Origin of the sequence: Imhoffiella purpurea (assembly GCF_000585215.1) — a bacterium.
GTDB lineage: Bacteria > Pseudomonadota > Gammaproteobacteria > Chromatiales > Chromatiaceae > Imhoffiella > Imhoffiella purpurea.
Map to the genome: position 1 here is coordinate 57,170 of NZ_AONC01000028.1, position 55,361 is coordinate 112,530.

Annotated in this window: 54 protein-coding genes and 1 tRNA gene (2 of these 55 running past the window's edge); 15 read left to right on the forward strand and 40 right to left on the reverse strand. The window is 65.3% G+C overall.

From position 1 onward, the window contains the following. Together D779_RS09700 and D779_RS09705 are read right to left on the reverse strand one after the other, a co-directional pair. Positions 1 to 618, reverse strand: partial view of a phosphoketolase family protein gene (locus D779_RS09700; RefSeq protein WP_052348014.1) — the 5' portion only. The gene continues 1,632 nt to the left of window position 1, outside the view; only the first 618 of its 2,250 coding nucleotides appear in the window; its start codon is at positions 616 to 618; its stop codon lies beyond the left edge, outside the window. 217 nt (positions 619 to 835) lie between these two features. Further along, positions 836 to 1,072: a DUF4351 domain-containing protein gene (locus tag D779_RS09705; RefSeq protein ID WP_232424147.1), complete on the reverse strand. Its 237-nt coding sequence runs from the start codon at positions 1,070 to 1,072 to the stop codon at positions 836 to 838. A gap of 218 nt (positions 1,073 to 1,290) precedes the next feature. On the opposite strand from D779_RS09705, the gene D779_RS09710 reads away from it, so the two are divergent. Next, positions 1,291 to 2,067, forward strand: a complete 777-nt coding sequence (locus D779_RS09710) for an IclR family transcriptional regulator (protein ID WP_043753164.1) — start codon at positions 1,291 to 1,293, stop codon at positions 2,065 to 2,067. A 121-nt stretch (positions 2,068 to 2,188) separates the two neighbouring features. Continuing rightward, positions 2,189 to 2,794, forward strand: coding sequence for a glutathione S-transferase (locus D779_RS09715; RefSeq protein ID WP_043753165.1), 606 nt, complete (start codon positions 2,189 to 2,191; stop codon positions 2,792 to 2,794). Positions 2,795 to 2,818: 24 nt separating this feature from the next. Here the strand turns inward: D779_RS09715 and D779_RS09720 are convergent, their stop codons facing one another. The 14 genes from D779_RS09720 to alr form a co-directional block, all read right to left on the reverse strand. Then, on the reverse strand, positions 2,819 to 3,292 hold the full coding sequence (locus D779_RS09720; RefSeq protein ID WP_043753166.1) for a Na+/H+ antiporter subunit E: 474 nt from the start codon (positions 3,290 to 3,292) through the stop codon (positions 2,819 to 2,821). A 133-nt stretch (positions 3,293 to 3,425) separates the two neighbouring features. Then, complete coding sequence (locus D779_RS09725; RefSeq protein WP_043753167.1) at positions 3,426 to 3,824, reverse strand: 4Fe-4S dicluster domain-containing protein; 399 nt, start codon at positions 3,822 to 3,824, stop codon at positions 3,426 to 3,428. Positions 3,825 to 4,027: 203 nt separating this feature from the next. Beyond that, on the reverse strand, positions 4,028 to 5,128 hold the full coding sequence (locus D779_RS09735; RefSeq protein ID WP_043753169.1) for an NADH-quinone oxidoreductase subunit D: 1,101 nt from the start codon (positions 5,126 to 5,128) through the stop codon (positions 4,028 to 4,030). Beyond that, positions 5,125 to 5,730, reverse strand: a complete 606-nt coding sequence (locus tag D779_RS09740) for an NADH-quinone oxidoreductase subunit C (protein WP_043753170.1) — start codon at positions 5,728 to 5,730, stop codon at positions 5,125 to 5,127. The genes D779_RS09735 and D779_RS09740 overlap by 4 nt, the downstream gene beginning before the upstream one ends. Then, positions 5,730 to 6,362 (reverse strand): NADH-quinone oxidoreductase subunit B, encoded by a 633-nt coding sequence (locus tag D779_RS09745; protein WP_081763440.1) that lies wholly within the window; start codon positions 6,360 to 6,362, stop codon positions 5,730 to 5,732. The genes D779_RS09740 and D779_RS09745 overlap by 1 nt, the downstream gene beginning before the upstream one ends. Continuing rightward, on the reverse strand, positions 6,362 to 7,276 hold the full coding sequence (locus D779_RS09750) for a respiratory chain complex I subunit 1 family protein (protein WP_043753172.1): 915 nt from the start codon (positions 7,274 to 7,276) through the stop codon (positions 6,362 to 6,364). The genes D779_RS09745 and D779_RS09750 overlap by 1 nt, the downstream gene beginning before the upstream one ends. Continuing rightward, a complete protein-coding gene (locus D779_RS09755) occupies positions 7,276 to 9,051 on the reverse strand; it encodes a proton-conducting transporter transmembrane domain-containing protein (RefSeq protein ID WP_043753174.1) in 1,776 nt (591 codons plus the stop codon). Before D779_RS09755 ends, D779_RS09750 begins: the two co-directional genes overlap by 1 nt. Continuing rightward, positions 9,048 to 10,523, reverse strand: coding sequence for a complex I subunit 5 family protein (locus D779_RS09760; RefSeq protein ID WP_043753176.1), 1,476 nt, complete (start codon positions 10,521 to 10,523; stop codon positions 9,048 to 9,050). Before D779_RS09760 ends, D779_RS09755 begins: the two co-directional genes overlap by 4 nt. Further along, positions 10,520 to 10,903 (reverse strand): sodium:proton antiporter, encoded by a 384-nt coding sequence (locus tag D779_RS09765; protein ID WP_052348016.1) that lies wholly within the window; start codon positions 10,901 to 10,903, stop codon positions 10,520 to 10,522. Before D779_RS09765 ends, D779_RS09760 begins: the two co-directional genes overlap by 4 nt. Before the next feature lie 73 nt (positions 10,904 to 10,976). After that, entirely contained in the window at positions 10,977 to 11,753 is a 777-nt protein-coding gene (locus D779_RS09770) for a Na(+)/H(+) antiporter subunit B (RefSeq protein WP_052348017.1), read from the reverse strand. Next, positions 11,750 to 12,004 carry a Na(+)/H(+) antiporter subunit B gene (locus D779_RS09775; RefSeq protein WP_043753179.1) on the reverse strand — a complete coding sequence of 85 codons (255 nt, stop codon included), beginning with the start codon at positions 12,002 to 12,004 and terminating at the stop codon, positions 11,750 to 11,752. Before D779_RS09775 ends, D779_RS09770 begins: the two co-directional genes overlap by 4 nt. Continuing rightward, entirely contained in the window at positions 12,001 to 12,372 is a 372-nt protein-coding gene (gene mnhG, locus D779_RS21635; protein ID WP_081763441.1) for a monovalent cation/H(+) antiporter subunit G, read from the reverse strand. The genes D779_RS09775 and mnhG overlap by 4 nt, the downstream gene beginning before the upstream one ends. After that, positions 12,373 to 12,621 carry a monovalent cation/H+ antiporter complex subunit F gene (locus D779_RS09785; protein WP_043753182.1) on the reverse strand — a complete coding sequence of 83 codons (249 nt, stop codon included), beginning with the start codon at positions 12,619 to 12,621 and terminating at the stop codon, positions 12,373 to 12,375. It abuts the gene before it with no gap. Between the two features lie 291 nt (positions 12,622 to 12,912). Continuing rightward, a complete protein-coding gene (alr, locus tag D779_RS09790; protein WP_043753184.1) occupies positions 12,913 to 14,004 on the reverse strand; it encodes an alanine racemase in 1,092 nt (363 codons plus the stop codon). A 261-nt stretch (positions 14,005 to 14,265) separates the two neighbouring features. Between alr and D779_RS09795 the strand changes: the two genes are divergently transcribed. After that, positions 14,266 to 15,516 (forward strand): bifunctional alpha/beta hydrolase/OsmC family protein, encoded by a 1,251-nt coding sequence (locus tag D779_RS09795; RefSeq protein ID WP_043753186.1) that lies wholly within the window; start codon positions 14,266 to 14,268, stop codon positions 15,514 to 15,516. Positions 15,517 to 15,754: 238 nt separating this feature from the next. Here the strand turns inward: D779_RS09795 and D779_RS09800 are convergent, their stop codons facing one another. Beyond that, positions 15,755 to 17,308: an ArnT family glycosyltransferase gene (locus tag D779_RS09800; protein WP_043753188.1), complete on the reverse strand. Its 1,554-nt coding sequence runs from the start codon at positions 17,306 to 17,308 to the stop codon at positions 15,755 to 15,757. Positions 17,309 to 17,475: 167 nt separating this feature from the next. Between D779_RS09800 and D779_RS09805 the strand changes: the two genes are divergently transcribed. Then, positions 17,476 to 18,609, forward strand: coding sequence for a glycosyltransferase family 2 protein (locus tag D779_RS09805; RefSeq protein WP_043753190.1), 1,134 nt, complete (start codon positions 17,476 to 17,478; stop codon positions 18,607 to 18,609). Between the two features lie 39 nt (positions 18,610 to 18,648). Here D779_RS09805 and D779_RS09810 read toward each other — a convergent pair whose 3' ends face one another. From D779_RS09810 to D779_RS09820, 3 genes are all read right to left on the reverse strand, one after another. Further along, a complete protein-coding gene (locus D779_RS09810) occupies positions 18,649 to 20,151 on the reverse strand; it encodes a GGDEF domain-containing protein (RefSeq protein WP_043753192.1) in 1,503 nt (500 codons plus the stop codon). 227 nt (positions 20,152 to 20,378) lie between these two features. After that, on the reverse strand, positions 20,379 to 20,972 hold the full coding sequence (locus tag D779_RS09815; RefSeq protein WP_043753193.1) for a YceI family protein: 594 nt from the start codon (positions 20,970 to 20,972) through the stop codon (positions 20,379 to 20,381). 157 nt (positions 20,973 to 21,129) lie between these two features. After that, complete coding sequence (locus D779_RS09820; RefSeq protein ID WP_043753195.1) at positions 21,130 to 21,510, reverse strand: hypothetical protein; 381 nt, start codon at positions 21,508 to 21,510, stop codon at positions 21,130 to 21,132. A 174-nt stretch (positions 21,511 to 21,684) separates the two neighbouring features. Between D779_RS09820 and D779_RS09825 the strand changes: the two genes are divergently transcribed. From D779_RS09825 to D779_RS09835, 3 genes are read left to right on the forward strand one after another with little or no spacing between them, the layout of a single operon-like run. Then, positions 21,685 to 22,413: an ankyrin repeat domain-containing protein gene (locus D779_RS09825; protein ID WP_043753197.1), complete on the forward strand. Its 729-nt coding sequence runs from the start codon at positions 21,685 to 21,687 to the stop codon at positions 22,411 to 22,413. Further along, positions 22,410 to 22,697 (forward strand): hypothetical protein, encoded by a 288-nt coding sequence (locus D779_RS09830; protein WP_043753199.1) that lies wholly within the window; start codon positions 22,410 to 22,412, stop codon positions 22,695 to 22,697. Before D779_RS09825 ends, D779_RS09830 begins: the two co-directional genes overlap by 4 nt. Next, complete coding sequence (locus D779_RS09835; RefSeq protein ID WP_043753200.1) at positions 22,694 to 23,422, forward strand: UDP-2,3-diacylglucosamine diphosphatase; 729 nt, start codon at positions 22,694 to 22,696, stop codon at positions 23,420 to 23,422. Before D779_RS09830 ends, D779_RS09835 begins: the two co-directional genes overlap by 4 nt. Before the next feature lie 75 nt (positions 23,423 to 23,497). Here D779_RS09835 and D779_RS09840 read toward each other — a convergent pair whose 3' ends face one another. From D779_RS09840 to D779_RS09850, 3 genes are all read right to left on the reverse strand, one after another. After that, positions 23,498 to 23,962 carry a rhodanese-like domain-containing protein gene (locus D779_RS09840; RefSeq protein WP_043753292.1) on the reverse strand — a complete coding sequence of 155 codons (465 nt, stop codon included), beginning with the start codon at positions 23,960 to 23,962 and terminating at the stop codon, positions 23,498 to 23,500. 168 nt (positions 23,963 to 24,130) lie between these two features. Further along, complete coding sequence (locus D779_RS09845) at positions 24,131 to 24,787, reverse strand: response regulator (RefSeq protein WP_043753202.1); 657 nt, start codon at positions 24,785 to 24,787, stop codon at positions 24,131 to 24,133. Continuing rightward, a complete protein-coding gene (locus D779_RS09850; protein WP_043753205.1) occupies positions 24,787 to 26,397 on the reverse strand; it encodes a sensor histidine kinase in 1,611 nt (536 codons plus the stop codon). Before D779_RS09850 ends, D779_RS09845 begins: the two co-directional genes overlap by 1 nt. 172 nt (positions 26,398 to 26,569) lie before the next feature. Between D779_RS09850 and fliW the strand changes: the two genes are divergently transcribed. Continuing rightward, positions 26,570 to 26,983 carry a flagellar assembly protein FliW gene (gene fliW / locus D779_RS09855; RefSeq protein ID WP_043753295.1) on the forward strand — a complete coding sequence of 138 codons (414 nt, stop codon included), beginning with the start codon at positions 26,570 to 26,572 and terminating at the stop codon, positions 26,981 to 26,983. Positions 26,984 to 27,004: 21 nt separating this feature from the next. Here the strand turns inward: fliW and D779_RS09860 are convergent, their stop codons facing one another. Next, complete coding sequence (locus D779_RS09860) at positions 27,005 to 28,237, reverse strand: EAL and HDOD domain-containing protein (protein WP_043753207.1); 1,233 nt, start codon at positions 28,235 to 28,237, stop codon at positions 27,005 to 27,007. 195 nt (positions 28,238 to 28,432) lie between these two features. Here D779_RS09860 and D779_RS09865 point away from each other — a divergent pair, with 195 nt between their 5' ends. Beyond that, the gene (locus D779_RS09865) at positions 28,433 to 28,807 is read left to right on the forward strand and encodes a zinc ribbon domain-containing protein YjdM (protein ID WP_456297597.1); all 375 of its coding nucleotides are present in this window, start codon (positions 28,433 to 28,435) and stop codon (positions 28,805 to 28,807) included. A gap of 52 nt (positions 28,808 to 28,859) precedes the next feature. On the opposite strand, the gene D779_RS09870 is transcribed toward D779_RS09865, so the two are convergent. Both D779_RS09870 and D779_RS09875 read right to left on the reverse strand, forming a co-directional pair. Then, a complete protein-coding gene (locus tag D779_RS09870; protein ID WP_043753209.1) occupies positions 28,860 to 31,112 on the reverse strand; it encodes a patatin-like phospholipase family protein in 2,253 nt (750 codons plus the stop codon). Positions 31,113 to 31,363: 251 nt separating this feature from the next. Next, positions 31,364 to 32,656, reverse strand: coding sequence for an OmpP1/FadL family transporter (locus D779_RS09875; RefSeq protein ID WP_043753211.1), 1,293 nt, complete (start codon positions 32,654 to 32,656; stop codon positions 31,364 to 31,366). A 492-nt stretch (positions 32,657 to 33,148) separates the two neighbouring features. Here D779_RS09875 and D779_RS09880 point away from each other — a divergent pair, with 492 nt between their 5' ends. From D779_RS09880 to D779_RS09890, 3 genes are all read left to right on the forward strand, one after another. After that, on the forward strand, positions 33,149 to 34,057 hold the full coding sequence (locus D779_RS09880) for a LysR substrate-binding domain-containing protein (RefSeq protein WP_043753214.1): 909 nt from the start codon (positions 33,149 to 33,151) through the stop codon (positions 34,055 to 34,057). A gap of 76 nt (positions 34,058 to 34,133) precedes the next feature. Next, positions 34,134 to 34,529 carry a hypothetical protein gene (locus D779_RS09885; RefSeq protein ID WP_043753215.1) on the forward strand — a complete coding sequence of 132 codons (396 nt, stop codon included), beginning with the start codon at positions 34,134 to 34,136 and terminating at the stop codon, positions 34,527 to 34,529. A 14-nt stretch (positions 34,530 to 34,543) separates the two neighbouring features. Next, entirely contained in the window at positions 34,544 to 35,617 is a 1,074-nt protein-coding gene (locus D779_RS09890) for an AI-2E family transporter (RefSeq protein ID WP_043753217.1), read from the forward strand. A 193-nt stretch (positions 35,618 to 35,810) separates the two neighbouring features. Here the strand turns inward: D779_RS09890 and D779_RS09895 are convergent, their stop codons facing one another. The 3 genes from D779_RS09895 to pgi form a co-directional block, all read right to left on the reverse strand. After that, positions 35,811 to 36,758: a protochlorophyllide oxidoreductase gene (locus D779_RS09895; protein ID WP_043753219.1), complete on the reverse strand. Its 948-nt coding sequence runs from the start codon at positions 36,756 to 36,758 to the stop codon at positions 35,811 to 35,813. Positions 36,759 to 36,858: 100 nt separating this feature from the next. Beyond that, positions 36,859 to 40,995 (reverse strand): DEAD/DEAH box helicase, encoded by a 4,137-nt coding sequence (locus tag D779_RS09900; RefSeq protein WP_043753222.1) that lies wholly within the window; start codon positions 40,993 to 40,995, stop codon positions 36,859 to 36,861. Positions 40,996 to 41,127: 132 nt separating this feature from the next. After that, on the reverse strand, positions 41,128 to 42,774 hold the full coding sequence (gene pgi, locus D779_RS09905) for a glucose-6-phosphate isomerase (RefSeq protein WP_043753224.1): 1,647 nt from the start codon (positions 42,772 to 42,774) through the stop codon (positions 41,128 to 41,130). Positions 42,775 to 43,207: 433 nt separating this feature from the next. Between pgi and glgA the strand changes: the two genes are divergently transcribed. Continuing rightward, positions 43,208 to 44,743, forward strand: a complete 1,536-nt coding sequence (gene glgA / locus D779_RS09910) for a glycogen synthase GlgA (protein ID WP_052348019.1) — start codon at positions 43,208 to 43,210, stop codon at positions 44,741 to 44,743. Positions 44,744 to 44,846: 103 nt separating this feature from the next. Here the strand turns inward: glgA and panD are convergent, their stop codons facing one another. The 4 genes from panD to pcnB all read right to left on the reverse strand — a co-directional run bounded on the left by panD (position 44,847) and on the right by pcnB (position 48,660). Next, positions 44,847 to 45,227: an aspartate 1-decarboxylase gene (gene panD, locus D779_RS09915; RefSeq protein ID WP_043753226.1), complete on the reverse strand. Its 381-nt coding sequence runs from the start codon at positions 45,225 to 45,227 to the stop codon at positions 44,847 to 44,849. Positions 45,228 to 45,493: 266 nt separating this feature from the next. Further along, on the reverse strand, positions 45,494 to 46,351 hold the full coding sequence (panC, locus tag D779_RS09920) for a pantoate--beta-alanine ligase (protein WP_043753227.1): 858 nt from the start codon (positions 46,349 to 46,351) through the stop codon (positions 45,494 to 45,496). Positions 46,352 to 46,370: 19 nt separating this feature from the next. Continuing rightward, a complete protein-coding gene (panB, locus tag D779_RS09925) occupies positions 46,371 to 47,174 on the reverse strand; it encodes a 3-methyl-2-oxobutanoate hydroxymethyltransferase (RefSeq protein WP_043753301.1) in 804 nt (267 codons plus the stop codon). 142 nt (positions 47,175 to 47,316) lie between these two features. After that, on the reverse strand, positions 47,317 to 48,660 hold the full coding sequence (gene pcnB / locus D779_RS09930; RefSeq protein WP_081763442.1) for a polynucleotide adenylyltransferase PcnB: 1,344 nt from the start codon (positions 48,658 to 48,660) through the stop codon (positions 47,317 to 47,319). Positions 48,661 to 48,831: 171 nt separating this feature from the next. Here pcnB and D779_RS09935 point away from each other — a divergent pair. Next, positions 48,832 to 48,906 (forward strand) — tRNA-Glu (locus D779_RS09935). A 239-nt stretch (positions 48,907 to 49,145) separates the two neighbouring features. On the opposite strand, the gene pufA is transcribed toward D779_RS09935, so the two are convergent. The 5 genes from pufA to queC form a co-directional block, all read right to left on the reverse strand. Continuing rightward, the gene (pufA, locus tag D779_RS21640) at positions 49,146 to 49,295 is read right to left on the reverse strand and encodes a light-harvesting antenna LH1, alpha subunit (RefSeq protein WP_081763443.1); all 150 of its coding nucleotides are present in this window, start codon (positions 49,293 to 49,295) and stop codon (positions 49,146 to 49,148) included. Positions 49,296 to 49,320: 25 nt separating this feature from the next. After that, complete coding sequence (gene pufB, locus D779_RS09940; RefSeq protein WP_043753229.1) at positions 49,321 to 49,467, reverse strand: light-harvesting antenna LH1, beta subunit; 147 nt, start codon at positions 49,465 to 49,467, stop codon at positions 49,321 to 49,323. Positions 49,468 to 49,790: 323 nt separating this feature from the next. Then, positions 49,791 to 50,423, reverse strand: coding sequence for a 7-carboxy-7-deazaguanine synthase (gene queE / locus D779_RS09945; RefSeq protein WP_043753231.1), 633 nt, complete (start codon positions 50,421 to 50,423; stop codon positions 49,791 to 49,793). Then, positions 50,420 to 51,517 carry a 6-carboxytetrahydropterin synthase gene (locus D779_RS09950; RefSeq protein WP_043753235.1) on the reverse strand — a complete coding sequence of 366 codons (1,098 nt, stop codon included), beginning with the start codon at positions 51,515 to 51,517 and terminating at the stop codon, positions 50,420 to 50,422. The genes queE and D779_RS09950 overlap by 4 nt, the downstream gene beginning before the upstream one ends. Continuing rightward, complete coding sequence (gene queC, locus D779_RS09955) at positions 51,514 to 52,227, reverse strand: 7-cyano-7-deazaguanine synthase QueC (protein ID WP_043753236.1); 714 nt, start codon at positions 52,225 to 52,227, stop codon at positions 51,514 to 51,516. Before queC ends, D779_RS09950 begins: the two co-directional genes overlap by 4 nt. Positions 52,228 to 52,331: 104 nt before the next feature. Here queC and D779_RS09960 point away from each other — a divergent pair, with 104 nt between their 5' ends. Next, complete coding sequence (locus tag D779_RS09960; protein ID WP_043753237.1) at positions 52,332 to 53,030, forward strand: cytochrome b/b6 domain-containing protein; 699 nt, start codon at positions 52,332 to 52,334, stop codon at positions 53,028 to 53,030. Between the two features lie 91 nt (positions 53,031 to 53,121). On the opposite strand, the gene D779_RS09965 is transcribed toward D779_RS09960, so the two are convergent. Further along, complete coding sequence (locus D779_RS09965; protein WP_198295699.1) at positions 53,122 to 53,586, reverse strand: c-type cytochrome; 465 nt, start codon at positions 53,584 to 53,586, stop codon at positions 53,122 to 53,124. Positions 53,587 to 53,687: 101 nt separating this feature from the next. Further along, positions 53,688 to 55,361, reverse strand: partial view of a M48 family metallopeptidase gene (locus tag D779_RS09970; RefSeq protein ID WP_043753242.1) — the 3' portion only. 321 nt of this gene lie beyond the right edge of the window; only the last 1,674 of its 1,995 coding nucleotides appear in the window; its start codon lies beyond the right edge, outside the window; its stop codon occupies positions 53,688 to 53,690.

A 55,361-nucleotide genomic window follows, 5' to 3' on the forward strand; every position in this document is an offset into this window, starting at 1 on the left:
CGGGTAGGCGGTATGGAAATGCTTCATGGCAGAGAGGATGTAGGGCTCGCCCAATCCGCCGTCGCCGATGGTGCAGGGAAAGAGCCGGTCGCGATTGAGATATGCGCCGGCCATGGCGAAGTGCTGCCCCTGCCCGAGCGGTCCGGCCGGGGCCAGCAGACCGGGAATGGCACCGGACAGATGGCCGAGCAGACCGTCACGCTCGCGAAAGCGCGACTGCAGGTCGTTCACCGTTCGGATGCCCATCCTCTCCAGCGAACCGTCGAGGAACATGGCGCTGTAGAAGCCGGGCGCATGGTGGCCCACCTCTGTGACGATGTTGGTATGACCCAGCATCGCCAGGGCGGCATAGGCATCGGCCGAGCTGGCGAAGCCACCGGGGTGGCCGGACTGCTTGGAGGCGCAGAGCTGGAGGGTCAGATACCGCAGCGCGTCGGCCAGCCATTGGGTCTGGCGCACCGAGGCCGTATCCATCTCCTGGATGCGATCCTGTCCCTCGGCGATGGCGGCGGTCCGGCCCGACTGGTCGAAGTCGGCCGGCAATTGCCCAAAATGCAGGATGCCGTCGAGAAAGGCGGCTTCGGCCTGATCGGCCCGGCGCGGGGATGCATTCGTCATCGTCTCTCTCCTCAGATAGTGACCGCTCCGTCTCGAACTGGACGGCTTGCGTTGAGGAGAATCTAGTGAGGGAAAGCGAATTTCACAATAGAGGATGAATTCCACATTATGAAATATCACCTGTCATCGCACCCAGAATCGCAGCAGCGAGGAGATGGAGATCGAGGTCGCGTGCTCGGATTATCCAAAACAGTCGAGCGAGACATCGGAGGGCTCGCTAGTGCAGCACCTCTTCGAGCGAGGTCGCCGTGAGCACCCGCTCGGACCATATGAGCAGGGTCGACTCGTCGGCCTGGGCGATCCGGGACTGAACCTCTTCGGGCAGTTCGCCGAACTTCAAATGCAGTTGTCGCGCCAGGAGCCGGGCCTCGCCTTGCTGCATACCCTGCTGCATGCCTTGCTGCATACCTTCCTGAATGCCTTCTTCACGAAAACGTTCGGCGAATCGGCTCATAGTCTGTGCCTCGTCTGGGTAGTCCTGTGCGTATCGTTCATTATCGTCAAGGGCCGCATAGATCATGAAGACCTTCCGGATGCGGGCTCGACCGAAGAATTGTCTACGCTCAGAAAATCCGACGCAAAGCCGTTCGGTTCAGCTCACGACACCAACTCTTGAGACAAGTGGCGCAAAATCTGATTTCATCATGCGGAATTCATTTCGAGGAATCCGCCATGGCTCAAGACAGCCCTTCCGGCATCCAGGTCATCGATCGCGCGGCCTCGCTGCTCGATGCCATCGCCCGCTATCCAGACCCGGTCAGTCTCAAGATCCTCGCTGCCGAGACCGGGCTGAACGTCTCCACGGCCCACCGCATCCTCGCCTCGCTGATCCACAACCGCTTCGTCGAGAAGGACGCGGCCGGGCACTACCGGCTCGGACTGCGGCTACTGCAGCTCGGCGTGCGGCTGCACGGCAACGTCGACGTGCGCGCCATCGCCCTGCCCATCATGGAGGATCTGCGCGACCGCTTCGGCGAAACGGTCAATCTCACCATCCGCGAGGGCGACGCCGTGGTCTATATCGAGAAGGCGACCCCGAACCGCATGATCCACGTTCAGCAGCTGATCGGATCGCGCGCACCGCTTCATGTCACCGCCGTCGGCAAGCTGATGCTGGGCGCTGCGGGCGAGGACGCGATCCGCGCCTACGCCGCCCGCACCAACCTGCCCGCCTATACCCGCAACAGCATCACCGACCTGCCGCGCCTGATCGCCGCATGCGCCCAGTCTCTCGAGCGCGGCTATGCACTCGATGACGAGGAGGCCGAGATGGACGTAGGCTGTATCGGGGTGCTGATCCAGGACGGCACCGGCAATGTCAGCGCCGGACTGTCGGTGTCGGCGCCGATCAACCGCAGACGATTGGACTGGGTTGAAGAATTAAGAGAAGCAGGACGAACTCTGTCCGACCGACTGGGCTATCGGGGACAGGTCCGGACCGAGGGATGAACTTCGAAGACTGGGCGAACATCAGTATCCGCTGAAATACTGACAAATTTCCTCGATCTCATATGGGACGAGGTTAAACTCCAGACTCCGCCAGATGACATCACGATTACCGGAGGACTGGATGCTACTGCGTCACTCACACACCTCGCCCTATGTCCGCAAGGTCATGGTGCTGCTGCACGAGACGGGCCTCATCGACCAGGTCGGGATCGAGACGACCGACGGCTGGTCCGAGCCCGAGGCCCTGACCGCCGAGAATCCCCTGTCCATGGTCCCGACCCTGGTCCTGCAGAACGGCCAGACGCTCTTCGACAGTCCGCTGATCTGCGAATACCTCGACCGCCAGCACGTGGGCCGGCCCATGATCCCGCCGACCGGAGAGATGCACTGGCGGGTGCTGCGCGATCAGGCGCTGGCCGACGGTATCATGGATGCGGCCATCCTCATCTTCATGGAAGGCGTCAAACGTCCCGAGGACCTGCGCTGGGACTGGTGGCTGGAGCTCAAGCAGCGGGCGATCGAGCGGGCGCTGGATCTGTTGGAACAGGACGTCGAGGCACTGCGCGATCGGGTCGATCTCGGCACCATCTCGGTGGCGGTGGCGCTCGGTTATATCGACCTGCGCGGGGCCGTCGAGGATTGGCGCCGCAACCGCCCCGAGTTGACCGACTGGCACGCGGAATTCAGCCAGCGGCGGTCGATGATCGCGACGGCGCCGCCGCTCTAGAGGCGCCGAGGGGCGCATCGGCCGTCAGATCCTCTCGATGGCGTCTTCCATCGCATCCTTGATCACCGCCCCGGCGCGCTCGGGATCGGATTCCCGAACGTCGATCCAGTGGACGTACATCTCATCGCCATCCATATCCAGGGTGACCGTCCCCGGTGTGAGCGTGATGCTGTTCGCCAGGATGAGACGCTGGTAGGGCCTCTCGAGCCGGGTCTTGATCCGCACGATGCCGGGATTGATCGGCAGGCTCGGGCTGAGCACGCGCCGGGCGACGTCGATATTGGCGAGCACGAGGTTCTTGAGGAAGACGGGCATATAGGCCAGGAGCGCAAGCGGATTCCAGGGCCGGCTCAAGGCATCCGAGGCTGCAGCCGGTATCGTCAGCCAGACGATGACGGCAGACACCAGAAGACCGGCGACCAGTTCCTGCGGATCGGCACTGTTGGTGAGACCGACCCAGATGATGAATAGGGCCAGCCCCCACTGAATCCGATGCATGTCTCAATCTCCAGGGTTGTGGAATAGATAGCCCCCAGCTATGGAACCACCCAATCGGCAAAAGGCTAAAGGAGCAAAAGCCTCCGCAAAACGACGGCTGGAGGCTGATCGCTGACGGCTGAAAGCTCTCTCTTCACTTGTCCTTCGGCATGTAGAGGAAGCTGTCTCCGTCGGCGCTGACGTAGACGCATTCGGCCTCCAGCCTCAGCGAGTCGGGACCGCAGACGTCGACGCAGAGCCCGCACCAGCAGCAGCGCCCGTAGTCGATGCGCGGGACCAGACCGCTCGCGTTCTTGGGGTTCATGACGGCACCCGGGAGAGGCTCGACCATGTCGATCGCCTCGTTCATGCAGATGTCCTGGCAGTTTCCGCAGCCGACGCAGGTGCTCAGCGTATTGACGTGGAAACCGCGGTAGCCGGTCACGTCGGGGCGGCGCTCGACCGGGTAGTTCAGGGTATGCGGCCGCTTGAAGCCCTGCCCCAATGCACTGAATGGATGGACGATGCCCTTGATATCTGGATTCCAGGTCATGATGACGACTCCTGCGCGTGATTAGTGAGCCTGAACCTGGCAATTCGAACCGCAAAGGCGCCAAGGACGCGAAAAAAGACGAGCGTCCGAGTGGTACAGGAAGATGCCCGAGCCATCGCAGGACATCCTGTGCGCGCTTTGGGTTCTCAGCGGTTCGATTGCCTGCCCGAAGAGGACGAAGGGGATGCGGCCGGACACGGCGCTCATCGCTCGATCTCCGGCGGACAGATGCCCAGAGACGTCATGATGAGGGCCACGTCCGAGAGCTGGGCGCCTTCCAGCAGCCGCTCCAGCAGGGTGAAGGCATGGATGATGGAAGGCCCGCGCACCTGCAGCCGACGCAGATAGGGCGACCCGTCCCCGGCCATGAAATAGCCGAACGCACCTCGGGCCGATTCGGACTGCACATAGGTCTCGCCCTTGGGCACCTTGAGATTGCGGTGCTTGGGCAGCTTGCATTGGATGGGACCCTCGGGGAGCTGCTCGAGGACCTGGCGCAGGATGCGAATGCTCTGGCGCATCTCGGCGCGCCGCACCAGGGCGCGCGCATAGACGTCGCCGGCCGTCTGGGTCGGGATGTCGAAATCGAGCCGGTCGTAGACCAGATAGGGCGCATCCCTGCGCACGTCGCGCGGGATGCCGCAGGCGCGGATCACCGGGCCTGCGTAGCCGTTGCGGATGCACTCCTCGGCGCTGACCACGCCCACGCCCTGCAGCCGCTTCTTGACCACGGCATTGTCGAAGAAGATGCGGTCGTACTCGGGCAGGCGCGCCTCGAGCGTATCCAGCAACCGGGTCAGATGCTCGGGCAGGTCCTCCGGGAGGTCGCGCTTCACGCCGCCCGGATAGATGTACATATGGTAGACGCGACCGCCGGTGATGGCCTCGAAGAGGTCGAGGATGTAGTCGCGCTCGCCGACCGCCCACTGGGGCACGATCTCGTGACCGATGGACCCGCCCTGACCGGCGAGCCACAGCATATGTGCCTGAAGCCGCGCCAGCTCGAGGATCATGACCCGGATGTACTGGGCGCGCTCGCTGACCTCGAGCCCCAGCAGTTCCTCGACGCCGCGCGCGAAGTTCTCCTCGTTGGGGTCGGGTTCGGGCACGCAGATGCGGCAGACGATGGTGAAGGCCTGGATGACGGTGCGCCGCTCGATCAGCTTCTCGAAGCCGCGGTGCAGATAGCCGACGTGGGTCACGGCCTTGACGATGGTCTCGCCGTCCAGGTCCAGCTCCAGGCTCATGTTGCCGGTGACGCCCGGATGCTGGGGCCCGTGGAAGATCTTGATGGTGTCGCTCATGCGCCGCCCTCCCCCGGCTCGGGCTTGGAGACGGCGGGCGCGGGATCGGCCTTCGCCGCCGGCGGCGCCTTCGCGGCCTTCTTGGCCTCCTTGCGCCTGCGGATGGCCTCGCGCACGTCCTGGTTGTCCTCGCGCCCGGAACGCATCTCGTAGGTCTCCTCGACGAACTTGAGGGTGTCGAACTCGCGCCGCATCGGCGGGATGCCGGTCCAGCCCTCGAGCATGAAGTCGCCCAGACTGGGGTGACCCTCGATCGAAATGCCGAACATCTCGTGCAGCTCGCGCTCGAAGACCTCGGCCTGGGGCCAGAGCGGGATGGCGGTCGAGATGGCCTCGCCGTCGCGACCGATCCAGACCTGCACGACGAGCGAACGATCGCGCTCGGCCGTCTCCAGGACATAGGACAGGCAGAAGACGTCCTCCTCCATCCAGTCGGTGCAGGCGATGGTGGCCAGGGTCGCGAAGCCGTGCTGTCGCTGCAGCTGACCGAGCAGCGAGAAGAGCTGGGCCTTGGGCACGCGCAGGAAGGCCTGATCGGGCCGCCGCTGGCTCTGCTCCAGGATCTCGAAGCCCGGCAGCTTGGGCAAAAGGTCTTCCAGCATCAGACGACGCCCCCGGCGTGATACCAGTCGCAGGTATAGGTCGGGGGTATCTGGTCGCCCAGCACCTTGCGCTGGTTGGCCTTGTACCAGTCGATGTGCTCGCGGTAGTGATGATAGCCGCCCTTCTCGCCGTTCTTGATGCGCCCCTGCAGGGCGACGAAGCCCTCGATCAGGGCCTCGGGCCGGGGCATGCAGCCATTGACGAAGATGTCGACCGGGATGTAGCGGTCCACCTGCTTGATGGTGTTGTAGGAGTCCCAGTACATGCCGCCGTTGATGGTACAGCTGCCCAGGGCGATCACGTACTTGGGCTCCTGCATCTGCTCGTAGCTGCGGATGACCCGGCGCAGCGTCTTGAGCGCCAGATAGCCGCTGACGATGAGCACGTCGGCCTGACGCGGCGTCGCCGCGCCGACGATGCCGAAGCGCTCGGCATCGAAACGGCTGGTCATGAGCGGGCGCATCTCGATCGCCCCGCAGCCGGTGCCGTAGGCGAGCACGAAGAGGCTCCTGTGCCGCATCCAGGAGACCAGACGTTCGAGCACGCCCTGCCGGATCGACTCGGCCTCTCCCGGAACCTCGAGCATGGCCTGCTCGCATTGAAAACCTTCGCATTGGGTCTTGTGGTACATCAGGCGCTCCAGGAGGGTAGCCAGACGGTCAGGATCACCCCCAGAACGCCGAGCCCCAGCGGGACCTTCCAGAAGAAGTCCACCGCCTGCTCGGTCTTGAGCCGGGGAAAGACCATGCTGATCACCGTCGTCAGCAGGAAGAGGGAAAATGCCTTGGCGATGAGGACCAGGATATTGGTGGCCCCGCCCAGGAAAAGATCGACCAGCAGCACCAGCTTGGCGATGGACATCATCATCCGCTGGGTCATGAGCACGCCCAGCAGCCGGCCGCCGAACTCGACCCGCGGCCCGGCATAGACCTCGACCGGCGCCCCGACCACGTCGAAGGGCGCGCCGTGCTGGCTGCCGATGAAGGGCAGCAGGATGACGCAGAAGGCGATCGGGTTGGTGACGATGCCCCAGTGGGCCAGACTGTCCTGCGCCGCCATGATGGCATGCACCGAGGCCGTCTCGTGCTGCAGCATCACCATGGCCAACCCCAGGAAGAAGGGGACCTCGAGCCCCATCAGCCGGGTCAGACCCCGGGTCACGCCCATGACGCCGAATGGATTGCCGCTCGACCCCACCGCCAGCGCGTTACCCAGCGGGCCCACCACCAGCAGATAGATGATCAGGATCAGGTTGCCGTACTGGGAAAAGCCCTGCAGCCAGTCCGAGTCCTTGAGAAAGGGGACGAAGAGCACCGTGGTGAAGGCCCCGGCCATGATGATCATGGGACCGAAGAAGAACATGGGACCGTGGATCAGGGTCTCCGACTTGAAGAAGAACTTCATGTTGTCGAAGAGGTTCTGCCAGATGGTCGGCCCCCAGCGGCGCTGGACGCGGGCGTTGAACTGGCGGTAGAAGCCGTAGAAGAGGAAGCCCATGACGTAGCTGACCCCGATCATGGCCAGCGAATCGACGACGGCGTGCATCACAGCCCTCCCAACATAGACTGAGCGGCGAGACTCGCCGCGAAGACCACCACGGCGATCAGGATCCAGATCTGGGGCCGGCCGACATAGAGGCTACCCAGCAACGCCGCCGCGGCACGCATCTGCCCCGCCAGCCCCAGGTAGAAGCCGCGCGTCCCCCGGCGCAGGATCCAGCCGACCAGCGGGATGCGATGCAGTTCGCGCCCCATGCCGGCACCATAATGCAAAGGCGTCCCCTCGGTTGGGACCTCGCCCGCATAACTCAGATCGTAGGGGCTGCCCGCGCGATGCATGCGCCCGCGCAGCAGGAGAAAGATCCCGGTGACCAGCACGAAGGCGATGATGAAGACCAGCATGAGGACGACGCCGTCGTAGCCGCCGTAGGTGGTGGTGAGCTCCGCCCAAGAGGCCCCGCCGATCGTCTCCATCCCCAGCGCGACCAGCACCGGATCGATCAGGACCTGGACCGGAAGTCCGGGCAGAAACCCGAACAGCACCAGCAGCGCCATGAGGATCACCTGGGGCACCAGATAGATCAAGGGCGCCTCGCGTGCCTCCCGCGCCTGCGGCGAATTGGCATGCCCCAGGAACGGCCCGTAGATCAGCTTGTAGCAGTAGATGAAGGCCGCCGTGCTGGCCAGGATCATGGCCGCGAGCAGCAGCAGCCAGCGGGCGTCGACCAGCGAGACGAAGATCAGATACTTGGCGGCGAACCCGGGCAGCGGCGGCATGCCGGCGAGCCCGATGATGCCGATCAGCACCCCGAAGAAGGAGACCGGCATCCGCTCGATCAACTTGCCGAGATCCTTGAAGCGGCGCTGCCCGGTCTGCAGCACGATCCCGGCGACGCTGATGAAGAGCAGCACCTTGACCAGGGTATGCACCAGGGCGAGATAGAGCGCCCCAGCAAGGGCCAGCGAACTGCCGACGCCGATCGCCGTGGTGATGTAGCCGACCTGGGCGATGGACGAATAGGCCAGCAGACGCTTCATGTCCTCCTGTGCGATCGCCTTGTAGGTGGCGACGACGGAGGTGACGACACCGATCCAGGCCAGCAGATATCCGGCCGCGGGGCCCTCGAGCAAGCGGCCGGCGAGGCTCGTCAGGGCATCGGGGAAGAGCGTCAGCAGCAGAATCAGTCCGTAGACCCCCATCTTGGAGATCGCGCCCGAGAGGAAGGCGCTGAAGAGATCCGGCGCCTGGTCGTAGCTGCTCGGAACCCAGATGTGCAGCGGCAGGGTTCCGACCTTGATGAGAAAGGCGAGCCCGAGCAGAACAGCCAGGATCAACTCTTGGCCGAAGGTCGTACCGGCCAACGGACCGATCCGGAAATCGCCGCTGAGGCTGTAGTAGAACAGAATCCCGGCCAGCAGCAGAAAGGCCGAGGCCAGGTTGAAGAGGATATAGGACTGCGAGGTCTCCAGATCCGCGCGCGGCGAGCGCAGCAGAAGCAGATAGCTGCTCCAGGTCATGATCTCCCAGCCGATGAAGAAGCTGATGAAATCGCCCGCGAGCAGCAGGAGTTCCATCCCCAGCACGAGCGGGACATAGAGCGCCAGCGACGACCAGTCGAGGGGCCGGCGCAGCATGGGCAGGGCGACCAGGGGGGCGGCCACCGCCAGGAGCACCATGAAGAATCCGGCCAGGGGCGTCAGCGTCAGGCTGAGCCGCACCCCGTCGATCAGGGTCCAGGAGAGACTCCCGTCCCAAGCCAGCAGCAACAGGCCCGGGCTCAGAGAGACGATAAGGAAGAGAAGACGGAGAATCGCGCTCATGACCCGGCCCCCAGCACGGCACTCAAGGCCGCTCCACGATCGAGCAGGGCCTGGGCGCCCTCGATGAAGAGATCGTCGACGAGGAAGGGCGCGACCCCGAGCAGGACGATGAGGCCGGCGGCCACGGCGATGGGCGCATAGCCCCAGCGCTCCACGGCTCGCGCCTCGGGGAGATCGGCCCGAGGCTCGTAGAGCACCTTGATCCAGCGGAAGTAGTACCCGGCCTCGATCAGGGCCGCCAGCAGGACGAGCGCGACCGGCCAGAAGACGCCGGCCTCCGCGAAGCCCTTGAGGATCCACAGCTTGCTGGCGAATCCGTTCAGGGGCGGCAGCCCCATGACCGCGAGCGCGCCCAGGACGAAGAAGGCCGCCGCCAGGGGTCTGGCCCGGCCGGCCCCGGCGAGATCCGCGAGCCGCGCCGAGACGAAGCTGCGCATCAGGACGGCGGCGGTCAGGAAGAGCACCAGCTTGATCAGCGTATGATTGGCCATGTGGAACAGCCCCCCGGCCGTGGTCGCCTCCGCACCGAAGCCGAGCGCCAGCGCGATGAGCCCGATCTGCCCGAGCGACGAATAGGCCAGCATGCGCCGCATGTCGTCCTGACGCAGCGCCACGACCTCGGCGACCAGCATGGTGGCCGCGCCCAACCCCATCAGCCAGGCGCCCGCGACCCCGGGATCCGCCAGCAGCAGAAAGACCAGGTGGAAGAGCACGAAGAGGAAAGCCTTGACCAGAAATCCCGAATAGAGACCGGCCACCACCGGATGGCTGCCCTGATAGATGTCCGGAACCCAGAAGTTGAAGGGGAAGAGTTCGGCCTTGATGCCCAGTCCGACCAGCATCAGCAGACCGATGAGAATCTGCATCGGGCCCGGGATTCCGGCGAAGCCCTCAGCGATCGCGGCCAGATTGAGCTGGCCGATCTGCAGATAGACCAGCACCACCGCGAAGAGGAAGAAGACGGCGGCCACCGAACCGATGAGGAGATACTTGAGCCCGGCCTCCAGAGCCGGGGCATCGCGCCGCAGCGCGCTCAAGGCATAGGCGCTGACCCCCGAGATCTCCAGGAAGACATAAAGGTTGAAGAGATCCCCCGTCAGCACCATGCCGTTGCAGCCGGCGATCAGGAGCAGCAGGAAGATGAAGGCCCGACGGTCGCGCAGATAGGACTCGCCGTCGCCCAGCCAGATGAAGGCGGTCGCCAGGAGCCCGGTGAAGCTGATGAGGGCGACCAGGATCCAGGAGGCGCTGTCCAGCTGAAGATGGATCCCCAGGGGCGGCGCGATGACGATGGTCTCCACCAGCGGCGCGATCCGAACCTCCGGCAGGAGCGCCAGGGCCAGCAGCAACAGCACGGCCGGCGTACCGACCAGCAAGGGCATCAGCAGCCGCAGACGGACCCACAGCGGCGAGGCGAAGGCCAGCAGCAGCGGGAGTGCGACGAACCAGACGGGCGTGAGCGGCAGGGTCATCGGGGCTCCTTCAGCTCGGTCAGACTGGCGACGTCGGCCCGACCGGTCAGGCGGTGATATTGGATGGCCAGGCTCACGCCCAGCGCCAGCACCGCGAGGCCGATGACGATGGCCGTCAGCGTCAGCGCCTGGGGCACGGGATCGGCCATGTGGGTGAAGGAGCGGAGCCCATCGGAGAGGATCGGCGCCGTCTCGCCCGGAGAGGTCGCCAGTCCGATGAAGAGCAGATACACCGACAGCTCCATCAGCGCGATGCCGATCAACACCTTCAGCAGGTGCCGTTTGGCCAGCAGGCCGTAGAGACCGATGAAGAAGAGGATCAGGGTTCCCAGTACGACGATGCCGTGGAGCACCCCGGGGTCATTCAGGAAGGCCAACATCGCCTACAACTCCTCAATACAACTCGAGTGGCCAGCATTCAGCCGCCAGCGGCTGAGCGGCCACGGAAAAGGGCTAGGCGTCCGATGCCTCGACGGGCGGATCGGCCGATTGCCGGGCATCCCGCTCCAGCATGTCCCCAAAGATAGCGGCGACCTCCGCCCCGACCTTGACCCCGACCAGAGAGTAGATGATCGGGATCACGCCCGCGCTCAGCAGGCGTCCCATCTCCGCGACCGGATGGGGGAGGAAATTGCCGAGGAAGGTCGCCGTCCCGACCAGCGTCAGTCCCAGAAGCCCCATGAGCACGAAGCCGCTACCCGAGAGCGACTCGAGCAGTCCGATTCGGCCATGTTCTAGACGGAAGGCCGGATCGGCCAGCATGCGCAGGAAAAAGGCCGTGGCGATGATGACGCCGCCCTGGAAGCCGCCGCCGGGAGAAAGGTGGCCGTGCAGCACCACATAGACGCCCAGCAGGATCAGGATGGGGAACAGAAGACGGACGCCCGTCACCACCATCTCGTTGGGCGGCGTGCCGGACGCCCCCAGGATCCCGCCGTCCGCCGGCCTGCGGCCGCCGAAGAGCAGACCGATCCCGGTCGCCGCTAGGAAGAGTACGGTCACCTCGCCCAGGGTATCGAAGCCGCGATAGCTGACCACGACCGAGGTGACGGCATTTGCCGAGGCCGTCTCGGCATTGCGCTCGAGCAGGGCGTCGCCGACGCTCGCCGACTGGCCGTCCAGCCCGAATTGCAGGAGAACGCCGAGGAGCGCGGCGAACAGCCAGCCGCACAGCAGGACGAGCAGCAGCGTCTTGACGCTGACCCTCTTGCGCAGTGGAACGCCGGTCATTTCAGCTCCTTGTCTTCGTATCGGCCGAACTGGCGGACCCCCATGAGCAGCACGAAGCTGCTGGCGGCCACGCCGATCGCGGCCTCGGTCAAGGCGACGTCGGGCGCCTGAAACAGAAAGAACTGCCCGACGGCCCCCAGGCTCACGAGCGAGAGACCGACCACGGATTGCAGGAGATCGTCCTGCGAGATGGCGATCCAGGCCCCGGCGATCATCCAGGCGAAGAGCAGCAGTGCGAGCAGAGCGGTCACGAGCGCACCTCCTGAATCGCCTCGTCGCCGTCATCCGGCCGGCTCGCCGATCCTGCGGTCTGCCGGGTCGCGTAGTCGTCCTGGACCAGCCGCGCGCCGACCGTCCCGCTGCGATGCGCCGCACGCGCGAGCACCGAGGAGCTGATCGGGTTCGTCAGCAGGATGAAGAGCGCGAGCAGCAGCAGACGCGGCGCCCACTCAGGCGTCACGCAGGCGGCGCCGAACAGCATGAGCAGCGAGCCCATGGTGGTCGACTTGGCACCGGCGTGCATCCGCGTGAAGACGTCCGGCATGCGGATCAGACCGAGACCGCTGACCCAGAAGAAGAAGGCGCCTCCCAGCATCAACCCATAGCCCAGAAGCTCCACTCAGACCTCCTTCTCGAGAAAACGACCAAAGAGTACGACCCCAGCGAATCCGACCAGGGCGAAGACGAAGGCGACATCGAGATAGATGCTCCGGCCCTCGAGGATCGCGAGCAGCGCCAGCAGGGAGATGAAGAGAACGCTCAGGGTATCCAGGGCCAGAATCCGGTTCGGGGCATCCGGCCCCTTGATAAAGCGCCAGAGAATCATGGCGATGGGTGGCAGCAGGATCAAGACAAGCGCAACGAGCATACGACGCCCCGGGGCTTCGAGAGTAATAGCGATAAAGGCCGGAAACATATGGACGGGACATGCGCGTCCGACCGCGTAGATCGCCGATCGCGACGATCGATGGGGCGAGCCAACGCATGCCTCGCCACCTGACCCCGACTATTTGATCCCTCTCGCGATCAAAATGCGCTGACGCATATCAATCGATCCGAGACTGGATGCGTCGGCCGACCGGCGGAAATTCTATAGGGGCCAGGTTACGGGGCGTCCAGAGAATGCGAAATGTTGATTTCGGTCAAGACCGCGAACCGATCAGGCGCCCTCATGGACGAGGGGTACCCGCCGGCCGATCCCGGTGAAGAGCTCGTAGGCGATGGTACCGCATAGCCGCGCGACCTCCGCGGCCGGCACCCGATCGCCCCACAGCTGGACCGGCGCCCCAAGCCCCACGTCATCCATCCCGGTCAGGTCCAGCGTGATCATATCCATGGAGACGCGTCCGACCAGACGGGTCGGACGTCCGTCGACCAGGACCGGCGTGCCGTCCGGGGCATGCCGCGGATAGCCGTCGGCATAGCCGATCGCGGCCACCCCGACACGCATCGGCCGATCGCAGACGAAACGCCCGCCATAACCGACCGGGTCTCCGGCCTGGAGCGTTCGCACCGAGATGATGCCCGACTCCAGCGTCATGGCGGGCCGCAGCTCGCCCGCCGACGGATGGGGATCGACGAAGGGCGAGATGCCGTAGAGCATGATCCCCGGACGCGTCCAGTCGCGATGCGCCCGGGACAGGCTCAGAACCGCCGCCGAATTGGCCAGGCTCGACATGACCGGGAGTCCGCCGAGGGCGCGATCGAAGGCGGCGATCTGACGCTCGCTATAGGGGTGGCCGAGCTCGTCGGCGCGGGCGAAATGGCTGATGGCGCCCACCTCGCCGACATGCCCGCAGCCACTCAGGGCCGCATGGATCTCGGCGAACGCCTCGGGCGCGAAACCGACCCGATGCATCCCCGAGTCCACCTTGATCCAGCAGGCGAGCGGGCGCTCCGGACGTGCCGCGAGCAGCCAGCCCAGCTGTTCGCGACAATGTACCACCATGGTCAGACCGGCCCGGTCCACCTGGACGATCTCGTCCGGCGAGAAGACGCCCTCCAGCAGGAGGATCCGAGCCTGGATTCCCGAGTCGCGCAGCTCCAGCGCCTCGTCCAGACAGGCCACGGCGAAACCGTCCGCCTCGGACGCCAGCGCCCTAGCCACGGCGACCGAGCCATGGCCATAGGCGTTTGCCTTGACCACGGCGAGCGCCCGGCTCGCCGGGGCGAAACCTTTTGCGAAACGATAGTTGTGGAGGATCGCATCCAGATGGACGCGGGCACGCAATGGACGATCTGAGGCACTCATGAGATCACTTTGCCACGCCGAACCCGCTTTGTCTCGATTCCCATCCCCGCCCCACCGCTCCGGAAGAGCGCCGAAAAGACCGAATTTCAGAATTCAATTCAATGATTGAATTGAACTTTTCACCCACACACTTGCCCCACCACGACCTTTACCGGTTATATTGCGGCGCAACATCCGGCGAGCACCGGACCGATTCCGATACCGGATCGGTCAAGGATCTTCAGCCCAACCACTCGCACCCATCGCCTTGGTAGATTTCGCATGTCACGGATCAAACTCGAATTCCCGAACGCCGAAGGGCATACCCTCGTGGGCCTCCTGGAGATGCCGCCCGAGCGCACGCCGGTCGCACGCTACGCCCTCTTCGCGCACTGCTTCACCTGCAGCAAGGACGTCGCCGCCGCCAGCCGCATCAGCCGCGCGCTGGCGATGCGCGGGATCGCCGTGCTGCGCTTCGACTTCACCGGACTCGGCAACAGCGACGGGGATTTCGCCAACACCAACTTTTCCTCCAACGTCCAGGACCTGCTCGCGGCGGCCGGCAAGCTGGAACAGGACTTCGAGGCCCCGGCACTCCTGATCGGTCACAGCCTGGGCGGTGCCGCGGTCCTGGCGGCGGCGCCTCAGCTGCCCTCGGTCGAGGCCGTGGTGACCATCGGGGCGCCAGCGACCGCCGCCCACGTCCAGCATCTCTTCAGCGGAGCGCGCGGTCAGCTGGAGGAGGAAGGAGAGGCCGAGGTCAAGATCGGTCTGCGCCGCTTCCGCATCCGCAGACAGCTGCTCGAGGACCTGGAGCAATACGGGTCGGCCGATCACATCCGCCACCTGGGACGCCCCTTGCTGGTGTTCCATTCGCCGCTCGACACCATCGTCGACATCAAGGAGGCGGCCAAGATCTATCAGTCGGCGCGTCACCCCAAGAGCTTCATCTCGCTCGACAAGGCCGACCACATGCTGAGCAACCGCGAGGACGCCGAATACGTCGCCGAGACCCTGGTCGCCTGGGCCAGCCGCTATCTGGGGATCGGCAGCCACGTCTTCGAGCCCAGCACGGGCACCGCGCCCAAGGTCGAGCACGGCGAGGTGATGGTGACCGAGGTCGACACCCGCTTCCTGCGCGGGCTCTACACCGACCGCCACCAGTGGTTGGCGGACGAGCCCAAGCCGGCCGGCGGATCGGATCTGGGCCCCACGCCCTACGAGCTGCTGCTGATGGCGCTGGGCGCCTGCACCTCCATGACGCTGCGGATGTACGCCAAGCGCCACGGCATCCCGCTCGACGACGTCGAGGTCAGGCTGAGGCACGAGCGCACCTATGCCGAGGACCGCGAGAGCTGCGAACAGAGGAACGGCCGGGTCGACCGCATCGTCCAGCGGCTCAACATCCACGGCGCGCTCGACGCCACGCAGCGCAGACGTCTGCTCGAGATCGCCGAGCGCTGTCCCGTCCATCGCACGCTCGACACCAGCCCACTGATCGAGACCCGCTATATCGAGGATGGGGAAGGCTGAGGCGGTTCCCTCGAGCCTCGAGGCGTAGGGCGCAATAGGCCGCCATCGCCTGTCGACTCGAACCTCTCGGCCGCTGCCAAGGGCTCATGAGCCGCCACTGTCCGAGTCTGGAGCGGCCGTATTGCGCCGAAAGGCGGCTTGCTCGAATCGAGTGGGCTGGCGGCTTCGATATATCGGTGGCGCGATCAGGTCATCCGCTGGCCGGCCATGCGGCGCAATACGCTGTCGCTATTGCGCCCTACGTTGGGTCTCCGCTCGGTTGCGGGCGGTAGCGATAGGCGGGCCAGGTATGCAGCGGACGCCGGCAGGGTGCCGTCTCGGTCTCGCTCAGCGGCTTGCCGGCGCAGTCGAAGAATCGACGACTCCGCTCGACGGCGAAGCCTTCGATGGCCGGCGGCGGTCCGCCACGGGTGATCAGCCAGAAGGGTCCTCGAGGCACCACCGGCTCATCCATGTGCCGACGCACGAACTCGGATGGCCGGGTTAGCCCCGGCCACTGATCGATATCCAGGTCCGGACGATAGAATCTCAGCATGGCCGTGGTCTGATAGCGCTCGACATAGACGGGGCCGTCCAGTTCGGCGACGCGCTGAGCCAACTCGGCGAAGCCGTGGGTCTCGCGCAGGATGCGGTTCTGACTGTCGGGCAGGGGCAAGGACGCCGTCGCCGAATGATAGGCGTAGAGGGTCACCAGCAGCAGGTTGACGCCCGCCGCCGCGTAGACCCAGACACGCACGGGTCGCAGCCAGAGCACGGCGAGCGGCGCGGCGCTCAGCAGATACATGAGCGGCCAGTTGGCCTGGACCTGGCTGAAGGTCGCGACCAGGGCGAAGAATCCGAGCGGAAAGAAGGTCGCGGCCATCAGCAGCGGACGCGCATGGGACGCAAGGGCCGGCGTATCCGGCTTGGCCGCGCCCCCCCGGGAACGCAGCCTGGCCACCAATCCCCAGATCAGCGCCGGGGCGATCAGCCCCCAGAATCCGAGCTGGGCCCCCAGATAGCCGAGCAGGCTCTCAAGCCGCTCGCCGAACGACTCGGGTCCCGTGCGCTCGACCGTCTGGGCGGAGACCGAGGCGAGATCCCCGACCTGGGTCGAAAAGCCGTGACCGAACTGGAAACGCATGGTCACCCAGTCGTGGCTGGCGTTCCAGAGGATGTTGGGCAGGAAGACCAGCAAGGCCGCGAGCGCACCCAGATAGGGCCAGGGCGTACGCAGCGCGCGCCAGTCGGCGCGGAGGATGGCCCAGAGCAGCACGGGGCCGATCAGCACCATGGTGTACTTCCCGAGCAACCCCAGCCCGACCGCCAGCCCAGCCGTGACCCAACGTCTCCGGTCGCCGGCCAGGGCGCGCTCCGCCTCGAACAGCGCCAGCGCCCATCCGAGGGCCAGCGGCGTATCCGGCGTCACCAGGATACCGCCGGCGAGTCCGGGAAGGGTCGCGCCGGCCAGCACCAGCGCGAGCGCCAGATCGGCCGGATCTCGCAGGCCACAGCGACGGTAGAGAACCGCCAGTACCAGGAGCGTCGCCGCACCGGCCAGCAGCCCGCCGAGCCGAGCGGCGAATGCCGACCCCGGCTCGAGCAGCGTCCCCAGGCCCACCAGGGCGACCCCCGGAGGATGATCGAAATAGCCCCAGGCGAGATGACGCGACCAGTCGAAATAATAGGCCTCGTCCAATGTGACCGGCATGAGCCAGGCGACCGCCAGACGCCAGGCGAGCAGACCGAGGATCACGACGGCCAGGAGGATCCAGGATGCCGCCGAGGAAGATGGCGTCCGCCGATGATTCATGACCGTTTCGACTCCGGCTGCGAATGTTAGAATGCGCCCCCGATCGATCCATGACCGCCAGCCGACGCTCGTTCCAGCGCCCATGAGACGCATGCAGGACGGCATTCTAGCCGATCGCCCCCTCATCGCCGCCAATACAAGCCAAGCGCCGCCCTCAGGTTGAAACCATGCCAGACCAGACTCAGCCCCGTCCGCCCTGTGCCCCGCCCCAGCTCGCCGTCATCGTGCCCACCTACAAGGAGGCCGACTCGGTCGCCGAACTCGCCCGTCGGGTCGATCGGGTGCTCGCGGGAATCGACTGGGAGCTCATCTTCGTCGACGACGACTCGCCGGACGGCACGCCGGAACGGGTGCGCGAGCTGTCGCGCCTGGATCCGCGCATCCGCCTGATCCAGCGCATCGGACGGCGCGGGCTCTCCTCGGCCTGCATCGAGGGCATGCTCGCCACCAGCGCGCCCTTCCTCGCGGTCATGGACGGCGATCTGCAGCACGACGAGACCCTGCTACCGCGCATGCTCCGGACCATCGAGGACGAGGAGCTGGACATCGTGGTCGGCAGCCGCTACGTCGAGGGCGGCGGGGTCGGCGAATGGAACGCCAAGCGCCATTCGATGAGCCGCCTGGCCACCCGCATCGGCCAGCGTCTCATCCATGCCGAGCTGCAGGACCCCATGAGCGGATTCTTCATGGTGCGGGCGGATGTACTGCGCTCCTGCGTGCGCAAGCTGAGCGGGGTCGGTTTCAAGATCCTGCTGGACATCTTCTCGTCCGCCGAGCGTCCGCTGCGGTTCCGCGAGCTTCCATTCACCTTCCGCCAACGCGAAACGGGCACCAGCAAACTGGAAGAGGCGGTGCTCTGGGAATATCTGCTAATGCTGGCGCAGAAGCTGATCGGCCCGGCGATCCCGGTACGCTTCATCGCCTTCTCCATCATCGGCGGGCTGGGCGTTTTCGTCCACATGGCGGTGCTCTGGCCCATTCTCGGTCTCTTCGGCAGCGGTGCCTTCCTGCTCGGTCAGAGCGCGGCGACCCTGGTCGCCATGACCAGCAACTTCTTCCTCAACAACCTGCTGACCTACCGCGATATGCGCCTGCGCGGCAGGGAACTGCTGCGGGGCTGGTTCAGCTTCGTGCTGACCTGCAGCATCGGGGCACTGGCCAATGTCGGGATCGCCGACTATCTGTTCCACGAGGGACACTCGGGCTGGTTCTTCTCGGCCCTGGCCGGCATCCTGGTCGGAGCCGTGTGGAACTATGCGGTGACGGCGGTCTATACCTGGAAGCGGCATCAGGCGGCCTGAGGTCCGTGCAAGGATAACGGAACCCTTACCGGAGCCGGATCAGGGCAGGACCCACTCGATCCGGTTGCGTCCGTGACGCTTGGCGTCGTAGAGGGCGCGGTCGGCGGCGCGGACCAGATGGATGGGATCGTGGATGCGATGCTCGCCGTCCATGTACGCGGCGATCCCGATCGAGGTGGTGACGAAGAAGGAGTCGCCCGCCTCGCTCAGATGGCGGGTCGCCTCCACCGCGGCGCGCAGCCGCTCGAACACATTGAGCGCGCTCTCCATGCCGTGTCCGGGCAAGAGGACCACGAACTCCTCGCCGCCGTAGCGCATGATGTAGTCCCGCTCGCGCAGGTTGCGCTTGAGCACCGCGGCGATCTTGACCAGGACCGCATCCCCCATCAAGTGGCCCTGGGTGTCGTTGACCCGCTTGAAATGGTCCAAATCGATGAACCCCAGGGTCAACGGCCAGCTGTTGTCGGTCGCCTGGGCGAATTCGTCGTCCAGCACCTGATCGAAATAGCGCCGGTTGTGCAGGCCGGTGAGTGCGTCGTGGATAGCGGCCTTCTGCAGGATCTCGGCGGCCTGCTCCATCTCCACCACCTTCTGCTGATGCTCGGTGGCCTGATGGACGAGCCGCAGATTGCGGGTCGCGAGGATCTCGCGCGCCTGTTCGACCAGTCCCAGGATCATGGCCGGCGACAGGATCTGTACCTCGAACAGGCGCCCCAATTCGGGCAAGGCATCGGCCACCTCCTGGAAAAGCATCTGCATGACCTGCTGATCCAATCCGAGCAGGGCCTCGGCGGCGTCGGCCGCGGCATCGACGGCCGGCTCCGGACGCTCGTCGAGCAGACCGTCGGCGACATGGCCGGCGACGGCCACACAGTAGACGAAGGCCTGCGCATCGTCCGGGATATCGGCCTGCTCCGGATCATGGACCGCGAGCGCCGTGACGGCGATCCGCTCCGGAAGCCCCCAATGACGCATCAGCCAAGCCCCCGCCTCGCCGTGATCGAAGCCCAATGACTCGCGCTCGATCATCAGGAACCGATCGTGCGACTCGTAACGGGAGAAGAGATCCGAGTAGCGTTCGGGCAGCGCGGTATCCAGCGCCAGGATCCCGAGATCCTGAAGCAGTCCGGCCAGATAGAGCTCATCGAGCGCGGCGAGCTTGAGCGTCTCGCCGAGCATTCGGCTGGCCAGCCCGGAGATGAGCGCACGCCGCCAGACCCGATCGATCGAGGGCCGATCGCCCCGACTGGAGCGATAGATATCGGTAAGCGAGAAGCTCAACGCCAATGTCATGGTCGCATTGAGGCCGAGCAGCATCACCGCCTGGTGGAGGTTGGTGGTATTGCGGCGCTGGGCATAGAGCGGCGAATTGCTCACCCGCAGCAGTCGGCCGGCGAGCGCAGGATCCTTGGCGATCAGCCCGGCGAGCGCGCCGATATTCACGTCCGGATCGCGCCCCATCTCGAGAATACGGATGGCCACACCCGGCAGGCTCGGCAGATTGGGGCAGAACTTGAGGGCTTCGAGAATGGCGGGAGTCATGAGGCCAAGCTACCTGGAGTCGGTCTGTTTCGACATTGAGCGTCGCGAGATCGATGAGACCAAAGCGTCCCATCCGCACCGTCCCAATAGCCACATTATCCCTGGATGATATACCAAACGTCAGCCGCTTTTCGGCGGTTTCGAGGTCGCCTGGAGCCGGACGACCGGGCGGATCGCGAGATCGAGGCGCCGACGGCTTGCCGTCGGCACCGCGAGCGAGGCAAGGCTCAATCGGCCGCGGACCGACTGACGAAGGTCATGACGAAGGTAACCGGCACCGCCTCGCTGATGCTATCCAGACCGGCGACCTCGCGCAGCTTCTCCACCCCTTCGCTGAGACCGAATTTGGAGGCATCCACGACCAGGGGCTGAAGGCTCGCCACCATCACGGTGCCGGGATCCAGCTTCACCGCCTGCATCGTCAGCGTCATGGACTGGGTTTGTCCGTGCAGGTGGAGCCTTCCCTCGGCCGTGATCCGCTCGATCACGCCCACCTCCATGCCGGTAACCACCTCCGGATCGAGCTTGGCCTCGAGCACGGCCTCCTTGTAGTCCGTCGTCTCGAACAGGAACTGGCGCATCCGCTCGTTACGGATCGGCACCAGGGTATCCACGCTGTCGAGCATCAAGGTGACGGATGCCCGGCCCTGATCGTCGATCGTGCCCTGGATCTCGTCGAAGGTGTTGACCTCCGCCTTGTCCTTGGCCTTGATGGTGACGAACGCCAGGTGCGAGCGGGCCGGATCCAGACTCCAATCGGCGACGGCCGGCGTCGCGGCCAGGATCCCGGCAAGCATGAGGGGCAAGATGAGCTGGCGCATGATGAATCCTCCTGATGAATCGGGTTGAAAATCACGTGGATCGACAGGCGGAAGGACCGGTGGAAGTCACCGGCACCCCAGACCCACAAGAGGAAACTTGGACGCGAAAATCTCAGAAACAACCTCAGTCGAGACGGGGAGGATCCGCATCGCGCCATCAATCCGCGGTCCCCACGGGCAGGATGATCATGCGCTCGACATCGGCGAGACGGATCTCGCGCCCGTCGATCGTGGTGAAGCGGCGCCCATCGATATCGCCGCGATGGGCCTGATAGAGGACGATGCCGCCCGTGTTGGCGTTGACCACCTGGACCTGAACCGGTTCGCGCCGCTCCAACCAGCCCTGAAACAGATAGACTCCAGTGCCGATCAGCATGAGCGCGACCAGCCCCCAGGCCAGACGCCGCACCAACCCCGGCGGCACCAGCGGAGGTTCCACCTCCTGACCGCGCGCGATCAGCTCGGCGCGCCGACGCGCCCTCAGACTGCCGTAGACCAGGGCGACGACCCCCAGGGTGAGTAGAATTTTCCAGAACATGGCACCGAACAAGGACCCTAATCGAAAGAAACCGCATGGTATCTCATGACATGTGTCGAGTTGCGAGGGTCCAAGCGCTCGACTTACCATCGCGCCGATCGGCCCGAACAGGAACGAGACCGGCAGCGACCATCAAGGCTGAGCATATCCATGGCAATCCCAACACCGAGGCCCATGCGTCGACGACAGACCCTCGTATCGCGCCTGACCATCGTGTCGCTTCTGACCGTCTTCGCGCTCCTCGCCTGCAGCGAACCGGCCCAACCGACGCTGAGCCTCTATCGCGCGGTTCACATCGGCGATCTGGATCAGGTCAAGCGCCATCTCTACTGGCACACGGACATCGACCAGCCGGATGTCGACGGCGATACGCCCTTGCACGTGGCGGCCCAAAACGGCAAGGTCACGATCGCCGAGCACCTGCTTTCGCACGGAGCCAACCCGGACGTATTGGACGCATCGGGCCGCACGCCGCTGGAGGTCGCGCTTCGGTTCGGCAAGACCCAGGTCGCCCAGACCCTGGTGGAGCACGGCGCCAGGATCGACCCGCAGGCACTTCTGCTCGAACTGGTCGGGCAAGGGATCTCGGACCGAGACACCTTCAGCTTCCTCGCGCGCAATGGCGCGGAAATCGATCGCGCCGACGACCAGGGCCGCACGTCCCTGACCCTCGCCATCCAGGGCGGATATCTCGACACGGTCAACCGGCTCCTGATCGAAGGGGCGGATGTCAATCAACCCGACGGACGGGGCCGGATGCCGCTGGCCATCGCCCTGAAGCGCTCCGATGGCAAGGCGACCGATCGCCAGACCATCGTCGAGCTTCTGCAACGCAACGGCGCGCGCAGCCGGCCTGAATCCGCTGCCGCACCGACGCTCGAAACCCCGGAGACATCGAAATGACCGAAAAGGTCGAAGACCTGACCGTCACCTACACGGAGGACGGCATCGACACCACGCGCGAACTCGACAAGGTGATCCTGTCCAAGGGAAGCTGGACCACCATCATCTTCCGCTATCAGGACTGGGATCGAGCCAAGGGCGAATACGGCCCCGAGAAATACACCATCCGCCGCTACCAGAAGCGCGGCGGGGAGTACCGCCAGCAGTCCAAGTTCAACATCTCCAGTCGCGCCCAGGCCCAGGGACTGATCGACGCGCTCCAGGGCTGGCTCGCCGAGGAATGACCGACCTCTTCATCTCCGACCTGCATCTATCGCCGGATCGTCCGGCGACACTGGAGCTGTTCATCGACTTCCTCGCCGGCCGCGCCCGCCAGGCGTCGCGGCTCTATATCCTCGGCGATCTCTTCGACAGCTGGATCGGCGACGATGACGACAGCCCCTTCAACCGCCGGGTGACGGAGGCGCTGCGCGCACTCACCGAGTCGGGCGTCCGCTGCGACCTGATGCACGGCAACCGAGACTTTCTGCTCGGCCGGCGATTCCGCCGCGGGACCGGATGCCGACCGCTGCCAGACCCCACACTCGCCTCCTTCGCGGAGAAACCCACATTGCTGATGCACGGCGACCTGCTGTGCACCGACGACCTGGCCTATCAGCGCTTCCGCAAACGCGTGCGCAACCCGCTGGCTCAGCGGCTGTTCCTGTTCAAATCGCTCGCCAGCCGGCGCGCCCTGGCCGACGAATACAGACGTCGCAGCCGCGAGGCGATGGCGGACAAGGCGCCCGAGATCATGGACGTCAACCCGGATGCGGTCGTCCGCTATCTGCGACGCTTCGGCGCCCGGCACCTGATCCACGGACATACCCACCGCCCCCGGGATCATGAGGTCCTGGTCGGCGGCGCAGAGGCCAAACGCTCGGTGCTCGCCGAATGGTCCGAGCAGGGCGGCGAGATCCTGACGCATTGCGATGGCGTCTGGCAGCGCGAGCCCGTCACCGCGTCATAGAATCCAGAGCGGGACCAGGGATCCGGCTGATGATTGGCCGGAATGCCAACCGCCCGGGAAAACTCGGATCGAGCGCTATTTGGGACGCCGCTGCTCCGGACGCAGACGGGGGGTGAAATAGACGTCCGCGTCGTCCAGATCGATCTCCTTTCCGTCACCGTCGACCAGCGGCTGCTCGAAGTCCTTCCAGCCGCGCAGACCGGTCTTGAGCGAGGCGACGTTGCTGTAGCCCAACACCACCATGGAATGGGCCGCCAGGACGCTGCGATACCCGGAGCGGCACACCACCACCACCTCGCGATCGCGCGCCTGGACCAGCTCGGGAAGGGTCTCCTCGTAGTCCCACTCGCAGGCCGATTCGAGGATACCGCGCGGCACGTGGACCGACCCGGGGATATGCATGGCGGCATACTCGTCCGGTTCGCGGACGTCGACGATCAGCAGATCCGGATTCTCCGCGACCCGGTCGGCGAGATCCCAGGGCATGATCTCCTTGATATCGGAGAGGCATTTCTTGATGAGCTCGAGAAAATTTTTCATCGTATGGCGAAACTCCATATGACATGAGGTCGATTGGCGCCGCGGCGATCCCGGCAGCGATGGGCCCGGCATCCGGCGAGGCACCATAAGACCATGCTAAAAAACTGAAGTTCGCCGAGCCGACTCAGGCGGCTCTAACTGGTGCCGGAAACCGCCGAATGCAACGCCTCAAAGGTCTCGGCCCGGGGCCCGCTCGCAGAGACCACGCTCCACCGCGATCACCGCCGCCTCGACCCGCGAGTGGACATCCAGCTTGCGCAGGATCGCCTTGACGTGCAGCTTCACCGTGCCGTCGGTGATTCCCAGATGGCGGGCGATCGCCTTGTTGCTCTGACCCTCGGCGAGATGACAGAGGATCTGTTGCTCGCGCGGGGTCAGATCGGCGACCCCATTCTCCTCCTGAGCGCCCCTGGACTCGCCCTGCACCGCCTTGGCCAGCACGATCGCCAGCTCCGGCGCCACCACCGTGCGGCCGCGCACGATCTCGCCGAGTGCGGCGATCAGCGCCTCCGGCTCCATATCCTTGAGCAGATAGCCCTGCGCGCCGCTCTGCAGCGAATCGATCACGTCGCGCTCCTCGGCGCTGGTGGTGAGCATGGCGATCGGCATGGTCTGATGCGCGGCGCGCAGCTGGCGCAGCAGATCGAGCCCGGAGAGCTGGGGCATGCGCATGTCGAGCAGAACCACGTCCGGCTCGGTCTCGGAGACCCGCTGCAATCCACTGGCGGCATCCCCCACCGCCACCACTTCGATCCCGCGACGCTCCAGCAGCTCCTGCAGACCGAAGCGGAAGAGCGCATGGTCGTCGATCAGTAGGACACGCATCAGGCAACCTCCAGCCCATGGCGCGGACCGCGCCGGTTGACGTCGAAGACGACCTCGACCCGGGTCCCCTCGCCCGGCTCGCTCTCGATCCGCAGCTCGGCCCCGATGCGCCGCGCGCGCTCCTCCATGATGGAGAGCCCGATACGTTCGCCGGGACGCGAGCCGTCGGCCGGGGCGCTGAATCCGACCCCGTCGTCCTCGATCAGCAGCACGTAGCGCCCGCCCGGCTCGCGCGTCATCAGGACCCGCACCGTGTGGGCCTGGGCATGCTTGCGGATGTTGGCCAGCGACTCCTGAACGATGCGCAGCAGCTGCAGATCCTCGCTCGCCGAGAGCTCGAAGGGGCGGCAGTCGTTCTGGAACAGGACGTGGGCGCCGGTCTCCTGCCCGAAGCGCTGGGTCAGCTTGGCCAGCGCAGGGACCAGACCGCGCCGGTCGAGCGGGGCGCGGAAGCTGGCCAGCAGCTCGCGCAGCTCGGTGTGCGCCTCGTCGAGCCCGTTGCGCAGCCGCGCCAGGTCGTTGCGCGCCTCCTCCGAGATGGGACTGCCGCCCAGCGAATCGTCGAGCATGCGGCATTGGAAGCGCAGACTGGCGAGCGTCTGGGCGAGCGAATCGTGCAGTTCGTGGGCGAGCGAGTTGCGTTCCTGGAGAATGGACAGACGGCGGGCCTCGGCATCCGAGCGCTGCTTGGCGATCGCCACGCCCAGATGGTGGCCGACGGTGAAGAGCAGGTCCATGATGTCCTCGCGCGCCTTCACGCCCGGCTGATCGACGAAGATGCTGTAGACGCCGAGCAGTTCGTCGCGATGCTCGAGCGGCACCGTCACCACCTCCATCTCCGAGCTCTTGAACATGCGCCGACCGTAGATGCGCGCGCAGTAGCGGGCATCATTGTCGCAGACGATATCGCCCGGGGCGAGCACGCTGCCACACAGACAGAGATCCACCGGGGCCATGTCCTGCTCGCGCACCAGATCGTCGTCGAGACCGATGGAGCCCACCAGCCGCCGGCTGCCGTCCGGCATCACCAGACGCACGGTGGCCGCCCGGCCGTTGATCATCTCCTTGAGCACGCGCAGAAAGCGCAGCAGCAGGTCCTCCACACTCTCGGTTTGATGGATGCCGGCCGCCACGTCGTAGAGGATCTTGAGCGAGGCCGTCTTCTGCGCCAGGCGCCGGGTCTGACGCGCAACCCGATTGTCCATGTCCTCGTAGAGATCGGTCAGCTCCTCGTTGAGACTGCGGATGTCCTGGGCGATCCTGCGCAGCACGCCGGTCTCCTCGAGGGCGTCGCTGGCACCGGGTTCGCCCTGGCAGACCTGGGTCAGGGAGCATTCAAGCCGTACCAGGGGCAACAACAACTGACGGCGCAGCCGCTCCCACAGGATCGATGCCGCCACGGCCCCCACCACAAGCGCCGAGAAACCGCCCCAGCGCAGCCAAACCTGACCGGGAGCCATCCACTGCAGCACAGCCGCGCCCAGCGCCACTCCCAAGGCGACGACGAGAATCCACAGAGGATGCGTCAGATGCGCCTCCCGCAAGATGGCCCTTGCCCGCGCGGCATGGCTGGCGGACGAACGATCGAACCCGAACTGGTTTCCGGTCATGTTCAACCTTCATGGATCCCGAACGATGGACGTGACCGCAGCCACGGCGAGACCTCGGCATTCTACCCCGAGGCCGAATGGCCTGCGGATCGGCCGAAACCGCTCTTGCCCGCCCCGCCCGACTGTGCCAATGTTCGCCGGGGACCCCAGACTCACAGAAGAGGAATGGATCATGGCCGACGACAGCACCGACTCCACCAAGGAACTCGTCTTCCCCCAGGGCATCCCGGGGTTCGGCGATCAGCGCCGTTATCGCTTGAGCCACTCGGATACCGAATCGGGCCGCGTCTACTGGATGCAGTCGAGCGAGGATCCGGAGATCAGCTTCACCCTGGTCGATCCGGCCATGTATTCGCTGAACTACCAGCTCGAACTGAGCGATGAGGAGGCGGCGCTGATCCAGGCCGACGGTCCCGAAGACGTCATGGTCTTCCTCATGGTCTGGAAGGCGGAAGCGGACGACCCGCAACAGCAGCCTGGCATCAACGCCAACATCACGGGCCCGATTCTCATCAATCCCGAGAAGCGCCTGGGGATGCAGAAACTCATTTCGCAGCCCAAGGTGGCACTGAACATCTCGGCCTGATCCCGAATCCCATCGGCCGCATCAGCGCTGCGGCGCGGGAGCCGAGAGCTGCGCCTGGACCTCCTGCGCCCAGGCGAATGCCTCGAGGAAATAGCCGGACAGGACCTCCTCGTTCAAACCGGGAGGCCGCTCAGCGCGATCGCCCAGCGCAAGCCCCTCGAACCGGGCGGCTGAGGCCAGCACCTGACCCAGCAGTCCCCGGTACGTGAGAATGGCGTCTTTCAGCGAGGCGTCCAGCGGCAGGCCGGCGAGCGCCTCCTGCAATGGAATCTCCAGGATCTCGTCGAGATTGGAGAAGAGCCCGACGGTGAAGAGCGCATCCTTCTCGCGTGTCAGATGGCGTTCCCCGACGATCTGACAGAATCGGGCATAGAGCAGCGAGCGGGTGAGCGAATAGGGGCTCTGCGCATTCATCGAGCCCAAGGCGACGAGCGCGGCCCACTGGCGGATGGTGCGCAGACCGACCAGCGAGATTGCCTGCATCAGGTTGTGGATGGTGCGCCCCTGCGATACGGAGGCGCCGCCGAGGAAGCGCAGCAGCCGATAGCTGAGCACGGCGTCCTGACCGATGAGGTGCTCGACCTCCTGCAGACTCAGATCCTCGTCCTGGAGCTCGGCCAGCAATTTCATCAGCCTCAGCCGGTCGCTGGGCGGACGCTTGCCGCTGACGACCTTGGGCCGAGCCAGGTAATACCCCTGGAACAGATCGAAGCCCATATTGAGACACTGGACGAACTGGATACGGTTCTCCACCTTCTCGGCCAGCAACTTGAGCCCTGAATAGCGGGACACCTGATCGTACTTGGCCTGAATCGCCTCCTCGCCATCGCCCAGCACGTCGATCTTGACGATGTGACAGAGCTCGAGCAGCGGCTCCCAGCTGGAATGGAAGACGAAGTCGTCGAGCGCCACCGTGAAGCCCGCGTCGACCAGCCGGCGGACCGCCCCGACCAACTCGGGGGTCACCCGCACGTTTTCGAGGATCTCCAGGACCACGCGATCGGGCGGCAGGGTCTGGATGACCTCGCTCGCGAGCAGCCCGTCGGTCAGGTTGATGTAGAGCCGCTTGTCGCGTCCGAGACGCTCGACCCCGATATCGGTGAAGGCATTGAGGATGACCTGAGAGGTCGCCGAATCGCCATTGAGCCCGCTGCCCTCGAACCCACCCCCTTCGTCGCGAAACAGGAGTTCGTAGGCCACGACCTGGCGCTCGCGATCGAAGATGGGCTGGAATCCGAGAAAGGCGTTGGTCATGGTGGCTTCACTTCGATGTAGCTGCGGCTTCAACCGCATCCGACCGACTCGACGCCTCTCGCGCGACCTGAGACGCCTATCGTGCTTGACGGGGCTCAAGATACTCCGACTGGACGCCCGAAGGTTAGCCTTTCTGACCATGCCCCTGGGAAAACGCGGGAATCGAGGTTGCCGAATCGGCACCGAGGAGCTACCGTGCTGCGCCTTTGGCATCATACCCTGGAAGACTCCATGTCCGATTTCCCGCCCTGTCCGCTCTGCGCCAGCGAAAACACCTACTCCGACGGCACGCTCTACGTCTGCCCGGATTGCGCCCATGAATGGTCTCCGGACGAGGCCGCCGACGCAGCCGACACGGACGCTCAGGTCCGCGATGCCAACGGCAATGTGCTCGAAGACGGCGATTCGGTGGTGCTGATCAAGGACCTGAAGGTCAAGGGCAGCTCGACCACGCTGAAGGTCGGCACCAAGATCAAGAGGATCCGCATCGTCGGCGGCGATCACGAGGTGGACTGCAAGACGGACGCCGGCAGCTTCATGCTCAAGGCATGCTATCTGCGCAAGTGCTGAGCGAGAGACCGCCACCATTGGAGGGTGGCGGGCTCTCCGGTGGCACCTCGGCTCAGGGGCTGCCGATCAGCACATAGATGGCGCTGTCGCCATCCGCCGAGAGGCCGAGTCCGAGATAGGCCGGCCCGATCCAGGTATCCGAGCCGAAGAAGACACTGCCTCCATAACGCGTGTCCTCGGTGCTGAGGATCTCGTCCGCTCCCGCCCCCTCGATGACCCCGTCACCCAGCCAGCCCGCCTCGAGCGAGACCCCGAGATAGAGCCCACGCCCGATCGGCGGCGGCAGGGATGCGATCTGCCGATAATAGGCCAGCCCGGCGAAGGCCATGTCGTTGGAGCGGAACTGATCGTTGGCATAGCCGGAGAGCTGGAGGAATCCGCCTAGCGCGAACTGGTCGTAATAGGGCATCTCGGCGCCGAAGCTGGTGCCCGCCTTGACGTTGGCGGCCAGGGTGTTGACACCGAAGCTGTGAGCGGCGGTCGCCCTCAGCAATGCCCGGGTATAGTCGACCTCCGCCCCCATGGCAGACAGGGGTGCCAGTGCCTCGAGCGACAGGCGCACGCCCTTTCGAGGGGCGCCCGCGCTGTCCAGGGTGTCGTAGAGTATCCGGCCGCGCACACCGGAATCCGTGACCTGCCCCTCCGGCAGCTCGGGCGATCCCGTATCCAGGTCCAGCTTGGTCTCGCCGAAATAGGCCCCGGCGCGCATCTCGACCCCGCCGAGCGTGGTCCCCAGATCGGCGCCCAGGCGCAGTCGCGTCAGGTCATAGCGCGCGACCCTCTGCTCATCCACGAAGACGCTTTCCGGCGTCGTGCCCACATCCAGATAGGGGGCGACGAAGAGCGAGCGATCGAGACTCAGGGGCTGATAGAACTCCGAGAACAGGTTCGGGGCGTTCCCGATCGTGGCGGCCGTGCTCCACTCGGCCCCCAGGCGGTTGAGCCAGGTCTGATCGTAGGTAGCGCGCAGACCGAAGCGGTTGTCGCCCTGATTGTCGCTGGAGAAGACGAGACCGAATCCGAAATACCCTGGGCCCCAGGCCTTTTCCAGCGCATCCACGATCAGCAGATCGGAGCCGTCGCGCTGGGGCTGGAAGCGGTAGCTGATCCGCTCGAAATCGCCGCGGCCATAGACCGCCTGGATATCCTCGGCCAGACGATCGCGCTCGAGCGGACGCTCCGCGTTGGCCTCGACCAGACCGTCGAACACCTCGGGATTGACGCGCTCCAGACCCGAGATCCGCACCTCGCCGACCCGCCGGACCGGATGGCCCGGACCGAAATGCCCGGACCTCCAGGCGACATATTCGGACTCGCTCAGGCTGAAGCGCCGCAGCGCGCCGCGCATCTCGTCGGCCGCCGCCTCGCCGGTCGCGATGGCCTCGCTGGCGCGCGCGAAATCGCCGGAGGTGATGTCCCCCAGATCGGGCACGATCAGCAGATCGCACCCCTGGCGCAGCTCGGCCATGGAGGTCTTGACGTTCTGCTCGGTGAGGATGGCGATCATCTGCCCCGTGACCCCGAGGATGGTGCCCAGCTGATCGCGCGGCAGATAGCCCGAGCCGAGATTGACGGCGATGATGACGTCCACGTCCATGGATCGGGCCACGTCGACCGGCATGTTGCGCACCAGTCCGCCATCGACATAGATGTGATCGTCCCACTCGATGGGCGCGAAGACACCCGGCACCGACATGCTGGCGCGCATGGCGACCGGCAGGGGTCCGCGATCGAAGACCTTCATGTCCCCGTTCTCGAGATCGGTGGCCACGGCGCGGAATGGAATCGGCAAGGCGTCGAAATCGTGGACGGTCTCGACGCCCTTGACCAGATCGTTGAAAAACAGCTGCACCTTCTGACCCGAGATGGCCCCCTTGGGCAACCTGACACGACCATCGCGCAAGCCCAGAGAGAAGTTCCATTTCGGATTGGCGCTGGCCTCCTTGCGCCGCGCCGGCCAGTCCTTGCGCGGAGGATCGTCGTCGAAGAGATCGGCCCAGTCGATACCGGTCACGCGCCGCTCCAGCTCGTCCGCCGACAGACCGGCGGCATAGGCGCCGCCGACCAGCGAGCCCATGCTGGTGCCGGCGATGGCATGGATAGGGACGCGCTCCTCCTCCAATACCTTGAGCACGCCGATGTGGGCCGATCCCTTGGCCCCGCCGCCGCTCAGGACCAGACCGATCCGCGGATGCGCGGGAAGCTTGCAGCTGGCCGCCCGGACATCGGGCGGAATCGACGACCAGGACAGGAGCACCAGAACGCCCATCAATAGGCGGAGCGAAACGCTTGAACGCTGTTCCATGGATGACCCCTTCAAGAGACGAGTGGACCGCGGATGGACCGGAGAGGGTTGGCGGGCAGTCTAACGGAGGGATCGGCGAGCGCAAAGCCGATGGCCGCGGCTTACGGATCGGCGGCCGTCCGCGACGCGAAGGGTAGGCAGAGGCCGGGATCGGAACGCCAATGGCTTCGACACCCGGCAGGCGTATCGGCCAATCGACTCCGTACGGGTAGGACGCAAGACGCCTCCCCGCCGGGTCGATCGGGATGGGCTCAGAAGGTCTTGACGACCTGCAGACCGATCAGATGGGCATCCATGCTGTAGTCGCCGTCGAGCGCGGTGGTGCCGTTGAGGTCGTGGCCCGTGTAGGTGGTATTGCTGCGGTACTTGCGCTCCTCGGCGAGCACGTACATGTAGCCGGCCTCGAACTGGAAGCCGTCGCCGAGCGCCTGGGCGACGCCGATGCCGAACAGATGACGATCGCTGTCGGGCACGCGGGCGCTGAAGTGATCGTCGCCCTGCCCGGTCTCGTCATAGGAATAGCCGAAGCGCAGCTGGGTCTTGTCGTTGAGCTGATAGGTCGCGCCGATGCGATAGGCGTTGGCGTCGTCCCAATCGTTCTGGTCGCTGAAGAGGACGGAGCCCGAGCCCTTGCCCGTGGCCTTGAGGTCGTTGAATTCGCTCCAGCCGGTCCGGGTGATGTCGAACTCGACCGCCAGACGCGCGTTGAAGACATAGCGGGCACCGATCTGCAGACGCCAGGGCAGATCCAGGTCCAGCTCGGCCGACTGGGACGGCCCGAGCACGCCGAGCGCCACCAGGGTTGAACTCTTGGCGGTGAAATCGCCATCGAGCTCGACCGTCGCCGCCGAGCGGTAGGAGGCACCGAAGCTCCAAGGCCCCTCCCGGTAAAGCGCGCTCAGGTTGAAGCCGAGTCCGGTACCGTCACCGCTGAGCCCACCGGCGGTGGAATTCAGCTTGGCGCTCTTGACCCAGTAGACGTCGAGACCGGCGGCGACGCTGAGCTGATCGTTGACGCGATAGCTCGCGCTGGGAACCATGTCCAGGACCTCCAGCTTGCTGGAGAGCGGATGGCTGAGCGGAACGTTCGGATCGAGCGGGGGGGGCACCGGCAGTCTGCGGGTTCCGCTGACCGCCGGAAAGGTGCCATCCTCCCAGCGGGTCTCGAGACCGAATGGCGTGGTGACCCCGAAACCGATGTTCCACTGGTCGTTGAGCTTGAAGACGGCCTGGATCTGGGGCGTGACCTGCCAGTCCGCCCCCTGGCTGTCGTGGTCGCCGGATGCCGTTTTGACACTGAAGCTGGGACCGATAAGGATGGTTCCGGCACTGATGCTGGAGCCTTCCTGGAAGGCCATGGCCGCCGGATTGTAGGGGATGGCGCCGATCTCGTCGGGGTTGGCGACGACCGCGTTGGCGGTACTCATTCCGAGGATCGACGCCTCGGGAAGCATGAATCCGGCGGCGAAGGAGGATTGCTGGACGCCTAGGGTTCCCGCCGCGAGCACGCAGGCGATGGAATAGGTGATCCTGTTGTTGAGCATGAGGCGTTTCCTTGTGGTGAGGATGGATTCGCTGTTGTTCTATTCCCGGCGGCGCGCGCCATTCGGTGCCCTGACATCTGGGAAGCAGCCCTTTAGGGAGCGGCACTCGAATCTGGCTTGGGCCGGGCATCGTTCGACCTGAGAAAACCGCCCCGATTCTCGGTACCGGATCCTGACCGAAACGCCAGGACGGGTTGTTGCGGCGCAACATCGGACGGGGCTCGTGCGGATATCCATCGCGGCAGAGACCATGCCCTGGACGATGGGCATCTCGGTGTCCCTGTAAGGTTTTTTCGGCCGCGTCGAACTCTATGCGAAGCCTGCGGTCAATTCCATCTTTTGTTGCGGTTTTTTGTCATGTGCGTGAAAGGTGACAGACCGCGTGTACTCGCCTCCCTCTCCCGACCGGCCATGCATCCGACCCTATCTGGAAACCCGAGGCTGTGATATAAGCGCTTTCTATTTGGGTATCTGGTTTCGGGTGATATCTAAATGGCCGACCGCAGACTCCAGGTCTTTCACACGGTCGCTCGGCTGCTGAGTTTCACCAAGGCGGCCGAGACCCTGCACATGACCCAGCCGGCGGTCACCTTCCAGGTGCGCCAGCTGGAAGAGCACTTCAACACGCGGCTCTTCGACCGCACACACAACCGCATCAGCCTCACCGAAGCAGGCCATGCCGTCTTCGCTTCGGCCGAGCGCATCTTCGAGCTTTATGCCGAGATGGAGAACGCGGTTCGCGAGATCACCGGCGAGGTCAGCGGCGCGCTCACCATCGGGGCCAGCACCACCATCGCCGAATACATGCTCCCGCCCCTGCTGGGCGACTTCAAGGAGCGCTATCCCGAGGTCACCATCCATCTCAAGGTCGCCAACACCGAGGGCATCGTCTCCATGGTCGAGAACAATGTCATCGATCTAGGGGTCGTCGAGGCCCCGGTGACCAACAAGAACCTGGTGGTCGAGGCCTGCAAGCAGGACCAGTTGTTCGCCATCGTGGCACCGGGCCATCCGCTCGCCGACCGGGACGAGGTGGAGCTGGCGCATCTGCTGCAGTATCCCTTCATCTGCCGCGAGGAGGGATCGGGCACGCGCGAGGTGATCGGCGACTATCTGCAGCTCCAGAACGACTGCAACGCGGCGATCAAGGTGGCCATGGAGCTCGGCAGCCCGGAGGCGATCAAGGGCGCGGTCGAGGCCGGAATGGGCGTGTCCGTGATCTCGGGCACCACCATCCAGAAGGAGCTGAAGCTGGGCACGCTGGTCGCCCTGCGCCTGAATCCGCCGCTCAACCGGCCCTTCTCCTTCGTCCATCAGAAACAGAAGTTCAGACTGCGGGTGATGGAGGAACTGCTGGAATTCGCCCGCAGCTACTGCCGCACCCAGAGCGGAGCCGACTGATCGGCCCATCGCCACGCCCCTCGCCCGCCGGCCTCGACCCAGCCGAGGGGATCCAGACACCGAGAGCCCCAGAACCATGCTGCCCCAGCCAACCGGATCCGCCGCGGAACGGCGACTCGCCAAGCTATACCGATCGCTCTCGCCGGCCGACCGAGACACCTTGATCGCCTTCGCCGAGTTCCTCGTCCAGCGCGGCCGCCCCGAACCCGGCGAGACGATGCCGCGCGAGCCCAAGCCGACGACCCGGCCCGACAAGGAAACCGTGGTCGGCGCCATCAAGCGGCTGTCGCAGAGCTACGATATGCTGGAGCGCGATAGCCTGCTCAACGAGACCTCCGCGCTCATGTCGGCGCATCTGCTGCAGGGACGCGGCGCGGCCGAGGTCATCGACGACCTCGAGGCGCTGTTCGCCCGCCACTATCAGGACTATCTGACCACATTCGCCCCACAAGACCGCACCGGCTCAGCATAAGGCATCCGTCCTCCATGAATATCGTCTCCCACTGGTTCCAGCGCAATCTCTCGGACCCGCAGATCGTCTTTCTGGCGATGCTGCTGCTCTTCGTCTTCGCCGTCGTGCTCACCATGGGTCACATGCTCGCCCCCGTCCTGGCAAGCATCGTCATCGCCTATCTGCTGGAGGGGCTGGTCGATCAGCTCGAGCGACGCAGACTGCCGCGACTGCCGAGCGTGCTGCTGGTGTACATCCTCTTCCTGCTGTTCGTGGCCCTGGTGCTGCTCGGTGTCATGCCGCTGGTGTCGCGCCAGATCACCGAGCTGGTCCAGCAGCTTCCCAACATGATCTCGGATGGGACCCAGGTCCTGATGGACCTGCCCGCGCGCTATCCGGATCTGTTCACGCAGACCCAGGTCGACGAGCTCAACGCCTCGCTGCGCTCCGAGGTGGTCTCCTTCGGCCAGAAGGTGCTGTCCTGGTCGCTGGCGAGCGTGGTGGGCGTCATCACCATCATGATCTATCTGATCCTGATGCCGCTGCTGGTTTTCTTCTTCATGAAGGACAAGGATCTCATCCTCGGCTGGTTCCGCAGCCGGCTGCCGCGTCACCACGGGATCGCCTGGGACGTGTGGAAGGACGTGGACCGCCAGATCTCCAACTATGTGCGCGGCAAGGCGTGGGAGATCCTCATCGTCTGGGGGGCGAGCTATCTGACCTTCTCGGCCTTCGGGCTCAAGTACGCCATGCTGCTGTCCCTGCTGGTCGGCCTCTCGGTCATCATTCCCTACATCGGCGCGGCCGTGGTCACCCTCCCGGTGCTGATCGTCGCCTGGTTCCAATGGGGCTGGTCGTCCGAATTCGCCTGGCTGACCTTCGCCTACGCCATCATCCAGGCGCTCGACGGCAACGTGCTGGTCCCGCTGCTCTTCTCCGAGGTGGTCAACCTGCATCCGGTCGCCATCATCGTCGCCATCCTGGTCTTCGGCGGACTCTGGGGTTTCTGGGGGGTCTTCTTCGCCATTCCCCTGGCAACCCTGGTCCAGGCGATCATCACCGCCTGGCCGAAGCGACTGGAGATCGCCGAGAACGTCAGCGACATCTGAGCCCATGTAGGGCGCAATAGCGACAGCGTATTGCGCCCTATCGCAGGTAGCCGCGAGATTTCGACCCCATACATTCATTGCCTACGGCGCAATACGGCCGCTCCAGAATCGAACGCCCCACGTTCATGAACCCCGTCATGAACACCAAAGACTTGCAGCCACCCAGTAGGAACGGCCTATTGCGCCCTACTCGTCAGCCATCCCCTCCGCGATATTTCTTCTCGCAGCGCAGAACCAGATCCACGTCGACCTGAGCCATCCCCTCCTTGGCCGCCTCCTTCTCGATGATGCGGCGGATCATGGGACGGATGAACACCGGGGCCTCGTGGACCCGTTCCTGTGCATCGGCGCTCCAGCCCACGCCGAGCTTCTTGTTGACCCAGCTGCCCGACGGGGGCGGCGGCTCGATCTCCTCGGCGATCGAGACCCCGGGATCGCCACCGAAGGCCGCCTCGGCCAGCACGTCGGACATGGTCTTGCCGAAGGCGCGGGTATAGACCGGGAAGGCGGGGTCGTTGCGGAAGACCTCCTTCTTGAGTTCGAGCAGGGTCTCGCGGCGCGCCTGAACCGAGACCGGATCCAGGTCGCGCTCGGCCCGTTCGATGTAGTGATGGAGCCAGGTCTCGACGACCGCCTCGAAGGCGGCGAAAAAGCCGTCTGGATCGAGCGGCTTGAAGGCGCAGTGCAGGATGTGGGGCGAGGTGACGGCGCTCAGCCATTCGAGCGGCGTATCGGGCAGATCCAGCGCCGGGCGATGGGTCTCGGCGACGGCGCAGAAGGGGCTCAGGTCCATTCCGGGGGAGCTTGGCGCCAGATCCAGCGTCAGCAGGGTCCGCTCCGGCGGCATGCCGCCGACGTGCAGCAGAAAGACCGGGATGTCGTACTCGACCCGCGGATAGGCGAAGATCACCAGCCCGACACGTCCGCGCCTGAGCGAATACTGGCTGACCATCACCCGGTCGAGCTTCTCGCCCTGGTAGATCCGCGCCCGGCTCCAGATCCGCTTCTCGCGACCCTCGCGGCAGGCGGCGTATTCGGTGAAATCCTCGAGATCCAGCGAGGTCTTCAATCGGTCGAGGAACAGGGCCTCATGGCGGTTCCAGGTCGTCACATCGGGCTCAGCCAGTCTGTCCGCGCTCATGTCGTTCTCGTTATCGGGCTCAAGGGCGAGGACTATAGCGGCGGCGGACCGGTAACGCCAAGTTAAACACAGTTCAATTCTCGGGAATCCAGGGACCGGATCAGACCGCCTGGTCGCGGATCAGCGACAGCATCTCGTCGTAGCTGAGCCGTCCGCCGTCGCCCGTGCCCTCCAGCAGCCCGTCGGCGAGATCGCGCTTGGAGGCGTGCAGGGCGAGGATCTTCTCCTCGATGGTGCCCTTGGTGACGAGCCGGTAGATGGTCACCGGACGCTCCTGCCCGATGCGATGGGCGCGGTCGCTGGCCTGATCCTCGACCGCCGGGTTCCACCAGGGATCCATGTGGATGACATAGTCGGCGGCGGTCAGGTTGAGACCGGACCCGCCGGCCCTTAGGCTGATGAGGAAGAGATCGCCCTCCCCGGCCTGGAAGGCGGCGACGGCCTTCTTGCGCTGGTTTTCGGGGGTCGAGCCGTCGAGATACTGGTAGACGATGCCGCGCGTGTCGAGATACTCGCGGATGATCGACAGATGGTCGACGAACTGGCTGAACACCAGCGCCTTGTGACGGTTGTCGAGCAGTTCGTCGAGGATCTCGCCGAAGGCGTCCAGCTTGGAACTCGACAACTCGCTGTCCGGCAGGGCCAGCCTGGGATGACAGCAGACCCGGCGCAGCCGCATGATCTCGGCGAGCAGCTGCATGCGCTTCTGGCCCGGATTGGTCTCCTCGGTCTCGAGCTTGGCCAGGGCCTCGCGGCGCACCGCCTCGTAGAGCGCGGCCTCGGCCTGTCCCAGTTCCAGTTCGAGGCTGATCTCGGTGCGCGGCGGCAGCTCGCTCAGCACCTCGCTCTTGAGCCGGCGCAGGACGAAGGGCCGCAGCAGCTGGCGCAGCCGCTTGCGCGCGCCCGAGTCCTGGTGCTGTTCGATGGGGGCGGCGAAGCGCCGGTTGAAGGTGTCGAGCGATCCGAGCAGACCCGGATTGATGAAGCGGAAGAGGTTCCAGAGCTCGCCCAGATGGTTCTCGATCGGGGTGCCGGTGGTAATCATGCGGAAGCCGGCGTCGAGCTTCATGATCGCCTGCGAGCGCTTGGTCGCGGCGTTCTTGAAGGCATGGGCCTCGTCGGCGACGATGGTCGCCCACTTGACGGCGGCGAGCCGTTCGCCCTCGGTCTGCAGCAGACCGTAGCTGCAGACGAGAAGATCGAATGGACCGGCCGACTCCAGCATCTCCTCGCGGTCGCCCGCGCCGAAGCGCCTGGGATTCAGGGTCGGGGCGAAGCGGCCGGCCTCGGCGATCCAGTTGGAGCAGACCGACATGGGCGCCAGCACCAGGGTCGGCCCCTCGGTCGCCCGCGAGAGGATGAGCGCCAGGGCCTGCAGCGTCTTGCCGAGCCCCATGTCGTCGGCCAGACAGGCGCCCGCGCCCCAGTGGGCCAGGCGCGCCAGCCAGCGGAAGCCCTCGACCTGGTAGTCGCGCAGCTCGGCCTGGAGGGTCGAGGGCAGGGTCGGCTCCAGTTCGCGCACCTCGGACAGCCGCTTCAGGGTGGACTGCCACTGGGCGTTCTTCTTGACCGACATGCCCGCCAGGTTCTCGTCGATGGCGCCCGCCGCCAGGGGATTGAAACGCCCCTTGTCGGTCAGACCGGCGAGGCCCTCCAGCTGGCGGCGCAGTGCGTCGCTCAGCACCAGGAACTGGCGCTCGCCGAGCCGCACGAAACGGCTAGACGACTCCTGGACCAGATCCAGGAGCTGCTGCATGCCCAGCACCCGTCCGTCCTCGAGATCCAGTTCGCCATCCAGCCCCAGCCAGTCGCGCTCCTTGGTCACGCTCACCCGCATGCTCGACGGGGCGAGTTCGGGGGTGAGACCGATCCGCTTGCCCTCCGGCCACTGCAGCACCAGGGCATCGCCGAGCGCATACAGCTGCTCGAGCGCGGTGAGCGCCTCCTCGGGGTCTTCCAGGGTCCAGCTCCAGCCGCGCTGGCCGGCCAGGGCCGGACAGGCGTCGATCACCGACTTGGCCGCGCGGCGCTCGGCAACCAGATCCCGGGTGGTCTGCACCGGGCGGCCGTCGATCTCGGCGAAGAGCGTGGCCATGCCCTGCCCCGGCGCCATGCGCGGCCCCTCGTCGCCGAGGGGATGCATGAAGAGCTCGAGGGTCAGACCCTCGTCGAGCGGATTGAGATGGACCCGGGGCCGGGTGTCTGCCTCTCGAGACTCGGCCAGATGCTCGGTCCCCCCGATCGCCGAGTGCACGGTGAGCAAGGGTGCGACGGCGGCAATGCCCTCGAGCACCTTGTCCTTGCCGTCCGGCGGCACCGCCAGACCCTCCCGCCCCAGGATGCCCGCGATCCGGCGGTGCGATGCCTCGAAGCGGACGATACGCACCCGCTGCGCCCCATCTTTCTCCACCAACAGGTTCAACCCCTCCGGAGGAAAGGGATCGATGCGCACCAGAATGTCCTGCTTGCGCTTCACGACCTCGAGCACGGGACCCACCTGGACGACCTCGATCGGGGCCTCCATGGCCCCCGGCCGAAAGATGCGCGGATGGCCGACCGCACCGAGCAGCGCCTGGTCCGAGTCGAGACTGTAGTAGGACCGACCGTACCAGCCAGCCTCGTGATCCTGAGACAAACCGATCAGGATGCGCCGATCCTCGTCGGTCAGATACTCGAATTCGTCGATCGACTCGGCCAAACGCTGCAGGGCCACGGCCCGGCCCTGGGTCCAGCCGCCACGCTTGTTGCGCTTCTGCTCGCGCGGCTCCAGGGTGGCCCGTCCGCCGTAAATGTTGAGCACCCAGCACATGCGCCGATCCGGACCCGAATCCGCTGCCAGAGCGGCCCCCGACTTGGCCTCACCCGGCGCCCCCAGACCCTTGAGCGCATCCAGCGCGATCTCCCAGGTCGACTTGGGCGCGAGCAGAGCGACCAATGAGGGCATGGGATCCGGACGCGGCGGCAGATCCAGAAGCCGGGACGGACGCCCTCCGATCCGCAAGAGCTCGTTGGCCTCCCAGGCATACCAGAGCGCCCCGGCCGCTTTGGCCTGCCTGCCATATTCGGCCAGCAGCTCCAGCCCCTTGACCTCGAGCTTCTCGCCAAGCCAATGCAGCGCCAAGAGATGGAAGAGCAAGGTCATCGGCCCCTCACCCGCCGGATCTCGGCGCAACCGGGACGCAGACTCGAAGCGCAGCCGCCCACTGAGAACGCCCGCCAGCGATTCGACGAGATAGAGGACGAGATCGAAGCTTGCCCTCTCTTTTGAACGCGCCACGATCTCGAGCTGACGCATCACGAAATCCAGGTCGGCCGGATCGCCACGCTTGACCAGCGACAGGAGATGCAGCGCCCCCGGAAACCCGCGAAGGGTGAGATTGCGCTTGCGGGTCTGGCGCTTCAGGGTCGTCAGATGGAGATCGAAGACGCCCAGCGCCTCCTCATGTCGGCCCTGGACGAAATGCAGCCAGCCGATCAGCGGCAGGGAGTCGTTGGACACCCGCTGCGCCAGGATGGACGCGGCCTCGTCCAGCCGGCCATCGATCAGATTACGCTCGGCCAGCGCCAGGGCCGCCGCCGGATGCGCGTCCATGAGCGACTCCAGGATCCCACGCGCCACCCCGTCCAGATCCGATGTCGCGGTCAGCCGGTAACCGGCCTCGACCAGACTTGGGGCCAGGGCCAGGACGCGCAGTCGGGGCGACAGCGTCCCGAGCCATTCCGTATCCAGCGAGGCGGTACAGACATGGGCCAGCGGTGCGACGTCCTGATAGGAGAGACGTCCGTCGGCGGATTGCTCCGTCAGCCCGAGCTCCTCGAGCACCTCGCGCTCGTGCCCGCCATAGAGCGCGACACGCAGACGACGAACGCCCTTCTCCGGATCCTGCTGCTGCCAATGATATTGCGGCCGGCTGCTCACCTCCCGCTCGGCCGCCTCGACGATCTCCTTGAAGGTGCCATCCTTCACCGTCTCGCGCGTCAGCCTCTCGGCCAGATCGAACGGGCAGCGGAGCCCGGAACGCTCGGCGATCAGCAACCCCTGATCCACCAGACGTTCGCGCAAGGGCTTCGCCATCAGATCGACGAGCGGTCGCCCTTCGGAGTCGCGCCATTTGAGTCGCTTCAGGATCTTCTGCAGGTTCGTCTGGGTCGTGGGCTCGTAGACGACCGATACCACTTGCAGGATGCGGCGTTCGTCTGGATTCAGGGAGGTCAGCGGTTGAATCGGATCGGACATCGGATAGCAGATAGCGGATAGCGGCTTGAATTCGGTTTGTATGGAGTGCGGCGGCCACAAGCGCATCGGCATCGGTCCATCGACATCCTTTGCGCCCTTCACGCCTGTGCGCTTCGATCGAGGCTCAGCAGGTCAGCCCTTGCGACGCCGGATGAAATGATCCAGCAGGGCGCGCGTCGAGGCGTCGTGATCGCCCGTCACCTTGCCCGCGCGGATCTCGTCGAGGATGACGTTGGCGAGCTTCTTCCCGAGTTCCACGCCCCATTGATCGAAGGAGTTGATGCCCCAGACGATGCCCTGGGTGAAGATACGGTGCTCGTAGAAGGCGACCAGAGCACCCAGGGTGTGCGGCGTGAGACGATCCATGAGGATGCTGTTGGTCGGACGGTTGCCGGGGAAGGTCCGGTGATGGGCGAGGAAGCGTGCACGCTCCTCCTCCATTCCGGCATCCAGCATCTCGGCCAGAGCCTCGTCATAGGTGCGGCCGCGCATCAGCGCCTCGGTCTGGGCGAAGAAATTGGCCATGAACTTGGGATGGTGATCGCCCAGCTCGTTGTGGCTGTGGATGGCCCCGATGAAATCGGCCGGGATCATCTGGGTGCCCTGATGGATGAGCTGGTAGAAGGCGTGCTGGCCGTCGGTGCCGGGCTCGCCCCAGACCACGGGGCCGGTGCTGTAGTCGACCGCGACGCCCTCGCGGGTCACGCCCTTGCCGTTGCTCTCCATGTCGCCCTGCTGCAGATAGGCCGGCAGGAAGCGCAGCGACTGGTCGTAGGGCAGCACGGCATGGGTGCGGGCGCCGGCGAAGTTGGCGTACCAGAGCCCGATCAGGCCCATCAGGGCCGGCATGTTCTCGTGCAGATCCGCGGTGCGGAAATGCTCGTCCATGGCATGGGCGCCCTCGAGCAGTTCGAGGAAGCGGTCCAGCCCGACCGCGAGCGCGATCGGCAGACCGATGGCCGACCAGAGCGAATAGCGCCCGCCGACCCAGTCCCAGAAGCCGAACATGTTGGCGGTATCGATACCGAAGGCGGCGACCTTCTCGGCATTGGTGGAGACGGCGACGAAGTGTCTGGCCACCGCCGCCGAGTCTCCCAGGGCCGCGAGCAGCCACTCGCGCGCGCTGGCGGCGTTGGTCATGGTCTCCTGGGTGGTGAAGGTCTTGGAGGCGACGATGAAGAGGGTGCGCGCCGGATCCAGGTGACGGACGGTCTCGACCAGATGGGTGCCGTCGACGTTGGAGACGAAATGGACCCTCAGGCTCTCGCTCTGATAGGGCGCGAGCGCCGCGCAGATCATCTTGGGACCCAGGTTGGAGCCACCGATCCCGATGTTGACGACGTCGGTGATGCGCTCGCCCGTGTGTCCGGTCCATTCGCCCGAGCGCACCCGGCCGACGAAGGACTCCATGCGCGCCAGAACCTTGTTGACCTCGGGCATCACGTCCTGACCGTCGACCAGGATGGGACGGTTGGAGCGATTGCGCAGGGCGATGTGAAGCACGGCGCGCCGCTCGGTGCTGTTGATCGGCTCGCCCTCGAACATGCGCCGGATCCAGCCCTCGAGATCCACCGCCTTCGCCAGGTCGATCAGCTTGTCGAGCGTTTCGGGAGTGACGAGATTCTTCGAGTAGTCGAGATGCAGCCCCGCGGCCTCCAGGGTCATGGACTGGGCACGGCGGCGATCGGCGGCGAACAGATCCTGCATGCGTACATCTTTCATCGCGTCCCAATGCGCTTGCAGGGCCTGCCATTGAGTTGTCTCGTTCACGAGCGACATGATGCTGGAATCTCCTGTAACGGATGAATCTGGAACCCAGGGAAACGCCGATTGACTGCGTTCACCGCCCAGGCCAAGGATGGCCCGGCATTTACATGCACCCGGTCGCTTGCAAATGGAGCCTGTCGGAAACCACGTTTTTCGGCTCGCAACCGAGTGTTATGCCAGGGAGGCATTCATTCAGTATCCTCCTGGGCGAATATCGGGGCGCATTGGACCATACTCGGGCGGATTGAGCGATGTCGGGGCATCCATGAGGGGAATGGCCTGCCAGACCCGATACCCGGGTCGAAGCGATACCGAGCCTTTCGACCCGGCACACATGGCCCGTTGGCTCGATCCGGGACAAGTGTGCTAACGTGATGTCTGCCATGAAATTCCCCGCTTCCAGTAACCACCCCAGCCACCCTCTCGCTGGACTACAGAGACCTCGATGGAGCAGTCACCCAACCAACCCGCCCAGGCCGCCTGGAATCAGGACCGCCAACGCATCCTGCTAGCCAGCAGCGAGGCGCACCCCCTCATCAAGACCGGCGGACTCGCCGATGTCGCCGCCAGCCTGCCGATCGCACTGCGCCAGCTCGGCCATGACGCCCGGCTGATCATGCCGGCCTATCCTCAGGCGACGCGCCAGCTGCGCGAGCCCAAGACGCTGTGCGAATTCAGGATCCCGGGCTGCCGCGCGAGCGTGCGCCTGCTGGAGGGATGGCATCCGGACGCCGATCTACCCGTCTATCTGGTGGACGCGCCCGAATATTTCCATCGCGAGGGCAACCCCTATACCGATCTCAGCGGCCGCGACTGGGGCGACAATGCCGAGCGTTTTCTGCTGCTCTGCCGCGTGATCGCCCATGTCGCCTATGGCCTGCCCGGCATCGGCTGGCGGCCGGACGTCCTGCACTGCAACGACTGGCAGACCGGCCTGGCGCCCGCATTGATGTCGGACCTTCCGGACCGCCCTGCCAAGATCTTCACCATCCACAACCTGGCCTATCAGGGGCTCTTCGACCGCGCGACCTTCGATCGGCTGGGCCTTCCCCCCGCGCTCTGGACGCTGTCCGGGCTCGAATTCCATCAGCGGCTGTCCTTCATCAAGGGCGGGATCGTCTTCTCGGACCGAGTCAACACCGTCAGTCCCACCTATGCCGAAGAGGTGCGCACGCCCAGGTTCGGCTGCGGCCTGGACGGTCTGCTGCGCCAGATCGGCAACCGCTTCAGCGGCATTCTCAACGGCATCGACTATCAGGTCTGGAATCCGGCGACGGACCCCACGATCATGCAGAACTACGACTCCGACTCCTTCGGACTCAAGGCGGAGAACAAGCTCGACGTGCAGCGCGAATTCGGCCTGCCTCGCAGCGAGGACGCCTTCGTATTGGGATATATCGGACGACTGGTCGAGCAGAAGGGCGTGGATCTGATCCTGGCGATGCTGCCGCAACTCCTCGAGGACCCGCGCATCCAGCTGATGATCGTGACCTCGGGCGAGCGCCATGCCGAGCAGGAATTGCTCGAGATCGCAGAACGCTACCCGCGTCAGGTCGGCGTCTTCATCGGTTACGACGAGTCACGGGCGCACCGCATCGAGGCCGGTTGCGACAGCTTCCTGATGCCCTCGCGCTTCGAGCCCTGCGGACTGAACCAGATCTACAGCCTGCGCTACGGAACGCCGCCCATCGTGCATCGCACCGGCGGACTGGCCGACACGGTCACGCACGCGACCCAGGAGGCCCTCGCCGCAGGAACCGCGACCGGGTTCCTGTTCGACGAGCCCCAACCCCAGGTGCTGCTCGGAGCGATCCGCCAGGCGGTCGATCTCTATCGCAACGACCCCGAGGGCTGGAGACGGCTGGCGACGACCGGGATGGCCCAGGACATGAGCTGGGAGGCCAGCGCGCTGCGCTACCTCCAGCTCTACACGGATGCCATCCTGGAGCGTCAGTCGCACGCCGACGCAGCATCGGCCTGAGCCGCACCCTAGGCGCGACTCAGGCGGAAGAGGGACCGCGCCATCGCCCGGAGATCTCGGCGTCAAACCGCACCGACCTCGACCAATGGCCCGGGCCGAAGCCTCAGGCGGCCTGAGCCGGGATGGCGTCTCCGGTACGGATGACGCGATTCGCCTCGTTGAGATAGACGAGACTCGGCTTGTGGGCATCGGCCTCCGCCTCGGACATGCCGGCGTAGGCGCAAATGATGACGCGATCGCCCGGCGCCGCCTTGTGCGCGGCGGCACCGTTCACCGAGATGATCCGCGAGCCGGCCTCGGCGAGGATGGCATAGGTGGTGAAGCGCTCGCCATTGGCGACGTTGTAGATCTGGATCTGCTCGTACTCGCGGATCCCGGCCAGATCCAGCAGCTCCGCGTCGATGGCGCAGGAGCCCTCGTAGTCCACTTCCGAATGCGTCACACAAGCGCGATGAAGCTTGCACTTCAGCAAGGTTAAATGCATTGACTCAATCCTCTCAATGGCCCTGATGGCCTCTCAATGGCACTGACGGCCACGTCTTCAAGGGTTCGATCGAGAAACCCGATAAAGACTATTTGTTTCAGTTCGAACCAAGTCTACCGCAGCATTTGCTGCAATGCAGCACTCGGTTATTCAAGATACCGACGCGGAACATCCGCACCTGTCTCATCGACCGCCTGGACCGCCCCCGGCGATGCGGGGATGCATCGCCGTCGCCATGGACCCATGGGAGGGCCATGCCGAAACCCTCATCGAGCGGCGGTCCGGCGGATCCGCAGGTTATCGATCAGGCGCGCCCGCCCCAGATAGGCGGCGGCGAGCACGACCAGGTCCTCATCCGTCTCGGCCGCTGGCGCCAGATCGGCCGCGGCCCTGATACTTATATAGTCGGGCCGCAGGCCCGCCTCGCCGATCGCGGCCGCGGTCGCGGCCTCGACCTCGGAGATGGAGGCGCCGGCGGCCAACACCGACTCCACGCCGAGCAGTGCGCGGTGGAGCCCAGGCGCCAGGGCGCGCTCCTCGGCGGTCAGATAGCCATTGCGCGAACTCATCGCGAGGCCGTCGGACTCGCGCGCGATGGGTACGCCGACGATCTCGATCGGCATATTCAGGTCGGCGACCATACGCCGAATCACCAGCAGTTGCTGAAAATCCTTTTCGCCGAACAGGGCGACATCGGGCTGCGCCATGTTGAACAGCTTGCAGACCACCGTGGCGACTCCCACGAAGTGGCCCGGACGGGTCGCGCCGCAGAGGATATCCGAAAGCTCCGGGACCTCGATCCGCGTCTGCGACTCCTGACCATTCGGATACATGACCTGAGACGTCGGCGTGAACAGCAGATCGCAACCCGCCTCCATAAGCCGGCGCTGATCCTCGACAAGGGTCCGCGGATAGGCGTCCAGATCCTCGCTCGGGCCGAACTGCAGCGGATTGACGAAGATGGTCGCCACCACTCGATCGGCGCGACGGCACGCCTCCTCGATCAGCGAGAGATGACCGCGATGCAGATTGCCCATGGTCGGGACCAAGGCCACGCGCCGGCCGGCCGCGCGCCACTCGGCGACGCGCTGGCGAAGATCTTCGAGAAGCTCGATGCGCTCCATGTGTTCTCCGAACGATGGGTCAGTAGATTGTTTCAGCGGAACTGGGGAATGTGCCCTCGCGCACGGCGGCGGCATAGGCGGCGACGGCGGCAGCGACCGAATCGCGCCCGGCCATGAAATCGCGGCTGAAGCTCGGCGAACGACCGGGGTTCAGCCCCAGCATGTCGTGGAGCACCAGCACCTGGCCATCGCACTCGGCACCGGCGCCGATGCCGATGACCGGCATGCTCAGGGTGCGCGAGATCTCGCCCGCGAGCGCCTCCGGAACGCATTCGAGCACCAGCATCACGGCACCGGCATCCTGGAGCGCGAGCGCCTCGTGCCGGATCGCCTCGGCCGACGCATGATCGCGCCCCTGATAACGATAGCCCCCGAGCCGATTCACCGACTGAGGCATGAGTCCCAGATGGGCGCAGACGGGCACGCCCTGCTCCGACAGGTGGCGCACGATCTCCAGCATGGGCGCACCGCCCTCGATCTTGACCACCTGCGCCCCGCCCTCCTGCATCAGACGGGCCGCGCCGTCGATGGCGCGATCCAGGGTCGCGCAGGCCAGAAAGGGCAGATCCGCCACCACCAGCGCGCGCTCGCATCCGCGCATGACGCAGGCGGTGTGGTAGACCATCTGATCGAGGGTCACCGGGACCGTGGTGCGGTGCCCCTGCAGAACCATGCCCAACGAATCCCCGACCAGCATGAGGTCGACTCCTGCACCATCGAGCAGGCGTGCAAAGGTGGCGTCGTAACAGGTGAGAGAAACGATCCGCTCGCCCCGCGACTTCATGGCGGCGAGGCTGGAAACGGAAATCGGAACGGCGGACATGCATGCCTCCGCGAAAAAACGCATATGGATAAGGAAGATAGTGGCATGACCGACATGGCGCCACCTCGTCGCGCGGCTACGAACCGGCCGGGCACCGGAGGCTTGATAGGGATCCGGCCAGCCGGTGCAACCGGAGATCGCCTCAGCCGGACACCTCGCTGGCCGAGGCGGAGGGCTTGCGCCTGCGGCGCCGCGAGCGGGATCGCCGTCGCTTGGTGCCCGACTCGGTCATGCTCGCCCGCTCCTGGCTCGTGGCATCCTGGAAACGTGTCCACCAGGAGGCCAGCTCCGAGTCGGCCTCCCCTGCCTCGGCGCGCAGCAGCAGGAAATCATAGGCCGCACGGAAGCGGGGGTGGGCGATCAGGCGATATGGACGCTTGCCCTCGCGCTGCTCCAGACGGTGCTGAAGGGCCCAGATCTCGCGCATCGGCAGCGAAAAGCGCTTGGGAATCGCCACCAGAGACTGCTGTCGCGAACAGACCTCGACCGAGGCCGCCTGAATGACATCGATGGGATTCCCGCCCTCCCCCAGCAGCCGCTCGTAGGCCCGGCGGACCGGCTCCCAGAGCAGGATGGCGAACAGGAAGGCCGGCGTGGTCGGTTTGTCGTCCCGCAGACGCAGATCGGTGTTGGACAGACCACGACTGACGAAGGTGACGGGAAACGCCTGATCCTCGCACGCCAGACAGGCCTCGGTCGCCGGAAACAGATGGCCGAAGAGACCGTAATGACGCAGCTTCTCGAACACATCCAGCCCGTATCCCGAGTGGAACAGCTTGATGAGTTCGTCGAAGAGACGCGCGGCCGGGATATCGTGCAGCAGATGGCCCAGCTCGAAGAGCGGGCGCTCGGTCTCTGTATCGATGGTGAAGCCGAGCTTGCAGGCGAAACGCACCGCGCGCAGCATCCGTACCGGATCCTCGCGGTAGCGCTGTTCCGGATCGCCGATGAGACGCAGTCGGCCGGCGCGCAGATCGGCCAATCCATCGGCGTAATCGATCAAGGAGAAATCGGCGATATCGTAATAGAGCGCATTGATGGTGAAATCGCGTCGCAGCGCGTCTTCTTCGATGGAGCCGTAGATGTTGTCGCGCACGATCATGCCGTTTTCCAGGCGGCGATCCGGATCCTCGCCATCGCTCTCCTCCCCGCTGCCGCGGAAGGTGGCGACCTCGATGATGTCGCGGCCGAAATGGACATGGGCGAGCCGAAACCGCCGGCCGATCAGGCGGCAGTTGCGAAAGACCTGGCGCACCTGTTCCGGGGTCGCGTCGGTCGCGACATCGAAATCCTTAGGCTCGTGCCCGAGCAGCAGATCGCGGACACCTCCACCCACGAGATGGGCCTGATAGTTCTCCTGCCGCAGGCGATACAGCACCTTGAGCGCGTTCTCGCTGATGTTGGCGCGGGAGAGGTTGTGCTCTGGACGCGGCACGATCAAAGGGCGTGCGCTCCTCGTATCTGATTCGGGGTCGGATTCCTGCATGACCGTAACTGAAAGCGGATTCCTTGTGGCGCCAATGCGGCGACTTGGATTCAGGGAACGCCAGATCCGGCCTCCACACATCCAAGAACGACCGTTCATGATGGCGATGTTAACAGCCGCTTGTCGTGCGGCAGAATCTGCGTATAATACGCCATTCTTAGATGCATTACCGCTCTCTTCGTCTAGTGGTTAGGACGCTGGCCTCTCACGCCGGTAACAGGGGTTCGAATCCCCTAGAGAGCGCCATACCCGGAAGGGCCGCACCCAGGTGCGGCCCTTTTTCTATGCGCGACGATCACACCCGCGCAGCACCAAATCGCCTCGGGCCCGAGAGGCGACAGCCGACACCATGACCCATGAAGCGGAGGATTCAGCGGCCCCAAACGCAATCGGCGCCGGCCACCCGAAGGCAACCAGCGCCGATCTGGATCTCAGCCGACTTGCGACCCGGACCGGACGAACCGCCCCGGACCAGTCGGGTCAGATCACTGCCAGCCGAGACCGACGGCGAAAACCACCCAATGCACAGCGATGGCGAGAACCAGCAGCGCATAGAAGATGGGCATCAGCCAGGTGGCAGGATTCACGACGAGCCAGATTTTCCAATCGTCAGCAGGATTGTTGGGCTTGCTCATGATATTAGCCTCGTGTTAACTCGAATTAGAACCAAGGATTGGCAGCGATGACGAACAGGTGCGCCAGGGCAGCCAGACCGACGAATGCGGTGTAGGTAACCTTGAACTGCTCGTGGAATTCTTTAGCCTGCTGATCGGTCAAACCGGAAAGACTCATTTGCTCGGTCTCCATGCGGGGTTTGCTGGTAACACCACCCTTGGGGGCGGCAGGGGTTTTCTTGTCAGCCACTGAGAGCTGGCCTCCGTACGGGTAACTCTGACGCCGCCTCAATCATGTGCGTATGGTTGGCGCCGTAACGCTGACCGCTGAAACATTGCCCAACCCGACCTCGAACAGCTGGACCGGGAGAACTGCCGTGCGATCTTGCGTGTCATCTTAGCTTTACACTGGATATTGTCAACACGAATTTACACGAGAATTTCGCCGGAAAGCTGGGTGAACGACGGCGTGGCGGCCGAGCGGATTCCGTCAGAACGCCGTAACAATTTGAAATTCTATGGAATTCCGACCAGCTTATGCATCTGGACGCTCAACCGCCACCCTGGATGGGCCTTGCAGTAGGCGATCGCGGTCGCCGTATTCTCAGTCATGGCAGGACCGTCCATGGGCTGGAGGAAACGATGCTCGAATGCAAGCCCAGCGAAACGCTCCGGCATCGCCTCCGGCTGAGGATAGACGAGCTTGAGTTCGTTTCCGGCCGTGATGCGCAGCTCCGAATTCGCCTTTGGACTCACGCAGATCCAGTCGATGCCCGGCGGCGCCGATATGGTCCCATTGGTTTCGACGGCGATCTCGCACCCGCGCGCGTGCAAGGCGTCGATCAGCTCGCGATCGAGCTGCAGCAGTGGCTCGCCCCCCGTACAGACGACATAGGGTGCGACCGCCCCATCGGGCCAGAGCGAGCGCACGGCATCGGCCAATGCGTCCGCATCCTCGAAACGTCCGCCGCCCTCACCGTCGGTTCCACGAAAATCGGTGTCGCAGAATCGGCAGACGGCGGTCGCCCGATCCTGCTCGCGTCCGCTCCAGAGATTGCAGCCGGCGAAACGGCAGAAGACGGCCGGACGCCCGGCCTGGGCACCCTCGCCCTGCAGGGTGTAGAAGATCTCCTTGACGCTGTAGCTCATGACGGCAGCGCCGGGCCCAGCTCGCCCCAGCAGAGCGAGGCCCCACAGCCCGGGGTCTCGTGCAGATCGATCCGATCCAGCTGGGGCAGCCCGCCGAGCGCCGCCTCGCGGATCCACAACGCCAGACTCCCCGGATCGGCCGCCGAGAGGCCATGCAGCCCGTCCAAGCGATGATGGTCGAGCCGGCGATAGACGGGATCGAAGAGGCGCTTGACGTCGCCGTAGTCCACCGTCCAGCCCAGCACGGCGTCCAGCGGCGCGGTGAGATGCAGCCGCAGCAGATAACTGTGACCATGGAGCCGGCGCCGCGAGTCGCCCTCGGGCGCCAGCTCCAGCCGAAGCGCGGACTCGAACCGCTGCTCCTTCCAGATCCGGTAGTGCTCGCCGTCATAGTGGCAGCCGGCGGTCGCGGTCTCGTAGACGGTCACCCAGGACAGCGCCGGCAAGCGCGGCGTCAAGCGCTCCCAGATCCAGCGCGAGAGCATCTCGCTGGTCGGATTCTCCAACCCGGGGATCTCGTTGAGACAGGCATGATGCAGCTCGGCCTGCAAGGGTGCCCAGAGCGCCGCGAGCCGATCGAAGTCGATGCCCATGTCCGCGCCCGCCAGGCTCTGATCGGCATGCAGGATGACCTCGAAGCCGTGACCGTGCATCCTCCCGCACTGATGCCCCTCGGGCACGTTGGGCAACCGATGCGCGGCCTCGAAGCGGAAGCGGCGCCAGACATGCACCCGATCCTCCCCATCATCCAGATCGGCCCCCTGCTCGCTGGTGCTCTGGACGCCGATCGAGGCCACCCCGGGCACATCCAGCCGATCACGCAGCCATCGGGCGAGGTTCTCGTCGGTCGGAACCGGCAGCAGCTCGTTCAGATCGCGATAGTCGAGCGCCTCGACGGCACCCGCGAGCGACTCCAAGAGCGCACCGGACTCCGCCCCCCGGAAGCCGCCCCAGTCCTGAGGAAGCCGAGCGCGCACCTTGGCGAGAAAGCTGTGACCGTGGAGCCGCCTGGCACGATGCCCCTCGGGCAGGATGGCGACGCGACGGGCCGACTCGAAGGGGGCGGCGGCGACATGGAAAAGCTGTTCGGTCATGAATCCTTCTCGGAAATGGAAATGTCGAAACGGGCGAGGAGCGGATCGCGCAAACGGGCCTCGGCGAAGCCCTTGGCCCTGAGCGAGCAGGAATCGCAGGCACCGCAGGGCCGGCCGTCCTCGCCCGGATCGTAGCAGCTGCTGGTCAGGCCATAATCGACCCCCAGCCGCAAACCGCGGCGGATGATGTCGGCCTTGGACAGCTCGATCAGCGGCGCGTGCACATGAAAATGCTGACGTCCCTCCACACCCGCGGCGGTCGCCAGATTGGCCATGCGCTCGAAGGCATCGATATATTCGGGGCGACAGTCCGGATAGCCGGAATAGTCGAGGGCATTGACCCCGATGAAGAGATCGCTCGCCTTCAGCACCTCGGCCCAGGCCAGGGCGAACGACAGAAATACGGTATTTCGGGCCGGCACATAGGTCACCGGAATCCCGCTCGCCATCGCGTCCGTCTCGCGCCCCTTGGGCACCTCGAGATCGTCCGTGAGGGCGGACCCGCCGAACCGCCGCAGATCGATGTCGGCGATGACATGCTCGGCGACTCCCATCGACTCGGCGATCCGCGCCGCCGAGCGCAGCTCGACCGCATGCCGCTGTCCATAGCGGAAGGAGAGCGCATAGGGCGCGTATCCCTCGGACTTGGCGATCGCCAGGGCCGTCGCCGAATCGAGCCCGCCACTCAATAAGACTACTGCGCGCTTCATCGTGCCTCCTCATCGCGGCTGAAATGGAGATGGGTGTCTTGGCCTCGCACCCAAGGTTGAGCGACACTCGTCATACGACTTATCAAAGACCGAAACCCCGACAGATGCAAAGCAACCGTATCAAACTCTGGGACCTTCCCACCCGCATCACCCACTGGGCGCTCTTCGTCCTGGTCGCGCTCGCCTTCGTGACCGGGCTGACGGGCGGCAACCTGATCGTCTGGCACGGATGGATCGGACTCGCCATCCTCGGGCTGATCGTCTTCCGTCTCGCCTGGGGCCTGGTCGGATCGACCTATGTCCGCTTCGCCACCTTCGTGCGCGGTCCGGGGGCGATTCTCGACTATCTGCGCGGACGCTGGCACGGACTGGGGCACAATCCGCTGGGCGCACTATCCGTGCTCGCCCTGATCGGACTGCTGCTGTTCCAATCCCTGAGCGGACTCTTCGCCACGGACGACATCGCCTTCGAGGGCCCATTGAACGACATGGTCAACGGCAACACCGGCATCTGGCTCAGCGGCCTGCATCGTCAGGCGATCTGGCTCATCGGCGGACTCGTGTGTCTGCACATCTGCGCCATCCTCTTCTACACGCTGGTGAAGCGAGACAATCTCGTCATCCCCATGCTGAGCGGATACAAATCGGTCTCGGATCCGAATGCCCGTTCGGCCACCGGGGGCGGCCCGATCGCCTTCATCCTCTCCGTCGCCATCGCGGCCGGAGCGGTCTGGGTCGCCGACGGCGGACTCATTCCTCCGCCTCCGCCACCCCCACCGGCGAGCGCCATCCCGAACTGGTGAGCGGACGCCCGCCACCCGCTTCAGAGAGCCCGAAAACCGAAAGGCCGCCCAATGGGCGGCCTTTCGGCACGAACCGTCAGGAACGACCGGCTCAGTCGGCGCGATACTTCTTGTGGCAGGCCTTGCAGGCGGCACCCAGGTCGCCGAACGCGGCCTTGACCTCGGCCGGGTCGCCACCCTGAGCGACCTCGGCGAGGTTGTCGGCGGCAGCGACGAAATCGTGCGCCAGCTTGCCCACGTCTTCCATGTTCTCGAACATCTCGGGCTTCACCCGGGTCTTGACGTCGCCGACGTCCTTATCGGTGCCGGGACCATAGAGCGCGCCCATGCCGGAATTGGCGATCGCGGCGATGGTGTTGGCGGCGGCCGACACCTGGTCGGCATTGTACTCGCCCTGGAGATTCGCCTTGATCTTGCCCATGTTCCAGCCCATGAAGCTGTAACCAGCCTGACGAAGCTGGATCTGCTCCTCGGGCTTGAGATCTGCGGCGACGGCTGTGCTGGCGAGAACGACGGCGGCAAGACCGAGGACTGAGCTGGCTAGCATTGGTTTCATCGACAATCTCCATTCAATGATTGATGTGTCAGGGGTTTCGATATCTCGAACGGGATCGCAGCAGCGACCCCTATACCCACGGAGCCCCGAAAACCCCCGGATCAGGAGCGATTCTGCTCCGGCTCCAGAACCGGCAGGGGCATCCGCAGGGCCGCGCACATGGCCCGCAGCAGTTCCATTTCGGCCGGAACCAACCGGCCATCCGCCAGCACGACCGCAGCCATCGCCTCCAGGAGACACCGCTTGTCCTCCAGGCGCAGCCGATCGAGTCTTGCCAGCGCGGCATCCAGCCGCACGGACCATTCCTGATCGAGCCAGTCAGACTCGAACCAGATTCCTTTGATGCCTTCGGGCGCCTGGAGTTTCGCACCCAGACGTTTCAATCCCGCATCCAGCGCCACGCGTGCGCCCTCGCCCCCTTCGTGACCATGGCGGGCCAGCACCCCGAGCAGCAGGACGACCTCGGGAGTCGCGCCCGCCAGACGTCCGGATCCGGCGACGGATGCCGACGCGGGAGACAGCAGATCCCGGATCTGCCTGGCCAGCAGCTTCGCCAGGACATATTCGAAGACCTCGACCCGGCCATCCGCCAGGATCAGCCGATCGACCAGACCCAGCAGACGCTCGAGCTCGGCCACCGGCCGCCGGCGCAGGACCGGGAAGGCCATGTCCAGCAATGGAATGCGCAGCTCCGGCGCCAGATCCGGCACCTCTCTGAGCAACATATCCACCTGGCGTTCGGATTCCTGCCCCAGCGTCTCGGCCACCATGAGCAGCCTGCGCTCGCGCACCTCCGGATCCGATCCCATCAGCAGATAACAGAGCACGCCGGCCGCCCACTCGGCCGAATGGGCCGCGCGCTCCAGCATCCTGGGAATGGCGGCGGCGATCAGACCGGCCGCCAGGATCTGGCCGGCCCCGGGACGGCCGATCCCCCGAACCAAGGCATCGGGATCCACCGCGGCGGCCCTTGCGGCAAGCGGGGCGATCCGTGCGTCATCGCTGGGCGACTCGACGGATTCGCCAGGGACCGAGGCCGGCGATTGGCGCCGCAGCGTTCGGGCGATCTCGACGAACTCGGCCGGATCGAATCCAGGCTCGATGGCGCGGATGCGGTCTTCGAGCAGCGGATGGGTCGCCAGCAGACGGCTGGAGAAACCTTGCGCGAACAGCATGTGCGCGACCTCCTCGGCATCCGCCTGCAGCACGGATCCAGCCCCGGCCGCACCGATCTTCTTCAGCGCGCCCGCGATCCCCTCAGGGTGCCGAGTGAACTGAACCGCCGAGGCGTCCGCCAGGAACTCGCGCTGGCGCGAGACCGAAGCCTTGATCAGCCGCCCGAAGAAAAGCCCCACATAGCCGACCGCCACCAGGGCCAAACCGATGGAAACCACTCCGCGCCCCTCGCGACGCGCGGCGTAGCTGCCACTGTTCAGCAGGAAGCGCCCCAGCAACGCCAGCATCAAGATCCCGAACAGCACGCCCATGAGACGGATGTTCAGCCGCATGTCGCCGTTGAGAATATGGCCGAACTCGTGCGCGACGACGCCCTGCAGCTCGGCGCGATTCAGCGTCTCCAGCGTGCCCTGGGTCACGGCGATGGCCGCGTCCGCCGGGGTATAGCCGGCCGCGAAGGCGTTGATCCCCGGCTCGTGATCCAGCACATAGACCTCGGGCACGGGCACGCCCGAGGCGATCGCCATCTCCTCCACCACGTTGCGCAGACGCCGCCGCAGCGGGTCGGTGGTATCGGGCGGAACCAGGGTCCCGCCGAG

What these genes read in the sequence shown, in the direction of transcription:
- D779_RS09705 (WP_232424147.1), bottom strand. Translation starts at nt 1,072, where the DNA reads ATGAGCCGATTCGCCGAACGTTTTCGTGAAGAAGGCATTCAGGAAGGT.
- D779_RS09710 (WP_043753164.1), top strand. Translation starts at nt 1,291, where the DNA reads ATGGCTCAAGACAGCCCTTCCGGCATCCAGGTCATCGATCGCGCGGCC.
- D779_RS09715 (WP_043753165.1), top strand. Translation starts at nt 2,189, where the DNA reads ATGCTACTGCGTCACTCACACACCTCGCCCTATGTCCGCAAGGTCATG.
- D779_RS09720 (WP_043753166.1), bottom strand. Translation starts at nt 3,292, where the DNA reads ATGCATCGGATTCAGTGGGGGCTGGCCCTATTCATCATCTGGGTCGGT.
- D779_RS09725 (WP_043753167.1), bottom strand. Translation starts at nt 3,824, where the DNA reads ATGACCTGGAATCCAGATATCAAGGGCATCGTCCATCCATTCAGTGCA.
- D779_RS09735 (WP_043753169.1), bottom strand. Translation starts at nt 5,128, where the DNA reads ATGAGCGACACCATCAAGATCTTCCACGGGCCCCAGCATCCGGGCGTC.
- D779_RS09740 (WP_043753170.1), bottom strand. Translation starts at nt 5,730, where the DNA reads ATGCTGGAAGACCTTTTGCCCAAGCTGCCGGGCTTCGAGATCCTGGAG.
- D779_RS09745 (WP_081763440.1), bottom strand. Translation starts at nt 6,362, where the DNA reads ATGTACCACAAGACCCAATGCGAAGGTTTTCAATGCGAGCAGGCCATG.
- D779_RS09750 (WP_043753172.1), bottom strand. Translation starts at nt 7,276, where the DNA reads ATGCACGCCGTCGTCGATTCGCTGGCCATGATCGGGGTCAGCTACGTC.
- D779_RS09755 (WP_043753174.1), bottom strand. Translation starts at nt 9,051, where the DNA reads ATGAGCGCGATTCTCCGTCTTCTCTTCCTTATCGTCTCTCTGAGCCCG.
- D779_RS09760 (WP_043753176.1), bottom strand. Translation starts at nt 10,523, where the DNA reads ATGACCCTGCCGCTCACGCCCGTCTGGTTCGTCGCACTCCCGCTGCTG.
- D779_RS09765 (WP_052348016.1), bottom strand. Translation starts at nt 10,903, where the DNA reads ATGTTGGCCTTCCTGAATGACCCCGGGGTGCTCCACGGCATCGTCGTA.
- D779_RS09770 (WP_052348017.1), bottom strand. Translation starts at nt 11,753, where the DNA reads ATGACCGGCGTTCCACTGCGCAAGAGGGTCAGCGTCAAGACGCTGCTG.
- D779_RS09785 (WP_043753182.1), bottom strand. Translation starts at nt 12,621, where the DNA reads ATGCTCGTTGCGCTTGTCTTGATCCTGCTGCCACCCATCGCCATGATT.
- alr (WP_043753184.1), bottom strand. Translation starts at nt 14,004, where the DNA reads ATGAGTGCCTCAGATCGTCCATTGCGTGCCCGCGTCCATCTGGATGCG.
- D779_RS09795 (WP_043753186.1), top strand. Translation starts at nt 14,266, where the DNA reads ATGTCACGGATCAAACTCGAATTCCCGAACGCCGAAGGGCATACCCTC.
- D779_RS09800 (WP_043753188.1), bottom strand. Translation starts at nt 17,308, where the DNA reads ATGAATCATCGGCGGACGCCATCTTCCTCGGCGGCATCCTGGATCCTC.
- D779_RS09805 (WP_043753190.1), top strand. Translation starts at nt 17,476, where the DNA reads ATGCCAGACCAGACTCAGCCCCGTCCGCCCTGTGCCCCGCCCCAGCTC.
- D779_RS09810 (WP_043753192.1), bottom strand. Translation starts at nt 20,151, where the DNA reads ATGACTCCCGCCATTCTCGAAGCCCTCAAGTTCTGCCCCAATCTGCCG.
- D779_RS09815 (WP_043753193.1), bottom strand. Translation starts at nt 20,972, where the DNA reads ATGCGCCAGCTCATCTTGCCCCTCATGCTTGCCGGGATCCTGGCCGCG.
- D779_RS09820 (WP_043753195.1), bottom strand. Translation starts at nt 21,510, where the DNA reads ATGTTCTGGAAAATTCTACTCACCCTGGGGGTCGTCGCCCTGGTCTAC.
- D779_RS09825 (WP_043753197.1), top strand. Translation starts at nt 21,685, where the DNA reads ATGCGTCGACGACAGACCCTCGTATCGCGCCTGACCATCGTGTCGCTT.
- D779_RS09830 (WP_043753199.1), top strand. Translation starts at nt 22,410, where the DNA reads ATGACCGAAAAGGTCGAAGACCTGACCGTCACCTACACGGAGGACGGC.
- D779_RS09835 (WP_043753200.1), top strand. Translation starts at nt 22,694, where the DNA reads ATGACCGACCTCTTCATCTCCGACCTGCATCTATCGCCGGATCGTCCG.
- D779_RS09840 (WP_043753292.1), bottom strand. Translation starts at nt 23,962, where the DNA reads ATGAAAAATTTTCTCGAGCTCATCAAGAAATGCCTCTCCGATATCAAG.
- D779_RS09845 (WP_043753202.1), bottom strand. Translation starts at nt 24,787, where the DNA reads ATGCGTGTCCTACTGATCGACGACCATGCGCTCTTCCGCTTCGGTCTG.
- D779_RS09850 (WP_043753205.1), bottom strand. Translation starts at nt 26,397, where the DNA reads ATGACCGGAAACCAGTTCGGGTTCGATCGTTCGTCCGCCAGCCATGCC.
- fliW (WP_043753295.1), top strand. Translation starts at nt 26,570, where the DNA reads ATGGCCGACGACAGCACCGACTCCACCAAGGAACTCGTCTTCCCCCAG.
- D779_RS09860 (WP_043753207.1), bottom strand. Translation starts at nt 28,237, where the DNA reads ATGACCAACGCCTTTCTCGGATTCCAGCCCATCTTCGATCGCGAGCGC.
- D779_RS09870 (WP_043753209.1), bottom strand. Translation starts at nt 31,112, where the DNA reads ATGGAACAGCGTTCAAGCGTTTCGCTCCGCCTATTGATGGGCGTTCTG.
- D779_RS09875 (WP_043753211.1), bottom strand. Translation starts at nt 32,656, where the DNA reads ATGCTCAACAACAGGATCACCTATTCCATCGCCTGCGTGCTCGCGGCG.
- D779_RS09880 (WP_043753214.1), top strand. Translation starts at nt 33,149, where the DNA reads ATGGCCGACCGCAGACTCCAGGTCTTTCACACGGTCGCTCGGCTGCTG.
- D779_RS09885 (WP_043753215.1), top strand. Translation starts at nt 34,134, where the DNA reads ATGCTGCCCCAGCCAACCGGATCCGCCGCGGAACGGCGACTCGCCAAG.
- D779_RS09890 (WP_043753217.1), top strand. Translation starts at nt 34,544, where the DNA reads ATGAATATCGTCTCCCACTGGTTCCAGCGCAATCTCTCGGACCCGCAG.
- D779_RS09895 (WP_043753219.1), bottom strand. Translation starts at nt 36,758, where the DNA reads ATGAGCGCGGACAGACTGGCTGAGCCCGATGTGACGACCTGGAACCGC.
- D779_RS09900 (WP_043753222.1), bottom strand. Translation starts at nt 40,995, where the DNA reads ATGTCCGATCCGATTCAACCGCTGACCTCCCTGAATCCAGACGAACGC.
- pgi (WP_043753224.1), bottom strand. Translation starts at nt 42,774, where the DNA reads ATGTCGCTCGTGAACGAGACAACTCAATGGCAGGCCCTGCAAGCGCAT.
- glgA (WP_052348019.1), top strand. Translation starts at nt 43,208, where the DNA reads ATGGAGCAGTCACCCAACCAACCCGCCCAGGCCGCCTGGAATCAGGAC.
- panD (WP_043753226.1), bottom strand. Translation starts at nt 45,227, where the DNA reads ATGCATTTAACCTTGCTGAAGTGCAAGCTTCATCGCGCTTGTGTGACG.
- panC (WP_043753227.1), bottom strand. Translation starts at nt 46,351, where the DNA reads ATGGAGCGCATCGAGCTTCTCGAAGATCTTCGCCAGCGCGTCGCCGAG.
- panB (WP_043753301.1), bottom strand. Translation starts at nt 47,174, where the DNA reads ATGTCCGCCGTTCCGATTTCCGTTTCCAGCCTCGCCGCCATGAAGTCG.
- pcnB (WP_081763442.1), bottom strand. Translation starts at nt 48,660, where the DNA reads ATGCAGGAATCCGACCCCGAATCAGATACGAGGAGCGCACGCCCTTTG.
- pufA (WP_081763443.1), bottom strand. Translation starts at nt 49,295, where the DNA reads ATGAGCAAGCCCAACAATCCTGCTGACGATTGGAAAATCTGGCTCGTC.
- pufB (WP_043753229.1), bottom strand. Translation starts at nt 49,467, where the DNA reads ATGGAGACCGAGCAAATGAGTCTTTCCGGTTTGACCGATCAGCAGGCT.
- queE (WP_043753231.1), bottom strand. Translation starts at nt 50,423, where the DNA reads ATGAGCTACAGCGTCAAGGAGATCTTCTACACCCTGCAGGGCGAGGGT.
- D779_RS09950 (WP_043753235.1), bottom strand. Translation starts at nt 51,517, where the DNA reads ATGACCGAACAGCTTTTCCATGTCGCCGCCGCCCCCTTCGAGTCGGCC.
- queC (WP_043753236.1), bottom strand. Translation starts at nt 52,227, where the DNA reads ATGAAGCGCGCAGTAGTCTTATTGAGTGGCGGGCTCGATTCGGCGACG.
- D779_RS09960 (WP_043753237.1), top strand. Translation starts at nt 52,332, where the DNA reads ATGCAAAGCAACCGTATCAAACTCTGGGACCTTCCCACCCGCATCACC.
- D779_RS09965 (WP_198295699.1), bottom strand. Translation starts at nt 53,586, where the DNA reads ATGAAACCAATGCTAGCCAGCTCAGTCCTCGGTCTTGCCGCCGTCGTT.